The organism is Pseudomonas reactans, assembly GCF_013385825.1.
Classification (GTDB): Bacteria; Pseudomonadota; Gammaproteobacteria; order Pseudomonadales; family Pseudomonadaceae; genus Aquipseudomonas; species Aquipseudomonas reactans.
This window is the reverse complement of record NZ_JACAPG010000010.1, coordinates 57138-114437: the sequence shown is the minus strand read 5'-3', so window position 1 is coordinate 114437 and position 57300 is coordinate 57138. Positions and strand designations below refer to the sequence as shown.

At 61.5% G+C, this 57300-nt stretch carries 55 protein-coding genes and 2 pseudogenes (2 of these 57 running past the window's edge); 28 read left to right on the top strand and 29 right to left on the bottom strand.

The features are described from left to right. Window positions 1-451 carry the beginning of a TonB-dependent siderophore receptor gene (locus HX868_RS11170; protein WP_177002889.1) on the bottom strand. It extends 1673 nt beyond the left edge of the window, so only the first 451 of its 2124 coding nucleotides appear in the window; its start codon is at window positions 449-451; its stop codon lies off the left edge, out of view. A gap of 200 nt (window positions 452-651) precedes the next feature. Continuing rightward, window positions 652-1743 carry an NADH:flavin oxidoreductase/NADH oxidase gene (locus HX868_RS11165; protein ID WP_177002888.1) on the bottom strand — a complete coding sequence of 364 codons (1092 nt, stop codon included), beginning with the start codon at window positions 1741-1743 and terminating at the stop codon, window positions 652-654. A gap of 78 nt (window positions 1744-1821) precedes the next feature. Here HX868_RS11165 and HX868_RS11160 point away from each other — a divergent pair, with 78 nt between their 5' ends. Further along, window positions 1822-2133 carry an ArsR/SmtB family transcription factor gene (locus tag HX868_RS11160; RefSeq protein WP_177002887.1) on the top strand — a complete coding sequence of 104 codons (312 nt, stop codon included), beginning with the start codon at window positions 1822-1824 and terminating at the stop codon, window positions 2131-2133. A 7-nt stretch (window positions 2134-2140) separates the two neighbouring features. On the opposite strand, the gene HX868_RS11155 is transcribed toward HX868_RS11160, so the two are convergent. Genes HX868_RS11155 through HX868_RS11145 form a run of 3 tightly spaced genes read right to left on the bottom strand, consistent with a single transcriptional unit; the run spans window position 2141 to window position 4261 of the window. Next, complete coding sequence (locus tag HX868_RS11155) at window positions 2141-2335, bottom strand: hypothetical protein (protein WP_177002886.1); 195 nt, start codon at window positions 2333-2335, stop codon at window positions 2141-2143. Between the two features lie 10 nt (window positions 2336-2345). Next, the gene (locus HX868_RS11150; protein ID WP_177002885.1) at window positions 2346-3386 is read right to left on the bottom strand and encodes a GGDEF domain-containing protein; all 1041 of its coding nucleotides are present in this window, start codon (window positions 3384-3386) and stop codon (window positions 2346-2348) included. Window positions 3387-3412: 26 nt separating this feature from the next. Further along, a complete protein-coding gene (locus tag HX868_RS11145) occupies window positions 3413-4261 on the bottom strand; it encodes a hypothetical protein (RefSeq protein WP_246355515.1) in 849 nt (282 codons plus the stop codon). A 385-nt stretch (window positions 4262-4646) separates the two neighbouring features. Between HX868_RS11145 and HX868_RS11140 the strand changes: the two genes are divergently transcribed. The 5 genes and pseudogenes from HX868_RS11140 (at window position 4647) to HX868_RS11125 (ending at window position 11716) form a co-directional block, all read left to right on the top strand. Further along, window positions 4647-5537: a bestrophin family protein gene (locus HX868_RS11140; protein WP_177002883.1), complete on the top strand. Its 891-nt coding sequence runs from the start codon at window positions 4647-4649 to the stop codon at window positions 5535-5537. Window positions 5538-5682: 145 nt separating this feature from the next. Next, window positions 5683-6762 (top strand): annotated as a pseudogene (locus HX868_RS31215) (cache domain-containing protein); the annotation flags it as partial. Between the two features lie 327 nt (window positions 6763-7089). After that, a pseudogene (locus tag HX868_RS31210) lies at window positions 7090-7626 on the top strand (methyl-accepting chemotaxis protein); the annotation flags it as partial. Between the two features lie 359 nt (window positions 7627-7985). Further along, window positions 7986-10394 carry a glucose/quinate/shikimate family membrane-bound PQQ-dependent dehydrogenase gene (locus tag HX868_RS11130; protein ID WP_177002881.1) on the top strand — a complete coding sequence of 803 codons (2409 nt, stop codon included), beginning with the start codon at window positions 7986-7988 and terminating at the stop codon, window positions 10392-10394. A 56-nt stretch (window positions 10395-10450) separates the two neighbouring features. After that, window positions 10451-11716, top strand: a complete 1266-nt coding sequence (locus tag HX868_RS11125; protein WP_177002880.1) for a carbohydrate porin — start codon at window positions 10451-10453, stop codon at window positions 11714-11716. Here the strand turns inward: HX868_RS11125 and HX868_RS11120 are convergent. After that, the gene (locus HX868_RS11120) at window positions 11713-12888 is read right to left on the bottom strand and encodes a XylR family transcriptional regulator (protein WP_177002879.1); all 1176 of its coding nucleotides are present in this window, start codon (window positions 12886-12888) and stop codon (window positions 11713-11715) included. The genes HX868_RS11125 and HX868_RS11120 overlap by 4 nt on opposite strands. Before the next feature lie 138 nt (window positions 12889-13026). Here HX868_RS11120 and xylA point away from each other — a divergent pair, with 138 nt between their 5' ends. The 4 genes from xylA (at window position 13027) to HX868_RS11100 (ending at window position 18306) form a co-directional block, all read left to right on the top strand. After that, a complete protein-coding gene (gene xylA / locus HX868_RS11115; protein WP_177002878.1) occupies window positions 13027-14343 on the top strand; it encodes a xylose isomerase in 1317 nt (438 codons plus the stop codon). Between the two features lie 150 nt (window positions 14344-14493). After that, entirely contained in the window at window positions 14494-15492 is a 999-nt protein-coding gene (gene xylF / locus HX868_RS11110) for a D-xylose ABC transporter substrate-binding protein (protein ID WP_177002877.1), read from the top strand. Between the two features lie 129 nt (window positions 15493-15621). Then, window positions 15622-17169 (top strand): D-xylose ABC transporter ATP-binding protein, encoded by a 1548-nt coding sequence (gene xylG / locus HX868_RS11105; protein ID WP_177002876.1) that lies wholly within the window; start codon window positions 15622-15624, stop codon window positions 17167-17169. Then, on the top strand, window positions 17170-18306 hold the full coding sequence (locus HX868_RS11100; RefSeq protein ID WP_122724427.1) for a sugar ABC transporter permease: 1137 nt from the start codon (window positions 17170-17172) through the stop codon (window positions 18304-18306). 86 nt (window positions 18307-18392) lie between these two features. On the opposite strand, the gene HX868_RS11095 is transcribed toward HX868_RS11100, so the two are convergent. From HX868_RS11095 to HX868_RS11085, 3 genes are all read right to left on the bottom strand, one after another. Beyond that, window positions 18393-18725, bottom strand: a complete 333-nt coding sequence (locus HX868_RS11095) for a hypothetical protein (RefSeq protein WP_246355514.1) — start codon at window positions 18723-18725, stop codon at window positions 18393-18395. A gap of 51 nt (window positions 18726-18776) precedes the next feature. Further along, window positions 18777-19514, bottom strand: a complete 738-nt coding sequence (locus HX868_RS11090; RefSeq protein ID WP_177002874.1) for a hypothetical protein — start codon at window positions 19512-19514, stop codon at window positions 18777-18779. Window positions 19515-19737: 223 nt separating this feature from the next. Next, window positions 19738-21237, bottom strand: coding sequence for a CoA-acylating methylmalonate-semialdehyde dehydrogenase (locus tag HX868_RS11085; protein WP_038844213.1), 1500 nt, complete (start codon window positions 21235-21237; stop codon window positions 19738-19740). A gap of 109 nt (window positions 21238-21346) precedes the next feature. On the opposite strand from HX868_RS11085, the gene HX868_RS11080 reads away from it, so the two are divergent. The 5 genes from HX868_RS11080 to HX868_RS11060 all read left to right on the top strand — a co-directional run bounded on the left by HX868_RS11080 (window position 21347) and on the right by HX868_RS11060 (window position 25464). Next, complete coding sequence (locus HX868_RS11080; RefSeq protein WP_177002873.1) at window positions 21347-22288, top strand: LysR family transcriptional regulator; 942 nt, start codon at window positions 21347-21349, stop codon at window positions 22286-22288. A 127-nt stretch (window positions 22289-22415) separates the two neighbouring features. Beyond that, a complete protein-coding gene (locus HX868_RS11075) occupies window positions 22416-22679 on the top strand; it encodes a hypothetical protein (protein WP_218168643.1) in 264 nt (87 codons plus the stop codon). An 84-nt stretch (window positions 22680-22763) separates the two neighbouring features. Then, on the top strand, window positions 22764-23708 hold the full coding sequence (locus HX868_RS11070; RefSeq protein WP_177002872.1) for an ornithine cyclodeaminase family protein: 945 nt from the start codon (window positions 22764-22766) through the stop codon (window positions 23706-23708). Further along, on the top strand, window positions 23705-24838 hold the full coding sequence (locus HX868_RS11065; protein WP_177002871.1) for an NAD(P)/FAD-dependent oxidoreductase: 1134 nt from the start codon (window positions 23705-23707) through the stop codon (window positions 24836-24838). Before HX868_RS11070 ends, HX868_RS11065 begins: the two co-directional genes overlap by 4 nt. Further along, window positions 24838-25464 (top strand): helix-turn-helix transcriptional regulator, encoded by a 627-nt coding sequence (locus tag HX868_RS11060; protein WP_016978348.1) that lies wholly within the window; start codon window positions 24838-24840, stop codon window positions 25462-25464. The genes HX868_RS11065 and HX868_RS11060 overlap by 1 nt, the downstream gene beginning before the upstream one ends. 153 nt (window positions 25465-25617) lie before the next feature. On the opposite strand, the gene HX868_RS11055 is transcribed toward HX868_RS11060, so the two are convergent. Continuing rightward, window positions 25618-26394: an ABC transporter substrate-binding protein gene (locus tag HX868_RS11055; protein WP_177002870.1), complete on the bottom strand. Its 777-nt coding sequence runs from the start codon at window positions 26392-26394 to the stop codon at window positions 25618-25620. 261 nt (window positions 26395-26655) lie between these two features. On the opposite strand from HX868_RS11055, the gene HX868_RS11050 reads away from it, so the two are divergent. The 4 genes from HX868_RS11050 (at window position 26656) to HX868_RS11035 (ending at window position 32541) form a co-directional block, all read left to right on the top strand. After that, window positions 26656-28356, top strand: a complete 1701-nt coding sequence (locus HX868_RS11050) for an AMP-binding protein (protein WP_177002869.1) — start codon at window positions 26656-26658, stop codon at window positions 28354-28356. A gap of 150 nt (window positions 28357-28506) precedes the next feature. Then, window positions 28507-28962, top strand: coding sequence for a (2Fe-2S)-binding protein (locus HX868_RS11045; protein ID WP_177002868.1), 456 nt, complete (start codon window positions 28507-28509; stop codon window positions 28960-28962). Further along, on the top strand, window positions 28962-31181 hold the full coding sequence (locus HX868_RS11040) for a xanthine dehydrogenase family protein molybdopterin-binding subunit (protein WP_177002867.1): 2220 nt from the start codon (window positions 28962-28964) through the stop codon (window positions 31179-31181). Before HX868_RS11045 ends, HX868_RS11040 begins: the two co-directional genes overlap by 1 nt. 16 nt (window positions 31182-31197) lie before the next feature. Further along, the gene (locus HX868_RS11035; RefSeq protein WP_177002866.1) at window positions 31198-32541 is read left to right on the top strand and encodes a c-type cytochrome; all 1344 of its coding nucleotides are present in this window, start codon (window positions 31198-31200) and stop codon (window positions 32539-32541) included. Window positions 32542-32543: 2 nt separating this feature from the next. Here HX868_RS11035 and gbdR read toward each other — a convergent pair whose 3' ends face one another. Next, complete coding sequence (gene gbdR / locus HX868_RS11030; protein WP_177002865.1) at window positions 32544-33620, bottom strand: choline metabolism transcriptional regulator GbdR; 1077 nt, start codon at window positions 33618-33620, stop codon at window positions 32544-32546. Continuing rightward, window positions 33617-35026 carry a GABA permease gene (gene gabP / locus HX868_RS11025; RefSeq protein ID WP_177002864.1) on the bottom strand — a complete coding sequence of 470 codons (1410 nt, stop codon included), beginning with the start codon at window positions 35024-35026 and terminating at the stop codon, window positions 33617-33619. The genes gbdR and gabP overlap by 4 nt, the downstream gene beginning before the upstream one ends. A 486-nt stretch (window positions 35027-35512) precedes the next feature. On the opposite strand from gabP, the gene HX868_RS11020 reads away from it, so the two are divergent. The 8 genes from HX868_RS11020 to HX868_RS10985 all read left to right on the top strand — a co-directional run bounded on the left by HX868_RS11020 (window position 35513) and on the right by HX868_RS10985 (window position 44443). Next, window positions 35513-35797, top strand: coding sequence for a BrnA antitoxin family protein (locus tag HX868_RS11020; RefSeq protein WP_177002863.1), 285 nt, complete (start codon window positions 35513-35515; stop codon window positions 35795-35797). Window positions 35798-35807: 10 nt separating this feature from the next. Then, entirely contained in the window at window positions 35808-36254 is a 447-nt protein-coding gene (locus tag HX868_RS11015; protein WP_177002862.1) for a GNAT family N-acetyltransferase, read from the top strand. Window positions 36255-36364: 110 nt separating this feature from the next. Continuing rightward, window positions 36365-37522 carry a serine hydrolase domain-containing protein gene (locus tag HX868_RS11010; protein ID WP_095016711.1) on the top strand — a complete coding sequence of 386 codons (1158 nt, stop codon included), beginning with the start codon at window positions 36365-36367 and terminating at the stop codon, window positions 37520-37522. 70 nt (window positions 37523-37592) lie between these two features. Next, window positions 37593-38378: a flagellar basal-body rod protein FlgG gene (flgG, locus tag HX868_RS11005; protein WP_016978381.1), complete on the top strand. Its 786-nt coding sequence runs from the start codon at window positions 37593-37595 to the stop codon at window positions 38376-38378. Window positions 38379-38441: 63 nt separating this feature from the next. Continuing rightward, complete coding sequence (locus HX868_RS11000) at window positions 38442-39191, top strand: response regulator (RefSeq protein ID WP_095016713.1); 750 nt, start codon at window positions 38442-38444, stop codon at window positions 39189-39191. Continuing rightward, on the top strand, window positions 39188-40249 hold the full coding sequence (locus tag HX868_RS10995; protein WP_095016714.1) for an ATP-binding protein: 1062 nt from the start codon (window positions 39188-39190) through the stop codon (window positions 40247-40249). Before HX868_RS11000 ends, HX868_RS10995 begins: the two co-directional genes overlap by 4 nt. Before the next feature lie 218 nt (window positions 40250-40467). Beyond that, a complete protein-coding gene (locus HX868_RS10990) occupies window positions 40468-40788 on the top strand; it encodes a hypothetical protein (RefSeq protein ID WP_016978385.1) in 321 nt (106 codons plus the stop codon). Window positions 40789-40972: 184 nt separating this feature from the next. Then, window positions 40973-44443, top strand: coding sequence for a nucleotidyl transferase family protein (locus HX868_RS10985; RefSeq protein ID WP_177002861.1), 3471 nt, complete (start codon window positions 40973-40975; stop codon window positions 44441-44443). Window positions 44444-44490: 47 nt separating this feature from the next. Here the strand turns inward: HX868_RS10985 and HX868_RS10980 are convergent, their stop codons facing one another. The 14 genes from HX868_RS10980 to HX868_RS10915 form a co-directional block, all read right to left on the bottom strand. Next, window positions 44491-44904, bottom strand: a complete 414-nt coding sequence (locus HX868_RS10980) for an ester cyclase (protein WP_177002860.1) — start codon at window positions 44902-44904, stop codon at window positions 44491-44493. A 150-nt stretch (window positions 44905-45054) separates the two neighbouring features. Continuing rightward, window positions 45055-46101 carry an EscU/YscU/HrcU family type III secretion system export apparatus switch protein gene (locus HX868_RS10975; protein ID WP_177002859.1) on the bottom strand — a complete coding sequence of 349 codons (1047 nt, stop codon included), beginning with the start codon at window positions 46099-46101 and terminating at the stop codon, window positions 45055-45057. Between the two features lie 3 nt (window positions 46102-46104). Further along, window positions 46105-46917 carry a type III secretion system export apparatus subunit SctT gene (gene sctT, locus HX868_RS10970; protein ID WP_016978389.1) on the bottom strand — a complete coding sequence of 271 codons (813 nt, stop codon included), beginning with the start codon at window positions 46915-46917 and terminating at the stop codon, window positions 46105-46107. Between the two features lie 6 nt (window positions 46918-46923). Continuing rightward, entirely contained in the window at window positions 46924-47193 is a 270-nt protein-coding gene (locus HX868_RS10965; RefSeq protein ID WP_016969171.1) for an EscS/YscS/HrcS family type III secretion system export apparatus protein, read from the bottom strand. 124 nt (window positions 47194-47317) lie between these two features. Continuing rightward, entirely contained in the window at window positions 47318-47971 is a 654-nt protein-coding gene (gene sctR, locus HX868_RS10960) for a type III secretion system export apparatus subunit SctR (protein ID WP_016978391.1), read from the bottom strand. Next, window positions 47968-48969 (bottom strand): type III secretion system cytoplasmic ring protein SctQ, encoded by a 1002-nt coding sequence (gene sctQ / locus HX868_RS10955; protein ID WP_177002858.1) that lies wholly within the window; start codon window positions 48967-48969, stop codon window positions 47968-47970. The genes sctR and sctQ overlap by 4 nt, the downstream gene beginning before the upstream one ends. After that, entirely contained in the window at window positions 48966-49412 is a 447-nt protein-coding gene (locus HX868_RS10950) for a hypothetical protein (RefSeq protein ID WP_016978393.1), read from the bottom strand. Before HX868_RS10950 ends, sctQ begins: the two co-directional genes overlap by 4 nt. Window positions 49413-49653: 241 nt before the next feature. Continuing rightward, the gene (locus HX868_RS10945) at window positions 49654-50976 is read right to left on the bottom strand and encodes a FliI/YscN family ATPase (RefSeq protein WP_177002857.1); all 1323 of its coding nucleotides are present in this window, start codon (window positions 50974-50976) and stop codon (window positions 49654-49656) included. After that, window positions 50973-51557: a type III secretion system stator protein SctL gene (sctL, locus tag HX868_RS10940; RefSeq protein WP_177002856.1), complete on the bottom strand. Its 585-nt coding sequence runs from the start codon at window positions 51555-51557 to the stop codon at window positions 50973-50975. Before sctL ends, HX868_RS10945 begins: the two co-directional genes overlap by 4 nt. Beyond that, window positions 51554-52168 carry a type III secretion protein gene (locus HX868_RS10935; RefSeq protein WP_095016721.1) on the bottom strand — a complete coding sequence of 205 codons (615 nt, stop codon included), beginning with the start codon at window positions 52166-52168 and terminating at the stop codon, window positions 51554-51556. The genes sctL and HX868_RS10935 overlap by 4 nt, the downstream gene beginning before the upstream one ends. Further along, the gene (sctJ, locus tag HX868_RS10930; protein WP_177002855.1) at window positions 52165-52947 is read right to left on the bottom strand and encodes a type III secretion system inner membrane ring lipoprotein SctJ; all 783 of its coding nucleotides are present in this window, start codon (window positions 52945-52947) and stop codon (window positions 52165-52167) included. The genes HX868_RS10935 and sctJ overlap by 4 nt, the downstream gene beginning before the upstream one ends. Before the next feature lie 4 nt (window positions 52948-52951). After that, window positions 52952-53386, bottom strand: coding sequence for a hypothetical protein (locus tag HX868_RS10925; protein WP_016978397.1), 435 nt, complete (start codon window positions 53384-53386; stop codon window positions 52952-52954). A gap of 9 nt (window positions 53387-53395) precedes the next feature. Continuing rightward, window positions 53396-53629 (bottom strand): hypothetical protein, encoded by a 234-nt coding sequence (locus HX868_RS10920; RefSeq protein ID WP_016978398.1) that lies wholly within the window; start codon window positions 53627-53629, stop codon window positions 53396-53398. Window positions 53630-53641: 12 nt separating this feature from the next. Then, on the bottom strand, window positions 53642-54205 hold the full coding sequence (locus HX868_RS10915) for a type III secretion protein (RefSeq protein WP_177002944.1): 564 nt from the start codon (window positions 54203-54205) through the stop codon (window positions 53642-53644). Window positions 54206-54253: 48 nt separating this feature from the next. Here HX868_RS10915 and HX868_RS10910 point away from each other — a divergent pair, with 48 nt between their 5' ends. Then, window positions 54254-55018, top strand: a complete 765-nt coding sequence (locus tag HX868_RS10910) for a tetratricopeptide repeat protein (RefSeq protein ID WP_177002854.1) — start codon at window positions 54254-54256, stop codon at window positions 55016-55018. 398 nt (window positions 55019-55416) lie between these two features. Here HX868_RS10910 and HX868_RS10905 read toward each other — a convergent pair whose 3' ends face one another. The 3 genes in view from HX868_RS10905 to sctV are tightly spaced (at most 14 nt apart) and all read right to left on the bottom strand, a layout consistent with a single transcriptional unit that may run on beyond the window. After that, entirely contained in the window at window positions 55417-55797 is a 381-nt protein-coding gene (locus HX868_RS10905; RefSeq protein ID WP_177002853.1) for a hypothetical protein, read from the bottom strand. Window positions 55798-55811: 14 nt separating this feature from the next. Next, entirely contained in the window at window positions 55812-57092 is a 1281-nt protein-coding gene (locus HX868_RS10900; RefSeq protein ID WP_033901346.1) for a type II and III secretion system protein family protein, read from the bottom strand. Further along, on the bottom strand, window positions 57089-57300 hold the 3' end of the coding sequence (sctV, locus tag HX868_RS10895; protein WP_177002852.1) for a type III secretion system export apparatus subunit SctV. Its footprint extends 1921 nt past the window's final position; only the last 212 of its 2133 coding nucleotides appear in the window; the start codon falls outside the window, past its right edge; its stop codon occupies window positions 57089-57091. The genes HX868_RS10900 and sctV overlap by 4 nt, the downstream gene beginning before the upstream one ends.

Genomic DNA, 57300 nt, shown 5'->3' with positions numbered 1-57300 from the left:
ATACTTCCAGTCGCTCGATGGTGTTGGCGTCGGGCATGTTCGGGTAGCCACGGTTGATCGGGAAACCATTGCGGTAGAACTCGCCGGTGGTAAAGCCGCGCACGGTAAAGGTGGTGAGCCCCTGCCCGCCGAAGTTGTTGGCACGGCCGACACCGCCGGCGTAATCCAGTGCGTCCTGCAAGCGGGTGGCGCCGATGTCCTCGACCACCGCCTTGGACACCACGCTGATGGACTGCGGGGTTTCGTGGATCGACGTATCGGTGCGCGTCGCACTCGCCGAGCGTGTGGCATGGTAGCCCTGCACCGGGCCCTGGGCGGTTTCGTAGTCGGCCGCGCCGGTGATGCTGGTGGTTTGCAGCTCGATCGCAGTTTTTTCAACCGGTTCGACCTCCGCCCAGCTCAATGGGGAAAACGCCTGAAGCACACACACGGAAAGCAGGGTACGACGCATGAAGGACAAACCTAGTGAAAGAGCCAGATGGGGCGGCATATCTGCCAATTATTCTGGCGCGCATGATAGGTTAAATCATTAACGATTGATATCCGTTCTCATTAGTGACTATTCGAGCAACCGCGTTGTATCCACGCACGGCAAAAAAAACACAAAAAAAAGCCACTCTTACGAGTGGCTTTTGTCACGCCATCACCGCCTTAGCGATAACGTTCCAACCAATGCGCATAAGGTGCGGGCAAGGTCCACGACGACTTCTCGACGCCCAGTTCCTTGGCCGCGAAGTACGCCCAGTGCGGGTCGGCCAAGTGCGCACGCCCCACCGAAACCAGGTCCAAGTGCCCGGCTTGCAAGGCGCCTTCCGCCAGTTGCGGCGTGCCGAAACCCCAGGCCGATGTCACCGGGATACCGGCTTCACGGCGTACGCGTTCAGCAATCGGGCCCATGAACGCCGGACCCCACGGGATATTGGTTTCTGGGATGGTGAAACCGACGCTGACACTCAGCAGGTCCAGGCCACCGGCCTTGAAACGACGGGCCAGTTCGATGGATTCGGTGAGGGTCTGCTCGTCGCGGCCGTCGTATTCGATCACGCCAAAACGCGCAGTGAGCGGCAGGTTTTCCGGCCAGACTTCACGCACGGCCGCCAGGGTTTCCAGGAGGAAGCGGCTGCGGTTGTCGAAGCTGCCGCCGTAGGCGTCGGTGCGTTGGTTGGAGTGTTCGGAGAAGAAGCTCTGGCCCAGGTAGCCGTGGGCGAAGTGCAGCTCGATCCACTCAAAACCGGCGTCGCGAGCGCGGCGGGCAGCGTCGACGAAGTCTTGGCGCACGCGGGCGATGTCGTCCAGGGTCATGGCACGCGGCACTTGCGGCAGGTTGGCACCGAACGCGATGGCCGACGGTGCGATGGTTTCCCACCTGCGCGCATCGGTGGCAACCATGTGGTCATCCCCTTCCCATGGGCGGTTGGCGCTGGCTTTGCGGCCGGCGTGACCGATCTGGATGCCCGGCACCGAACCGGCGGCCTTGATGGCCTTGACCATCGGCACGAAGGCTTCGGCGTGGGCATCGCTCCAGAGACCAGCGCAGCCTGGCGTGATACGGCCTTCCGGTGCGACGGCAGTGGCTTCGACGACCAGCAAACCGGCACCACCACGGGCCATGCTGGCCAGGTGCACGAGGTGCCAGTCGTTGACGATGCCATCTTCGGCCATGTATTGGCACATTGGCGGGATGGCGATGCGATTGCGCAGGGTGACGTCTTTGAGTTTGAACGGTTCGAACAAAGCGGACATGGTAGCTCCAGCAAGCAGGTGGTTGATTCGATAGTTCGATGGTAATCGAACTATGGTATTCAACGATAGCCCCCTGTTATGATTCGTTTCATGCGAGCCTTCAAACATCCTCTCCTTCAAGACCTGACACTCGAACGTCTGCTGTACGCGCTGAGTGATCCGGTGCGCCTGGAAATCGTGCGTTGCCTGGCCGGCGTACCCGAAGCCACCTGTGGCGAGCTGGACGGCGGGCGACCGAAGTCGAGCATGTCCCATCATTTTCGCGTGTTGCGCGATGCCGGCCTGGTGCAGACGCGCAGTGTGGGCACCACGCATATGAATTCATTGCGCGGCGATTTGCTTGAGGAACGCTTTCCCGGTTTACTCGGGTGCATCCTCGCCCAGCACTGAACCAGGATCAGGCCAGCGGATCGCCTTCGGCCTGCTCAACGTCTACGCTCGGCGTCCCACCCAATTTGATTGCGCCAATGCGCCCTTGCAGTTGCTCGACAAATCGCTGCGCCTCCAGACGCGTGTTGAACATCATGCTCAAGTCACCCAGCCGCAGCAGACAACCTTCGGGTGAATCCACGTCTTGCAATTCGATCTTCATACGTCCTCGCTTATTCAACCGCCGCAGGCAAACGCGGCCGTACAGGCTGGCCATCCAGATGCACGCAATCCTTGCCGTTGCGCTTGGATGCATAGAGATTGCGATCGGCACACTTGAGTACCGCAGACAGCTCGGCGCCCGCCGTAAAGCACGTCATGCCCGCGCTGCAGGTGTAGTCATGCGGTGGCGCGACACTGCAGCGAATGGCATGCAGCAGCCGTAGCGCATAATCGGTCGCCGTGTGGGGATCATCACAAACCAGTAATACGCCGAATTCCTCGCCGCCGATCCTGCCAAAACTGTGGCTGCCTCGGGTGGATTTCAGGCACCCGGCCATCGCGCAGAGAATCCTGTCGCCGACGTCATGCCCGAATTGGTCATTCTTCAACTTGAAACTGTCGATATCCAACATCATGAAGTAGCCGGTCTGACCGGCTGCAATCAGTTTGGCGAACGTTTCCATAAAGGCTCGCCGGTTCAACAGAGACGTCAGGTGGTCAGTGTGTGCCAGTTCGCGGAACTCACTTTCAACCAGCAGCACGGAGCGCAAGTTTTTCAAGTAAGAGAAGTTCAGGATGAAGCCAATCGACACTGATGACAGGCAAAATATGACCAGGTAAACCTCGACGCCAGCGTAAACACCGATCTGGATATTTGGCCACATCACGCACCAGACCAACGCTGCACACATCAGGAAATCCTGGGGCGTGATAAACAGTACTGCGCTGCTGAGCACCAGCGTCAACGCCAGCGGCAAGGCAAATACTTGCAGTTGGAGGTTGGCGTGCAACACACAGGCGAACCCAATAGCCAGCAACACCATGTAGGCAACGCCAAGCAGTCGCCACATGTAGAAGTGGGTCACCGCGCGGTGAAGCTGGCAGACCACCCACAGACACAGCGTGACAATCAGTTTGTCCAGACCAAACTTCATCAATGGGTCAACCAGCAACACGCCCAACCAGGCGATAATCCCGATAATTTCAGCCTGCAAGATCGCCGGTGACAGTAGCCTTTGCATCCGTGGCCGAAGCTTCAAATTCGCCGGCATTCGTTCATTCCCTGTACCTGAGTTGCCTAATGACTGTCGGCATGACCCGATTGGAGACTGTGCAGGCTGATCGCAAATGAATAGGCCATGAAACGTCTGACCAACACCACAAACGGCGGCAGCACTTCCAGCTGTGTCTTGGAATGAACTTTGAAATACCCCCTGTCCACCCCCTCCCGAACCAAGCGAATAACGTGCGTCTTGGACACCGATAATTGTTCGGCAAGTGAAAGATAGGAAGACGATCGGAAACTGGCACCCGTGTTGTCCAACGCACACGCGTCGTTATAAATAGCCAACATCAACAAGTGACCGGCATCGCGATTGACCAACCAATAACAATCCGGCAACAACTGATCAAGGGTCGAATTACCCTCAAGGATTGTCGCAAAACCTTTGAAATAAACGGCCAGAAAAGCACGGTCATCCACCCCACCCAAACGCCGAATCAGCGTATTTTCCGGATAGAGCGTGCCCAGCGGCTCCACGACAGAAGTGAGCATCGCCCGCACCTCCCGGCACGCCTGGGACGACGGGCTGAATACGCGGAAACGGCTATCCTCCGGGTGTCCCGCCACTTTCATGAACCCCAAGGCCCTGAACAGCAGGAAAATCGACTCCAGGCCGTTCCTCGAGCAAAACCCGCGCGCCAGACACAATGCTTTCACTTCGGACAGTAACGGCTCCGGCCGGGAAAAATAGGCACTTAATAGTGCAAACGACACCATCAAACGATTGAACTTCAACGCCGTCTTGTAAAAAAACGGTCTTTTCGAATAGGGCTCCAGCAACAGTGTGTAATGGGTGCGAATGCACGCCTCAAATTCCACATTGCGTTCGGCCACGCGTGCCGAATGCTCCAGCGCCAACTTCAAAGAACCACCACACATGAGAAAGAGCCCTGATCAAACAACCTGAATTCATTGATATCAATTGCACTCTTTCGGCAATCAGGTCTCACAACAACTCACGTCAGAATAAAAGCCACTAATGGCGTTTTGCCTCGAAGCGCAATCTATCGTGATTAAAGTACGGGACCCCATCGCTACCAAAATTGTTCCAATAAAGCGCAGCGGCCGGATCAGTAATAGAACTTTTGTGACATTTACTTACATATCACCAGCGCGCTTGGAACCCAGGTGGTTCACACCAAATCCAGCCACGTCGACTTAAACGTTTCAGTCTCCGAGGCGAACCTTACCCACCCGCCGGCGTCCGAGCTAAGGCACTGTTGCTTACCGCTCGCCGCGAGGTCCTCGTTTGAAAGCTGCCATCCTCAAAAAGTATCGCCTGATCATCAAGACCATGGGCTATGTAGGCTGGGCACTGTTCTGGTTGTTGCTGTGGGACGTCGCCGTCACCGTGGACTTCATGCTGTTCCTCACCGCCAAGATCAATTTGCCGCTGATGCCCCTGACCCTGCTGGGTTCGGCGCTGGTGGTGCTGATCAGCTTTCGTAACAGCAGCGCCTACAACCGCTGGTGGGAAGCCCGCACGCTATGGGGAGCGATGGTCAACAATTCGCGCAGTTTTGCACGTCAGGTATTGACCCTGCTGGACGACCCCGACGGCGAAGTGAACCCGGTCAAGGCCACCCTGCTGCGCCGCCATGTGGCGTACGTGAATTGTCTGGCTGCCCACCTCAAGGGCGAGCCCTGCCCCGAGGAAGTACGTGCATTCATTCCTGGCGACGAGTTCGCGCGCAATGGCGCGACCAATAACTTCGCCAACGACATCCTCACCGGCTCTGCCGCGCTGTTGGCCAAGGAATACAAAGCCGGCCACCTCGACAGCATCCGCCTGGCGCGGCTGGAGTCGACCCTGGTGGACTTGTCCAACGCCCAGGGCGGTATGGAACGGATTGCCAACACCCCACTGCCCTACCCCTACGTGTATTTCCCGCGCCTGTTTATCTCGCTGTTTTGCCTGATCGTGCCGGTGGGCCTGGTGGAATCCCTGGGGTGGTTCACCCCGCTGGCCTCGACGGTGGTGGGTTTCATGCTGCTGGCCATCGAGCGCATTGGCACCGACTTGCAAAGCCCATTCAACTCTAGTGAACACCAAATCCAGATGGAAACCATCTGCGAAACCATCGAGAAAAACCTGCAGTCGATGCAGCGTGATGCGCTGGGTGGCGAGCGCATCGGTTAAACCCTCCTTTGGCCCTCAAGTGCGTGCTCCTGCAGTCGATACACAGGGAGTACGCATGGGCCACACCCCCTCAAAACAACACATGCGACGCTCGACGCCACTGTTTTCTCCTTGCCAAAAATTATAAATACCCGCGGGTGAAGTCATGAATATCAAGCAAAAGCTGACCTGGGCGTTTGCCGCCATCGCGTGCGTCCCGGTTATTTTGGTCGCGGTACTGGTTGTGCTGAATCTGCGCGAGGGGGCCCAGGCCAATTTCCTCGACAGCAGCGGCCGCGAGATCCGCCAGATCGACAACGGCATGAAGCAGTTCTTCGACGGCATCAGCCAGAACGTCGACTACGTGGCCAAGGACCCGCGCGTTGTCGCGGCCAAAGAGCTCAAGAGCTACGCCGGCGCCGACGCCGCACAAATCCCCCTCACCCCCACCAATAAAGCACTGCTGGAAATTTTCGACCAGTTCGCCAAGAGCCATCCGAGCACAGCCTACCTGTCCCTGGGCTTGAAAGACGGCGGCTACGCCAGTTGGCCCGACGACACCAAACTCAACAATTACGACCCACGCGTACGCCCCTGGTACCAGGCAGCCGTCGCCGCGCCGGGCAAGACCGTGCGCACCGGTGCCTATTATTGGGCGCCGGACGACGTGACGCTGATCGGCACCGTGCATACCGTCGCGGATGCCACCGGCAATATCCTCGGCGTGGTCGGCCTGGACGTGTCGCTCAAGCAGCTCACCGAACTGGTGCGCAACATCAAGCTCGGTGACAGCGGCTATCTGATGCTGGTGGAAGGCAACGGCAACGTGCTGGTGGACCCCAGCGATGCCAAGCACAACTTCAAACCCCTGGCCGACCTGGGCCCCAACTACGCCGAACTGGCCAAGCGCGGCGATGGCGTGACCCAGATCGAGATCGATGGCGTGGCCTACATGGCCAACATGGTCAGCTCCAAAGACCTGGGCTGGCGTTTTATCGGCCTGATCAAGCGCGACGAAGTCATGGCCGGCGCCACCCGCCTGACCTGGCTGATCGCGGCCATTGCAGCGGTATTGGCGTTGGTGTTCGCAGTGGTCGGCGCCAGCTTTGCCAGCGTTATCGTGCGGCCGATTCGCGGCGTGGCCGACGGCCTGCAGGAGATCGCCGAAGGTGAAGGCGACCTGACGCGCCAGCTCAAGGTGCAAGGCAAGGACGAAACCGCCAGCCTGGCCGGCTGGTTCAACCAGTTCCTGAGCATGATCGCCCAGTTGGTGCAGCGCATCGGTAATGCATCCTCCGACCTGCAGACCGCCGCCGCCGACACCAGCCAAGTCGCCAACAACATGAACCAGGCCGCCGGCCGCCAGCGAGAAGCGGTGGAACTGGTGAGCACTGCGTTCAACGAAATGGTGGCCACCGCCAACGAAGTCGCGCGCTCCTGCAGCGCCGCCGCCACCAGTGCCGACGAGGGCTACCGCGACGTGCACGACGGCCAGCACCACATTGGTGAAGCCACCGGCAGCGTGCTCAAGCTCAGCGAAGACCTGCAAAAGTCGACCCAGACCATGCAGTTGCTGGAGCAGGACAGCAAAAACATCAACACCATCCTCGACACCATCCGTTCGATTGCCGAGCAGACCAACCTGCTGGCGCTCAACGCGGCGATCGAGGCGGCACGCGCTGGGGATCAAGGCCGAGGTTTCGCCGTGGTCGCCGACGAAGTCCGCGCCCTCGCCCGCCGTACCGCCGACTCTACCGGCGAGATCGACAGCCTGCTCGGCAACCTGGCCCGTCGTACCCAGGAAGTGACACAGCAGATGCAAGGCAGCCTGCTGGTGTCCCACACCAGTGTGGAACGCATCCAACAGGCCCGCGACAGCTTCGACAAGATCCGCGGCTCGGTGGACTCGATCCGCGACCAGAACACCCAGATCGCTACGGCTGCCGAAGAACAGCACCAGGTGGCCGAAGAGATCAACCGGCACATCGCGCAGATCCATGCCGACGCGCAACTGGTCGAGGGGTTTGCCCACTCGGCGCAGACCGGGTCAGGTCGGTTGACGGATATTTCGGGTCAGCTCAAGGGGTTGGTGGGGCGGTTCAAGTTCTGACAAATCCGCAAACGCATCACCGTGGCGAGCGGGCTTGCCCCGCGTTGGGCTGCGCAGCAGCCCCAGCAAGGTCACCGAGTTAATCCAAGGAGGTCTCGGTGTTCTGTTTTAGGGCCGCTTCGCAGCCCAACGCGGGGCAAGCCCGCTCGCCACACATTACGCTCGCGCCGTGAGAAATGAGTGGATACCTGAGTCGCATTGGGTTGAGCACACCTACACCGCTCCCACATGCGCGACATTTAGCCTCAGCCCATCATCGCAGCACCTGTAATAGTCTATTGCAGGACTCTAATGTACTAACCAGTTACTTATCTTGCTAAAATCGCGTCTTTGCCCTCTCACATTCGAGTCCTTTCGACATGAAACGAGCATCGCGCGCCGCTGGCGCCTCTAGATTCTTACTGCTGGGCCTGGGCGTGATCATCGCCCTGCTCGGCCTCGCGCTGGCCATTGGCGGCGTCAAACTGGTCAGCCTGGGAGGTTCCTGGTACTTCCTGATCGGCGGCGCAGTCATGACGATTGCCGGGCTGTTGATCGCCGGCCGCAAGCCGGCCGGTGCGTGGTTGTTCGCAGCCTTCCTGATCGGCACGGCCATTTGGGCCGTGGCGGATGTGGGCCTGGTGTTCTGGCCATTGTTCTCCCGCGTGTTCATGTTCGCGGCCATCGGCATGGTGGTGGCGCTGGTGTACCCGTTGCTCGTCAACCGGCCTGCACGTGGCGCCTATGCGGTGGCTGGCGTACTGGCGTTGGGCGTCGCAGTCGCGGCCGGCAATATGTTCGTCGCCCACCCGAGTGTGGCGCCTACCGGTGCCGGCCCTGGCATCACCCCGGTGGCTGCGGCCGACGCGCAGAAAGACTGGGCGCATTACGGCAACACCGAAGGTGGCAGCCGCTTCGCCGCGCTGGACCAGATCAACCGTGAGACGGTCAATAAGCTCAAAGTGGCCTGGACCTATCACACCGGCGACGTCGCGATCAGCGACGGCAACGGTGCCGAAGACCAGCTGACGCCCCTGCAGATCGGCAACAAGGTGTTCATCTGCACACCCCACAACAACCTGATCGCCCTGGACGCCGACACCGGCAAAGAGCTGTGGAAGAACGATGTCAACGCCAAATCGGCGGTGTGGCAGCGTTGCCGTGGCATGGCCTATTTCGACGCCACCGCGCCGATTGCCCAGCCGACCCAGCCGAATAGCTCACCGATCATTGCCGCCAGTGTGCCAGCCGGCGCGCAATGCCAGCGCCGCCTGCTGACCAACACCATCGATGCGCGCCTGATCGCCGTAGACGCCGACACCGGCAAGTTCTGCGAAGACTTCGGCACCCACGGTCAAGTGGATTTGAAAGCCGGCCTGGGTAACGTGCCGGACAGCTACTACCAACTGTCTTCCGCACCCCTGATCGCCGGCACCACCGTGGTGGTCGGTGGTCGCGTCGCCGATAACGTGCAGACCGACATGCCCGGCGGCGTGATCCGTGGCTTCGACGTGATCAGCGGCCAGATGCGCTGGGCCTTCGACCCCGGCAACCCGGAAGACAAAAAAGCCCCGGCTGACGGCAGCACCTACGTGCGCAGTACGCCGAACAGCTGGGCGCCAATGTCCTACGACCCGCTGATGAACACGGTCTTCCTGCCGATGGGCAGCTCGTCCACCGACATCTACGGCGTGGAACGCACCCAACTCAACCACAAATACGGCGCTTCGGTGCTCGCGCTGGATGCCTCCACCGGCGCGGAAAAGTGGGTGTACCAGACCGTCCACAATGACTTGTGGGACTTCGACCTGCCGATGCAGCCAAGCCTGATCGACTTCACGCCACCGGGCGGTGACAAAGCCGTACCTGCGGTCGTGATCGGCACCAAGGCTGGGCAGATCTACGTGCTCGACCGTGCCACCGGCAAACCGCTGACTGACGTGCAGGAAGTCCCAGTCAAGGCCGCCAACATCCCTAACGAACCCTACTCGCCGACCCAGCCGAAATCGGTGGGCATGCCGCAAATCGGCGCGCAAACCCTGACTGAATCGGACATGTGGGGCGCCACGCCGTTTGACCAATTGCTGTGCCGCATCGACTTCAAGGGCATGCGCTACGACGGCCTGTACACCGCGCCGGGCACCGATAAATCCCTGAGTTTCCCAGGCTCCCTGGGCGGCATGAATTGGGGCAGCATCTCCACCGACCCGGTACACGGTTTTATCTTCGTCAATGACATGCGCCTGGGCCTGTGGATCCAAATGGTGCCGTCGCAGAACAAGGCCCAGGCCGCGTCCGGTGGCGAAGCACTGAACACCGGCATGGGCGCCGTGCCGCTCAAGGGCACGCCGTATGCGGTGAACAAAAACCGCTTCCTGTCGGTGGCCGGCATTCCGTGCCAGGCGCCGCCGTTCGGCACCCTGACCGCGATCGACATGAAGACGCAAAAGGTCGCCTGGCAAGTGCCGGTCGGCACCGTGGAAGACACCGGTCCGCTGGGCATTCGCATGCACCTGCCGATCAAGGTCGGTTTGCCAACCCTCGGCGGCACCCTGTCGACCCAAGGCGGCCTGATCTTTATCGCCGGCACCCAGGATTTCTACCTGCGCGCCTTCAACAGCGGCAACGGTGATGAAGTCTGGAAAACCCGCCTGCCCGTGGGCAGCCAAGGTGGCCCGATGACTTACGTGTCGCCGAAAACCGGCAAGCAATACATCGTCATCACCGCCGGCGGCGCCCGCCAGTCCACCGACCGTGGCGACTACGTGATCGCCTACGCCCTGCCATAACCCCTGTTCGCGCGGCGTCTCCCCCGGCGCCGCGCCTTCTGTCTGGAAGAACCCGCATGACCCCCACTTCTCCTATTCCCCTTGGGCGCCTGTTGCTGGGCCTGGCCCTGGGTGCCGCACTGCCTGTGCAAGCCGATGACACCAGCCTGACCGGCGACTGGGGCGGCCTGCGCCGTGAACTCGACGCGCAAGGCATCCGCTTTACCGGCGACTACAGCGGCGAAACCGCCTACAACGCCCACGGCGGCCAGCATCGCTCAGCGCGCTACTCGCAGAACCTCAAGCTGGGCGTGCAGTTCGACTTGGGCAAACTCTACGGTTTCAACAATGGTGATCGCATTCAGGTCACTATCAACGACCGTCGCGGCAACAGCGCTTCCGAGGATTTGGTGGGTAACCGCCTGCCAATCCAGGAAAACTACGGCGGCCTCTACACGCGCCTGACCGAGCTGAGCTACGAGCGCACCCTGTTTACCCCGGCACTCAACGTCAAGCTTGGCTACATGGCCATGGGCAATGACCTAGGCGGCCTGGACAGCGGGATTCTGTGCAACTTCATGAACGCCGGTTTCTGCGGGCACCCGCTGAACATGTCCGGCGGCAGCGGCTGGACCAACTACCCAAATGCGCGCCTGGGTGCGCGGGTGAAATACGACTTCGCCCCCAACTGGCAACTGCGCGTCGCCGCGTTCAACGTCGACCCGCAGAGCAACGGCAATTCCAGCCGCGCCTGGAAACTGAGCCCCAAACACACCACCGGCACCGTGGTGCCGATCGAGCTGGTGTACAAACACGCGGGCAGCCTGCCGGGTGAGTACAAGCTGGGCTATTACTACGACAGCTCCGACGTGAAACGCATCGGCAGCAACAAGGAGGTCAGTGGTCGCGGCGGTCACTACCTGCTGATCGACCAGGCCGTTTGGGCTTCCGACTCCTCCGCTGGCCGCGTGCTGCACGCCTTCGGCCAATACTCCGCCGCCAGTGAAGCGGCCTCGCCGTTCAGCAAATGGTATGGCGCGGGCGTGGTGCTGTACAAACCGTTCGAAGGCCGGCCGCGTGACACCCTGGCCCTGGGTTATGGTCGCGCCGTGCCCAACCCGCGCAGCCGCGAGGTGCAGGAATTGGCCGCGTTCAACGCCGGTAACGACTACCCCAACCTGAACAATGCAGAACAACTGATCGAACTCAGCTACGGCTACCAGGCCACGCCCTGGCTGACCCTGCGCCCGGATGTGCAATACATCCTCGAACCGGGGGCGTTCTCAGGCGAGAACATCGACAACGCGCTGGTGCTGGGCTTGCAAGTCAAGGCCGTGTTCTAGGCCTCACTCTGCTGATACTCGCGTGGCGTACATCCAAACTCGCGGCGGAACACCGTGTGCAGGTACTGAGCGGATTTGAAGCCGCAGCTTTGCGCAATATCGGCAATCGCCAGGGCCTGGTTCTGCAGGCCCTTGGCGGCCGCGGCGAGTTTGAAGCGCAGGATCTCGTCATGCACGCTGCACCCGCGTTCCTTGCGAAAATGCGACTCCAGGGATGAACGCGATATCCCCACATACCCCGCCACTTGGGCGGTCTTGATCCCTTGGCACGCGTACTGACGGATAAACAACAACGCCTGCATCACATACGGATTGCCCAAGGGCTGATGCAGGCTGGACGCTTGCACATTGATTGCCTCCGGCGGCACCAGGATCTGCTCCGTCTTACAGGGCTTGCCGTGCAACATCTGATGCAGCAACGCGGCGGCGGTACGGCCCATGGTTTCCGTACCCTGGATCACCGAACTCAACGGCACCCGTGTGAGGGTTCGGGTCAGCGGATCATTGTCGATGCCGATCAGCGCCACCTCTTCCGGCACGGCAATCCCTGCCGTGAGACACGCTTGCAGCAACTGCCGTGCGCGGGCGTCGGTGACGGCGATGATGCCGATGGGTTTTGGCAGGCTGTGCAGCCAGGCGATTTGCTGTTCGACGGCGCTGTCCCACAGCGGCGCACTGGTGCCCAGCCCACGATAGACCTCAACCTGCAAACCGTCCCGTTGCAGCAGGCGGCGAAAGGCTTTTTCACGCTCCTGGGCCCAGCGATTAGCCTGGGCTTCGGGCAGGCTGAAGCAGGCAAACCGGGTCAGACCGGCCTCGATCAAATGTTCGTAGGCCAACTTGATCAACGCATAGTTGTCCGTGGCCACGTAGGGAATGCCTTTGGGATAGGCATGCACATCCTCGTAGGAACCCCCCACCGCCACCACCGGCACCTTGCTGCCGGCCAGCGCCTCGCCGATCAGCGGGTCGTCGAAGTCGGCAATGATGCCGTCGCCCTGCCAGCGCTCGATGCCTTTGAGGCGGCACAGAAAGTCTTCTTCCAGGAACAGGTCCCAGGACGCGCGAGTGCTGCTCAGGTAATTGCCGATGCCGGCGATGATGCCACGGTCGTAGATTTTGCTGCCGTTGAACAGCAAGGCAATGCGGTGCACGGGCGGTAAGGTTTTCATTGTTGTTGTCCTGGGCCGGTCAAAACAGCCTAGTCCCTGCTACGCAAAATCGCACCGTCTCTTGGTGATTTTCGTAATCGGCTGGCCGCACGCCGTTGCTAGTATCGAGCCACCGCCAAGAACAATAAGGAAAACGCCATGCCGTACTTCCCCGGTGTCGAAAAGGTTCGCTTCGAAGGCCCCAACAGCGATGCTCCCCTCGCCTTTCGCCATTACGATGCCAACAAGCTCATCCTTGGCAAACCCATGCGCGAACACTTGCGCATGGCGGCCTGTTATTGGCACACCTTCGTGTGGCCGGGGGCGGATATGTTTGGGGTGGGCACCTTCAAGCGGCCGTGGCAGCGCAGCGGCGACCCGATGGAATTGGCTATCGGCAAGGCAGACGCCGCCTTCGAATTTTTCTCCAAGCTGGGCATCGACTACTACAGCTTTCACGACACGGACGTCGCCCCCGAAGGCAACTCGCTCAAGGAATACCGCCACCACTTTGCGCAGATGGTCGATCACCTGGAGCGCCATCAAGAACAGACCGGGATCAAGTTGCTGTGGGGCACCGCCAACTGCTTCAGCAACCCGCGCTTTGCCGCCGGTGCCGCCAGCAACCCGGACCCGGAGGTGTTCGCCTACGCCGCGGCCCAAGTTTTCAGCGCGATGAATGCGACCCTGCGGCTCAAGGGCGCCAACTATGTGCTGTGGGGTGGCCGCGAAGGTTATGAAACCCTGCTCAACACCGACCTCAAGCGCGAGCGCGAACAACTGGGGCGCTTCATGCGCATGGTGGTGGAACACAAGTATAAGATCGGCTTCAAGGGCGACCTGCTGATCGAACCCAAGCCCCAGGAACCGACCAAGCACCAATACGATTACGACAGCGCCACCGTGTTTGGTTTCCTGCATGAATACGGCCTGGAACATGAGATCAAGGTAAACATTGAGGCCAACCACGCGACCCTGGCCGGGCACAGCTTTCATCATGAGATTGCCACCGCCGTGTCCCTGGGGATCTTCGGCAGTATCGACGCCAACCGGGGCGACCCGCAGAACGGCTGGGACACCGACCAGTTCCCCAACAGTGTTGAAGAGATGACCCTGGCCACCTATGAAATCCTCAAGGCTGGCGGGTTCAAGAATGGCGGCTATAACTTCGACTCCAAGGTGCGTCGCCAGAGCCTGGACGATGTGGACTTGTTCCACGGGCATGTGGCGGCCATGGATGTGCTGGCCCTGGCACTGGAACGCGCGGCGGCGATGGTCGAGAACGACCGGTTGCAGCAATTCAAGGACCAGCGTTATGCCGGCTGGCAGCAGCCGCTGGGCCAGGCCGTGCTGGCGGGTGAATTCAGCCTGGAATCACTGGCTGAACATGCGTTTGCCCAGGCGCTGAACCCGCAGGCAGTGAGTGGGCGGCAGGAGATGCTGGAAGGGGTGGTCAACCGGTTCATTTACACGTAAACACCCTGTAGGAGCGAGCTTGCTCGCGAAGAACGTCAACGATAACGCAGCACCATCAGGTAGCCCGTGTCGCCTATGCGCTCTTCGCGAGCAAGCTCGCTCCTACAATCACGCTGTGTCTTTCCAACAACAATAAAAGGACGCACCACCATGAAGTCATTCACACGTACCCTGCTCGCCACTGCCCTGGCCCTGCTCGCCCTGCCAGCGATGGCCGATCCCGCCCACCCGAAAATCGGCTTCTCCATCGACGACCTGCGCCTGGAACGCTGGTCCCGCGACCGCGACTACTTCGTCGCCGCCGCAGAAAAACTCGACGCCAAGGTCTACGTGCAATCGGCCGATGCCAACGAGCAGAAGCAGATCTCGCAGATTGAAAACCTGATTTCCCGTGGCGTCGACGTGATCGTCATCGTGCCGTTCAACGCCACCGTACTCACCAACGCCGTCGCCGAAGCCAAGAAGGCCGGGATCAAGGTGGTGTCCTACGACCGCCTGATTCTCAACGCGGACATTGACGCCTACATCTCCTTCGATAACGAAAAAGTCGGTGAGATGCAGGCCAGCGGTGTGTTGCAAGCGGCGCCCAAGGGCAACTACTTCCTGCTCGGCGGCGCGCCCACCGACAACAATGCCAAGGTGCTGCGCGAAGGCCAGATGAAGGTGTTGCAACCGGCCATCGACAAAGGCGACATCAAGATCGTCGGCCAGCAGTGGGTCAAGGAATGGAACCCTACCGAAGCCCTGAGCATCGTCGAAAACGCCCTGACCCGCAACGACAACAAAATCGACGCCATCGTCGCCTCCAACGACGCCACCGCGGGCGGTGCGATCCAGGCCCTGGCCGCGCAGAAACTGGCAGGCAAGGTGCCGATCTCCGGGCAGGACGCCGACCTGGCCGCGATCAAGCGCGTGATCGACGGCACCCAGACCATGACCGTGTACAAGCCGCTCAAACTGATCGCCTCGGAAGCTGCCAAGCTCTCGGTGCAACTGGCGCGCAATGAGAAACCCACCTACAGCTCGCAATACGACAACGGCAGCAAAAAGGTCGACACCATCCTGCTCACCCCGACACCGCTGACCAAGGCCAATATCGATCTATTGGAAAAGGACGGGTTCTATACCAAAGAGCAGATTGGCCTGTAGGAGCTGGCTTGCCAGCGAAGACCGTCAACGAAAACGCGGGAAGCCTGAATACACGCGGTGACTTGACGGTTTTCGCGAGCGAGCTCGCTCCTACAGTAACGTCGTCAGCCCTTTGTGTGAGCCATGGTCATGTCCGACTACCTGCTGCAAATGAACGGCATTGTCAAAACCTTTGGCGGTGTCAACGCCCTCAACGGCATCGACCTCCAGGTGCGACCGGGGGAATGCGTCGGCCTGTGCGGTGAGAACGGTGCCGGCAAATCCACCTTGATGAAGGTGCTGTCGGCGGTCTACCCGCACGGCACCTGGGAGGGCGAAATCCTCTGGGACGGGCAGCCGCTCAAAGCCCATTCCATCAGCGAAACCGAGACTGCCGGCATCGTGATCATCCACCAGGAACTGACCCTGGTGCCCGACCTGTCGGTAGCCGAAAACATCTTCATGGGCCACGAACTGACGTTGCCGGGTGGGCGCATGGACTACCCGGCCATGTTCCACCGCGCCGAAGCGCTGATGCGTGAACTCAAGGTGCCGGACATGAACGTCGCACTGCCGGTGTCGCAGTACGGCGGCGGCTACCAGCAACTGGTGGAAATCGCCAAGGCCCTGAACAAGCAGGCGCGGCTGCTGATCCTCGACGAGCCGTCCTCGGCCCTGACCCGCTCGGAAATCGAGGTGCTGCTGGACATCATCCGTGGCCTCAAGGCCAAGGGCGTGGCCTGCGTGTACATCTCGCACAAGCTCGATGAAGTGGCGGCGGTGTGCGACACCATCGCAGTGATCCGCGATGGCAAGCACATCGCAACCACCGCCATGGCCGACATGGACATCGCGAAGATCATCACCCAGATGGTCGGCCGCGAGATGAGCAACCTCTACCCCACCGAACCGCACGAGGTGGGCGAGGTGATGTTCGAGGCGCGCAACGTCACCTGTCATGACGTCGACAACCCCAAGCGCAAGCGCGTGGACGATGTGTCTTTTGTGCTCAAACGCGGGGAAATCCTCGGCATCGCCGGGCTGGTCGGCGCCGGGCGTACCGAACTGGTGTCGGCACTATTCGGCGCCTACCCCGGCCGCTACAACGCCGAGGTGTGGCTGGACGGCCGGGTGATCGACACGCGCACGCCGCTCAAATCGATCCGCGCCGGGCTGTGCATGGTGCCCGAGGATCGCAAGCGCCAAGGCATCATCCCCGACCTCGGCGTGGGCCAGAACATCACCCTGGCGGTGCTCGATACCTACGCGCACCTGACCCGCATCGACGCCGAGGCCGAACTGGGCAGCATCGACCAGCAGATCGCGCGCATGCACCTGAAGACTGCCAGCCCGTTTTTGCCGATCACCAGCCTGTCCGGCGGCAATCAGCAAAAAGCCGTGCTGGCGAAAATGCTGATGGCCAAGCCCAAGGTGCTGATCCTCGACGAACCCACACGCGGCGTCGACGTGGGCGCCAAATACGAGATCTACAAGCTGATGGGCGCGCTGGCGGCCGATGGCGTGGCGATCATCATGGTCTCGTCGGAGCTGGCCGAAGTCCTCGGCGTTTCCGACCGTGTGCTGGTGATCGGCGACGGCCAGTTGCGCGGTGACTTCATCAACAAGGGGCTCACCCAGGAACAGGTGCTCGCCGCCGCGCTCAGCCAACATAACAATAATGATCGGAAGACCGCGTAGATGAATCAGGTCAAACACCTTTTCACCCGCTACAAAATGCTCGCCCTGGTCATCGCCGTGGCGGTTATCTGGGTGTTTTTCAGTTGGCAGACCGAGGGTGGCTTCCTTACACCGCGCAACCTGTCCAACCTGCTGCGGCAGATGTCGATCACCGGGATTCTGGCGTGCGGCATGGTGCTGGTGATTATCAGCGGCGAGATCGATTTGTCGGTGGGGTCATTGCTGGGCTTGCTCGGCGGGTTGGCGGCGATCCTGGATGTGGTTTATCACATTCCATTGCTCGCCAACTTGAGCCTGGTGGCGCTGTGCGGCTTGATGATCGGGCTGGCCAACGGCTACATGACGGCGTACCTGCGGATCCCGTCGTTCATTGTCGGCTTGGGTGGGATGCTGGCCTTTCGCGGGATTCTGCTGGGGATTACCGGCGGCACTACCATTGCGCCGGTTTCACCGTCGCTGGTGTATGTGGGCCAGGGGTATTTGCCGCATTCGGTGGGTATTGGGCTCGGGGTTTTGTTGTTTGCGTTGACGTTGTTTCTGACCTGGAAACAGCGGCGTAACCGGGCGTTGCATGGTCTGACGGCGCACTCGCTGACGCGTGACCTGGTGCGCGTGGCGGTGATCGGCGCCGTACTGGCCGGCTTCGTCACGACCCTCAACAGCTACGATGGGATTCCCGTGCCCGTCTTGCTGCTGTTGGTGTTGTTGGGCGTATTCAGCTACGTCACCAGCCAGACCGTATTTGGCCGTCGCGTGTACGCGGTGGGCAGCAACATGGAGGCCACGCGTCTGTCGGGCATCAACGTGCAGGCCGTGAAGCTGTGGATCTTCGGCATCATGGGCGTGATGTGTGCGCTCGCCGGGTTGGTCAACACGGCCCGCCTGGCGGCCGGCTCGCCGTCGGCGGGGAGCATGGGTGAGCTGGATGCCATCGCCGCGTGTTTTATTGGCGGCACATCAATGCGCGGCGGCTCGGGCACGGTGTACGGCGCGTTGCTCGGGGCGTTGGTGATTACCAGCCTGGATAATGGGATGTCGATGCTGGATGTGGACAGCTACTGGCAGATGATTGTGAAGGGCAGCATTCTGGTGTTGGCGGTGTGGGTGGATGTGAGTACGCGGACGGGGCGGCGGTGAATCGATAAGCCACCGGTTTCCCAGACACCACAAAAGCCAGCTCCCACAGTTTGATCGCGTACAGGCTTTGGTTATTTGGGGAACGATCAAAAAATGTAACAGCTGCTACGGTCTTCATTCTCATAGCGCCACGACTGGATAACGCCCTCACCCGAGACGAGCACAGAGTACCGACAGTCGCGGATCCAGGTCACGAAGTAGCGCTGGCTGTCGCCCTCCTTCACAACCTGGTCATAGACCTTTTTCTTGTTGACCGGGGACCAATAGGAATCGCCACAGCCGCGGCTGCAATCGTCATAGAGATGGGCATCGAAGCGCGTGCCGACAAACGCGTTCCTAACGCCCGTCCATGCCGAGTGAGACGGCGCACAGCCCGCCAGCAACGTGGCCAACAAGGCGGCACCCATGAATGTTTTCAAAGCGTTCTCCAATGGACGGGGGCAGGGATCCATTCCATGCCGGGAAGTCATTTATCGTGACGCAGGGCTGGTTTCATCTTCTTTATAAGCCGAAATCAGCATGTAGAGGGCGACCAGCACCAAGTAAACCAGCGTCAGGACAGCCAACCAGAAAACGCCGTATCGGGCCATGTACGCGTCGAGGCCAATGACATCCTCAAATACTCGAACCTGTGCCACGCCATCGCTGTAGCCGATGTGTACGTCTTTCTCCCTGAGCGTCTCCAGATCACCTTGAAAATAAACCCAGATCCTGTAGACGCCGTTTTGCACAATCGCCGGAATCTCCACGCTGCTCATCAAATCCGGTTTGAGGGTATCTATGCGTGAATCGTCCCTGATCTGAACGACGCCTTTCGCTGGCAGTTTGACGTGGACCTCCTTGATCACCTTGCTGCCGGTATTCCTGAGCGTAATCAAAAGCCTGACAGGGTAATTGTCGGGCCCGCTTTCGAACGGCGCATCGAATAAAGCCAGATAGGGTGCCTGGCTGAGGTCAACGATCTTATTGATCTGTTCATGGTTGAGCGCACCGTTGCCGGCATTCTTGATGTCGTCATACAGACGCGGGTACTTGAGGTGCTCAGAAATAGTACCGAAGCGCTCAGTGAATAGACGTGGCGCACTGTCGTACTGGTAGGAAAGATCAGCCTCGAGTTTGTTGTCGTCCTTGAAAACCATATATATGCTCAGGATTGACAGCAGTGCCCCCGGCAAGGCCAGCAATACTCCGAATTTTACCCAGCTCAACGTTGCATTTCCCTATTGATTGACTTGACTGTGTTCGCTCGCTGGGTGAGCGTGCCAAGTTCCTCTAAGTAGAGCAAGCGAAGTCAAGACTTGTGCCCGTTCCTGACGCCAATGTGGGAGCTGGCTTGCCTGCGATAGCGGTGTATCAGAACCAAAAAGGTTGACTGACACTCCGCTATCGCGGGCAAGCCCGCTCCCACAGTTGACCGCGTACTGGCTTGAGTTATTTGGAGACGGGCATGGCAAACTCGGCACCCTGCTCAATACTCTCCGACCACCGCTGCATGATCGACTTCTGCTTGGTGTAGAAGCGCACGCCTTCCGTACCGTACGCATGCATATCGCCAAACAAGCTCTTCTTCCAGCCACCAAACCCATGCCAGGCCATCGGCACCGGGATCGGCACGTTGATGCCGACCATGCCCACTTCAATCCGCCGCGCAAATTCACGGGCGATGTTGCCGTCGCGGGTAAAGCAGCTCACGCCGTTGCCGAACTCGTGATCGTTGACCAGCTTGATGGCCTCGGCGAAGTCATTCACACGCACGCAGGCCAGCACCGGGCCGAAGATTTCTTCGCGGTAGATGCTCATTTCCTGGGTCACATGGTCGAACAGCGTCGCGCCCAGCCAGAAGCCGTTTTCCAGGCCCGCTTCAGTGGGCACGTAGTCACGCCCATCCAACAGCAATTGTGCGCCAGCCTGCACGCCTTGTTCGATATAGCCGCTGATGCGTTCCAGCGCCGCGCGGGACACGATCGGACCCATCTCGGCTTTCAAATCACGACCGTCGGTGATGCGCAGTTGCTTGGCGCGTTCGGTCAGGGCGGCGATGACTTTGTCGCCCACATCGCCTACCAGCACCGCTACGGAGATGGCCATGCAGCGCTCGCCGGCACTGCCGTAGGCGGCGCCCATCAGGGCGTCGACGGTTTTTTCGATGTCGGCGTCAGGCATTACAACCATGTGGTTTTTCGCACCGCCCAGGCCTTGCACGCGCTTGCCGTTACGGGCGCCGGTTTCGTAGATGTATTGGGCAATCGGCGTGGAGCCGACAAAGCTAACGGCCTTGACGTCCGGGTGTTCGATCAGCGCGTCCACCGACTCCTTATCGCCTTGAACCACGTTGAATACACCTTTTGGCAAGCCGGCTTCACGCAGCAGTTCGGCCATGAACAGCGAGGCGCTTGGGTCAGTCGGGCTTGGCTTGAGAATGAAGGTGTTACCCGCTGCGATGGCGATCGGGTACATCCACATCGGCACCATCACCGGGAAGTTGAACGGCGTGACGCCGGCCACAACGCCCAGGGGCTGGCGCATCGTCCAGTTGTCCATGCCACGGGAAACCTGGTCGGAATGCTCGCCCTTGAGCAGGTTGGGGATGCCACAGGCAAATTCGAGAATGTCGATGCCACGGTCGACTTCGCCCTGGGCGTCGGTGAAGACCTTGCCGTGTTCAGCGACGATGATGCGCGCCAGGTCGTCCTTGCGTTCGCGCAGCAGGTGCAGGTATTCGAAGAGCACGCGGGCGCGGCGGATCGGCGGCGTGTCGGCCCAACCGGCGAACGCGGCCTGGGCAGCAGCGACGGCTTCGGACACGGTCTGGCGGCTGGCCAGGGCAACGCGTCCGGTCTTTTCGCCGGTGGCCGGGTTGAAGACATCCTGATAACGATCATCGCGGGAGACGCGTTGGTCGTTGATGTAATGCTCGATTGTCGTTGTCATGGCAGTAGATCCCAGGTGGGTAGCGTTGGCGATCACGATAGGCTTTCGCTTTGTTCCAAACCAGAGCAGAATCCAGAACTTATTGTCCATAAATGCGAACAATACCAACATGGAAAAGGCTGAGATCGAAGGGCTTTGGACCCATATCCACTGGCTGTCGGTGTTGGAGGAACAAGGCACCTACACCGCTGCTGCCGTGCGCCTGGGCGTGAGCAAGTCCGCCGTGAGCCAGCGTATTTCCGACTTGGAAAAGGCCACCGGCACGCGGCTGGTGACGCGCACCACGCGCAGTGTGCGGCTGACCGATGCAGGGCTGTCGTTGACCCGTGAAGTGCGCAGCGCTTATGAACAGATCGCCCGCAGCTTCTCGTCAGTGCGTGATTCGGTCGGGGAAATTCGCGGGCTGGTGCGGCTGACAGCGCCTGTCGCGTTCGCCCGTCAGCAACTGGTGCCGCATCTGTCGGAATTTTTGCAGCAGTACCCGCAGGTGCGTATCCAATTGGACGTGTCGGATGCCCTGAGTTCACTGGCCGCCGAGGGCTACGACCTGGCCGTGCGCCACGGTTTCCAGGTGCCGGAAACCCATGTGGCCTGGAAGCTGTGCGACACCGGCTCGGTGCTGGTTGCCACCCAGGATTACCTGCAACGCCACGGCGAACCGCGCGAACCCGGTGAGCTGTCCGCCCACAACTGTCTGTTCTATCCACGCGGCACCGACCAGCCTGCCTGGACCTTCGAACGCGGCACTAAACACGTCGAACGCCTCACCGTGCCCATCGCCGGCAGCTTTGCCACCAATAACAGTGAAGCCCTGCGCGATTCGGCGCTCAACCACTTGGGCATCGCCCTGCTGCCGGACTTCAGCGCCCATGCCGCCCTTTCCAGCGGCAAGTTGGTGCAGGTGCTCAAGGGCTGGACGCTCAAGGGGGCGTTTGCCGATGAGATCTATTTGATCCGACCGTACTCGCCGCATGTGCCGAAGGCGGTGAGTGAGCTGGTCAGTTACTTGAAGGGGAAATTGTCCGGCGGGTTTCAATACAAAACCCACTAATGGCCTGATTAAATCAACTAGAAGTGGATCTTTTTCAGGAACCAATTGAACCGTAGGATTCTCTTGCGGCCACAACACTCCAGGCCGTTGCAGCTCAAGGGCTCCCCTGCGGGAAGTGTTGATCATCATGAACTGGAACATCGTCCCCTCCACCGCCTTTCAAACCACCGCAGCAGTGATGTCCGCCATTGCCCTGCTCGGCTGCCAACCGCCGACGCGAGCTGACTTCATCAAGTACCCGTCATTGCAGCAGCGCTGGACGATGATCTGCGACCCGCGCAGCAACCTTGCCGAGGCAAATGTGCAGGGCTGCCAGAATTTCCATGAGTGGCAAGCAGCCAGCCGGGAACCGGTGCTGGGCAATCTGATGAATCAGAACCTGGGCAAGTGAGGCACCAGCTTTTTTCTCGCGGGATATTGCTCGGCGGAACTAAAAGTCCATAATGGACAAATTAGTTTATCTGCGGAGACACCGATGTCCAGCACACCTCATGTGATCCATCAGGCCCAAGCCCGCGAGCTGCTCAGCCAGATCGATGTTCCGCAGATCCTGCGCAAGCTGTTCCGCGACCTGGCGAACGAGCAAGCGGTGCAGCCAGCGCAGCAACTGGTGGAGTTCCCGCAAGCGGCGGGCGACTTCATCAACTACCTGGGCGTGCTGGCCGAGGATGGGGTGTACGGAGTCAAGACTTCACCCTATATCGTGCGTGAACAAGGCCCGCTGGTGACGGCGTGGACCTTGTTGATGTCGATGCAGACCGGCCAGCCCTTGCTGTTGTGCGATGCGGCCGAACTGACCACGGCACGCACGGCCGCGACCACGGCCCTGGCAGTGGACGCATTGGCGCCGTTATCCGCGCGACGCCTGGCGATCATCGGCAGTGGCAAGGTGGCCCAAGCGCACCTGCAGTATGTGAAAGGCTTCAGGGATTGGCAGAGCATCCGTGTGTTTTCACCCAGCCTGGCCAATGCATCCGCCGGGGCACTCACGCAGCTTAAAAGCCTGGATTCACGTGTAATCATCGCCAGCAGTCGCGAGGCGGCAGTGGAAGACGCCGATGTGATTCTGCTGTGCACGTCGTCGGCCGGGCCGGTGCTCGACCCGGCGCACTTGAGCAAACCGGCGCTGATCACCTCGATCAGCACCAACGCTCCGCGCGCCCATGAAGTGCCGCCACACAGCCTCAACACGATGCAGGTATTCTGCGATTATCGCCGCACCACCCCTGGCTCGGCTGGCGAAATGCTGATCGCCGCCGAACAGCACGGTTGGGACCCGCGCACCGTGGCCGGTGACCTACCCGAGTTACTCAGCGAACAGGTTCAGCGCCCGACCTACGACCGCCACGTATTCTTCCGTTCCATCGGCCTGGGCCTGGAAGACATCGCCCTGGCCAATGCCCTCTGGAGACAGTTATGAGCCACGCAGACTTCATCATCATCGGCGGCGGCATTGCCGGCGCGTCTACCGGGTTCTGGTTGTCGCAGCACGGCAAAGTGTTGGTGCTGGAGCGCGAAAACCACCCGGCCTATCACTCCACTGGGCGCTCAGCCGCACTGTATACCGCCGCCTATGGCACCCCGCAGGTGCGGGCGTTGACCCTGGCCAGTCGGGAGTTTTTCGACCACCCGCCCGCCGGTTTCTGTGAACACCCGTTGCTGACGCCACGGGGCGAACTGACCGTGGATTTCATTGGCGATGCCGCCGAGTTGAACGCCCAGTACCTGAGCGCCAAAGCCACCGTGTCGCAGGTGCAATTGCTCAGCGCCGACGAAGCCTGTGGGAAGCTGCCGATCTTGCGCCGCGAAAAAGTCCACGGTGCGCTGTATGACCCCACCGCCAGCGACATCGACACCGACGCCCTGCACCAAGGCTACCTGCGTGGCATCCGCCGCAACGGCGGTGAAGTGCGCACCGACAGCCATGTGCTCGGCTTGAGCCGCGACGCCGACGGCATCTGGCACGTGCAAACCCAGGATTCAACCTGCACCGCACCCGTCATCATCAACGCCGCCGGCGCCTGGGCCGACCACATCGGTGGGCTCGCCGGCGCCGCATCCATCGGCTTGCAGCCCAAGCGGCGCTCGGCGTTCATCTTCGCCGGCCCCGAAGGCGTCGACAGCCACCACTGGCCGATGCTGGTGGCGCTGGACGAATCCTTCTATATGAAACCCGACGCCGGCATGTTCCTCGGCTCACCGGCCAACGCCGACCCGGTCGAACCCCAGGATATCCAGCCCGAAGAACTGGACATCGCCATGGGCATCTACCAGATCGAAGAAGCCACCTCCCTGACCATCCGCCGCCCGACCCGTACCTGGGCCGGCCTGCGCAGCTTTGTGCACGACGGTGATCTGCTCTCGGGTTTCGACCCGATGATACCGGGCCTGTTTTGGGTCGCGGCACAAGGCGGCTATGGCATCCAGACCTCGCCGGCCATGGGCCAGGCCAGTGCTGCCTTGGTGCGTGGCGCGCCACTGCCGGAGGCACTGACGCGGTTCGGCCTCGACGCTGGTATGCTCTCCCCTGCCCGCCTGGAGCCCCATTGATGAACACCGCTGAACAAGACAAGGTCATGCAGAACTTCCGTGCGATGGCCGACGCCATCGCCACGCTGTTCTTCCCCCACGCCGAAGCAGTGCTGCACGACCTGCGCTCGCAAAAAGTCGATTACATCGCCAACAACCTGTCCAAGCGCAGCATCGGTGATGACTCGGCGCTGGAGGACATGCTCGACGCTGACGTCAGCGAAGTAAACATCGGCCCGTACGAAAAGCTCAACTGGGACGGCCAGAAAATCCGCAGCCTGAGCACTGTGCTGCACGACCACAAAGGTCGTCGCCTGGCGGTGCTGTGCATCAACCTGAATATCTCACTGTTTGAAAACGCCAAGGCGGCGCTGGACCTGTTTCTGTCGCCAAGCAAGCTGATCCCGCAACCGGACTCGTTGTTTCGCGATGACTGGCAGGAGCGCATCAACACGTTTCTGCATGCGTGGATGCGCGAGCGCCAGTTGAGCCTGAATCTGCTGACCCGTGACCACAAGCGCGAGCTGGTGCTGGCGCTGCACGCCGAAGGGGCGTTCAAGGGCAAGAGCGCGTCCAACTATGTGGCCAATGTGCTGGGCATGGGGCGGGCGACGGTCTACAAGCATTTGAAAGAACTGAAGGGATAACGTGAGCGGGCTGACTCGCAAATGCGCTTGTGGCGAGCGGGCTTGCCCCGCGTTGGGTTGCGAAGCGACCCCAAAATGGGCCTGCTACGCAGTCCAACGCGGGGCAAGCCCGCTCGCCACAAGTACCTCCCACATTTCGTCCGTGTAGACCTCTCAGTCACCGTAGATGTCGGATTTGAAATACTGCTGCGAAATCTTCTGATACTCACCACTGGCACGAATGCCATCGATGGCCGCATTCAACTCGCCCACCAACTCCGTATTGCCCTTGCGCACCGCAATCCCTGCACCCTCGCCCACGTATTTCGGGTCCTTGAGTTCCGGGCCGACAAACGCGTAGCCCTTGCCGCGTGGCATCTGCAGGAAGTCGTTCAGGGGAATGGTGTCGGCAAAGATCGCATCCAGGCGGCCGGCCGCCAGGTCCATGTAGATCTCTTCGTTATTGCTGTAGCGCTTGACGTTGATGCCCTTGGACTCGAACACCTCGGTGGCATACCGGTCGGTGGTGGTGGCGCGCTGCACGCCGACGGTCTTGCCCTTGAGGCTGGCGTATTGGTCATCCACCACGGCGCCTTCCTTCATCACCAAACGCGATGACGTGAAGTAGTACTTGTGGGTGAAATCCACCGACTTCTTGCGGTCTTCGTTGATGGTCATGGACGACAGGGCCATGTCGATTTTCTTCACCTTGAGGGAAGGAATCAGACCGTCGAACTCACCTTCTACCCACACACACTTGACCTTCATCTGCGCGCACAACGCGTTGCCGATGTCGTAGTCGAAGCCGACGATCTTGCCCTCTTGCGTCTTGGACGCAAATGGCGGGTAAGCCGCCTCGATGCCGATGCGCAGGGTTTTCTCGGCGGCCATCAAATGGCTGGATGCAAGCAGGCCCAAGGCCAGAGCGGTAATGAGGGAGCGCTTCTTCATGGGGGTGTTCTCGCAAGTTGTTGTTGGTTTGGCAAGCCTGAAGAAAGAGATGAAGCCAGTATTTTGTACTTATAATTCCATATTGGACTTTTACGTCTTTATCGTCAATCACGCTGCATGACGGTGCAACACCCATGACTTTTTTGCACAACGCACCGGTGTTTTTGAGCGTTCTGCTCTGATTTCTGCGTGCCTATACTCGGTCCAGCCTCTCGGTTCAGCCGGGGGCAAGTCCCACAACAATAATTAAGGACAGCCACCATGACCCAGCCCTTCCTGGCCGCTCGGGATTTTCTGCTCGCTCACCGCACCGACTACGCCACCGCCGTACGGGATTTCCGCTGGCCGCAACTGGGCGAATTCAACTGGGCCCTGGATTATTTCGACGCCATGGCCGAGGGCAATGCAGCGGATGCGCTGTGGATCGTCGAGGAAGACGGCAGCGAGCAACGCTACAGCTTCCAGCAACTGGCTTCGCGCTCCAACCAGGTGGCCAACCACCTGCGCGACATCGGCGTGCGTCGGGGTGATCGTGTGTTGTTGATGCTCGGCAACGACGTGGCGTTGTGGGACACCATGCTCGCCGCGTTCAAGCTTGGGGCGGTGGTCATCCCGGCCACGGCCCTGCTGAACCCCGATGACCTGCGCGACCGCATCGAGCGCGGGCAGGTACGTCACCTGGTGGTGGGTGAAGCGCACGTGCACAAGTTCGTCGGGCTGGCGGACGGTTGCAGCCGCGTCTGTGTGGGAGCTGCGCCTGCCGGCTGGGTCGCGCATAACGCGGCCTTTGAACACCCCGAGCAGTTCCAGGCCGAAGGCCGCACCCTGGCCACCGACCCGATGCTGCTGTATTTCACCTCCGGCACCACGTCCAAGCCGAAGATGGTGCTACACAGCCATCAGAGCTATCCAGTGGGCCACCTGTCGACCATGTACTGGATCGGCCTGCAGCCGGGCGACCTGCACCTGAATATCTCGTCACCGGGTTGGGCCAAGCATGCCTGGAGTTGCCTGTTCGCCCCGTGGAATGCCGGCGCGTGCATTTTTATCCATAACGTCGCGCGGTTCAGCGCGCCGGCCTTGCTCAGTGCCTTGGAACGCTACGGCGTGACCAGCCTGTGCGCGCCGCCCACGGTATGGCGCATGCTGATCCAGGAAGATCTCGCCAGCTACAAATCACGCCTGAGCCTGCGCGAACTGGTGGGCGCCGGCGAGCCGTTGAACCCGGAAATCATCGAACAGATCCAGCACGCCTGGGGCTTGCCGCTGCGTGATGGTTTCGGCCAATCGGAAACCACTGCGCTGGTGGGCAACACGCCCGGCCAGTTGCTCAAGCCCGGTTCCATGGGTCGCCCGTTGCCGGGTTATCAGGTTGCGCTGCTCGACCCGGACGGCATTCCCGGCAACGAAGGCGAAGTCGCCCTGCCCCTCGACGTGCGTCCGCTCGGCCTGATGCTCTGCTATGAAGACAGCCCGGAGAAAACCGCCGAGGTCATGCGTGACGGCTACTACCGCACCGGCGACACCGCGCAGATCGACGCTGACGGCTACATCACCTTCGTCGGTCGCGCCGACGATGTGTTCAAGGCCTCCGACTACCGCATCAGCCCATTCGAACTGGAAAGCGCCTTGATCGAACACCCGGCGGTCATGGAAGTGGCCGTGGTGCCGAGCCCCGACCCGTTGCGCCTGGCCGTACCCAAGGCGTTTCTGATCCTGGCCCACGGCGAACCGGGCAGTGCCGAGCTTGCCCGGCACATCCTCGCCTTCGCCCGTGAGCATTTGGCGCCCTACAAACGTGTGCGACGTATCGAATTCGTCACCGAACTGCCCAAGACCATTTCCGGGAAAATCCGTCGGGTAGAACTGCGCCAGATGGAAGTGTTGCGGCGTCAAGGTGACGCTCGGGGTGAGCATGAACACTTCGAGGAGGACTTCGTGCGGCCGACGGCCGAATCCTAGTCGCACAATCCTGTTGAATACTTGCCTGATCCTCCGACTTATCGACTAACGGATAGATAGCCCTTGCGCACTGGTCTAGAGTTCGTCGATAAGCGGCCAGTGCATTGACTATTAAAAAGGCCGCACCTACCGTTGATCAGCAGGTGAGCCATGGAATTACGAATCAACCAAAAGGCCTATCAGGTCGATGCCGACGCGGACACGCCCTTGTTGTGGGTGATCCGCGATGACCTGGGCCTGACCGGCACCAAGTACGGCTGCGGCCTGGCCCAGTGCGGCGCCTGTTCGGTGCTGGTGGATGGCAATGTGGTGCGCTCCTGCGTCACGCCCGTAGCCGCCTTGGTCGGGCGAGAAATCACCACCATCGAAGCGATTGAAACCGATGAAGTGGGCAAACGTGTGGTCGCGACCTGGGTCGAGCATCAGGTGGCGCAATGCGGGTATTGCCAGTCCGGTCAGGTGATGGCGGCCACTGCGTTGCTCAAGCACACCCCGGCGCCGAGCAAGGCGCAGATCGACGCGGCGATGATCAACCTGTGCCGCTGCGGCACCTATAACGCCATCCACGCGGCGGTCGACGTCCTGGCCAAGCAGGAGGGCGCTTGATGAGTATCCTCAACGAACTGCTTGATGCACCGGTCAACCTGTCGCGCCGCCGTTTTCTGGCGAGCGCGGCGGTAGGCGCGCTGGTGATCGGTTTTGGCCTGCCACTGGGCTCGGGCCGAGTGCAAGCCGCCACCACCGCTGAACGCGGCACCCAAGTGCCGGCATTCCTGGAGATTCGCCCGGACGGCACCGTGCGCCTGCTCAGCCCGTTCATGGAAGGCGGACAAGGCACCCACACCGCCATGGCGCAGATCGTCGGCGAAGAACTGGATGCCGACCCCGCCACGTTCATCGTCGAAGCCGCGCCGCCCGGCGAAGCCTATGTGGTGATGGAGAACGGTATGCGCATCACCGGCGGCAGCATGTCGGTGCGCATGAGCTACCCGACCATGCGCCGCCTTGGTGCCCTGGCCCGCGCGATGTTGCTGCAAGCTGGCGCTAAACAATTGGGCGTGCCGGTCGGCGAACTGACCACCCAGCCTGGTCGCGTGGTGCACGCAGCGTCCGGTCGTTCATTGGGGTATGGCGAGCTGGCCAGTAGCGCCCTCGACATGCCTGTGCCCGATCCATCCAGCATCACCCTGCGCGACCCGAGCCAATTCCGCTGGATCGGCAAACCGGTCAAGCGCCTGGACGCCTACGACAAATCCACCGGCAAGGCGCTCTACAGCATCGACCTGAAAGTCGACGACATGCTCCACGCGGCGGTACAACATGCGCCACGCCTGGGCATGACCGTCGGCAGCCTGCGCAACCAGGCGCAGGTCGAAGGCATGAAAGGCGTGCATTCGGTGCACGTGCTACCCGGCGCGGTGGCGGTGGTGGCTGAACGTTGGTGGCACGCCAAGCGTGCGGTAGAAGCCATCCAGGTCGACTGGCAGGAAGCCGCCGCCGACTCGGCACTGCGCGTCATGCCAGCGGACTTCTCCAGCGACAAGCACTTCGAGTTCCTCGCTGCCCAGCAGGGCCCGGCCCGTGACGACGAAAACGAAGGTGACGTTGCCGCCGCGCTGAAAGGCGGCAAGACCCAGCTCGAGGCGACGTATCACAACCAATACCTCAACCATGGCCAACTGGAGCCGCCTTCTGCGTTGGCGCGCTTCAACCCGGATGGCAGCCTGGACATCTGGCTGCCCAACCAGGCGCCGGACATGTTCCGCGCCGACATCGCCAAGCGCACCGGCCTCGACCCTGCGCAAATCAACCTGCATTCGCCGTTGCTCGGTGGCTTTTTCGGACGGCACTTCTTGTATGACTCGGCCAACCCCTACCCGCAGGCCATTGCATTGGCCAAGGCGGTGGGCCGTCCGGTCAAGCTGATCTGGAGTCGCGAAGAAGAGTTCTTGCGCGATGTGCTGCGTCCCGTGGCGGTGGTCAAGTTCCGCGCCGCGCTGGATGACAAAGGCCTGCCGGTCGCCATCGAAGCCGTCAGTGCGACCGAAGGCCCGACCGAAGCCCTCGCTGGCAAACAGGGCGATAAAATCGACCCCACGGCCCTTGAAGGGTTATCGGGCAAGTCCTACGCCATCCCCAACAAACGCATCGCGCAGATCTACGTCAAAGGCGCGCCCATGCTCGGCTACTGGCGTTCGGTGGGCAATTCGCTCAACGACTTTTTCTACGAGTCGTTCCTTGATGAGCTGGCGGACAAGGGCGGGCAGGATCCCTATGAGCTGCGCCTGCACCTGCTGCGCGACAACCCACGGCTGACCACGTTGCTGAAAGCGGCGGGTGAACTGTCCGGTGGCTGGAAGCGCGGCCCCTTCACCGCCGAGGACGGCACTCGACGCGCTCGCGGCGTGGCCATGGCCTCGCCGTTTGGCTCGCATACGGCGGCGATCGCTGAGGTGTCCATCGAGAACGGCAAGGTCAGGGTGCACGATATCTGGCAAGCCATCGACCCCGGCAGCATCGTCAACCCGGCGATTGTCGAAGCACAGGTCAATGGCGCGGTGGCGTTGGGCTTGTCCCAGACCTTGCTGGAGGAAGCGGTGTACGTGGACGGCAAGCCCCGGGCGCGCAACTACGACCTGTACCCGATCCTGGCGCCCGCGCAGATGGCACGGGTGCATGTACGGATAGTCGAGAGTGGCGAAAAAATGGGCGGTATCGGCGAGCCGCCGCTGCCCGCCGTGGCGCCGGCCGTGGCCAATGCCGTGGCGCAGTTGACCGGCCAGCGCGTGCGCAGCCTGCCTTTGAGCCGACACACTTTCAGCTGACCTTCAGGAAACGCCCATGAACAACCGTCGATTCGCAAGAACCGCAGGCTGGCTGGCGCTGCCCTGCCTGGTCGCCGCAGGCCTGCTGGCCTGGTACGTCACTCGAGAACCGGCTACGCCGTTCGAACAGGAACAGGCGAAAGCCACCTTGGATCCCGCCTTGGTCAGCCGTGGCGAGTATGTCGCCCGTCTCAGCGATTGCGTGGCCTGCCACAGCCTGGCGGGCAAGGCGCCGTTTGCCGGGGGCCTGGAAATGGCCACGCCGTTGGGGGCGATCCATGCTACCAACATCACACCGGACAAGCAGACCGGCATCGGCACTTACAGCCTGGCCGATTTCGACCGTGCAGTGCGCCATGGCGTAGCACCGGGCGGTCGTCGACTTTACCCTGCCATGCCCTACCCGTCCTACGTAAAACTCAGCGATGACGACATCAAAGCGCTGTACGCGTTTTTCATGCAGGGCATACAACCGGCCAACCAACCGAATATCCCCAGTGATATTCCGTGGCCGCTGAATATGCGCTGGCCCATCGCCCTGTGGAACGGCGTGTTCGCGCCCACCGCGACCTATGCAGCCAAGCCCAACCAGGACGCACTGTGGAACCGTGGCGCGTATATAGTCCAAGGCCCCGGCCACTGCGGCAGTTGCCACACGCCGCGCGGCCTGGCCTTTAACGAAAAAGCCCTGGATGAATCCGGCGCGCCGTTCCTCGCTGGCGCCCTGCTCGACGGCTGGTATGCGCCGAGCCTGCGCCAGGACCCCAACACCGGGCTGGGCCGCTGGACGGAGCCGCAGATCGTGCAGTTCCTCAAGACCGGGCGCAACGCCCATGCGGTGGTCTACGGTTCGATGACCGAGGCTTTCAACAACTCCACGCAGTTCATGCAGGACGACGACCTGGCGGCCATCGCCCGCTACCTCAAGTCATTGCCTGGCGACCCGCAGCGCGACGGCGCACCCTGGCAGTATCAGGCGGTGGCGGCGGTGCAAAACGCCCCCGGCGCCCACACCTATGCCACCCGCTGCGCCTCTTGCCATGGTCTCGACGGAAAGGGCCAGCCTGAGTGGATGCCGCCCCTGGCCGGCGCCACGTCGGCACTGGCGAAGGAAAGCGCGTCAGCGATCAACATCACCCTCAACGGCTCGCAACGCGTGGTCGCGGCCGGCGTGCCGGATGCCTACCGTATGCCGGCCTTCCGTGAGCAATTGTCCGACGCAGAAATCGCCGAGGTACTCAGCTACGTTCGCGGTACCTGGGGCAACAACGGTGGCGCAGTTGACGCCAAAGCAGTGGGCAAGCTGCGCGGGCACACCGACCCGGCGAGCAGCAGCCCGATTATCCTGCACATGCGCTGAGGTCAGGGCTTCAGGTTTTTCACGCTGGCAAACGTTGCCTCGCCCCGCGCCTGCTCCAACACGTTCATGGGCGCGGGCGTAGGCAACGCATGCATCACCGGCTTGAGCACGATGGAGCGCTCGCTGTCGGTGACGGAGCGCTCGTCGCTGGGCGGCACACCGAAGTATTCGCGGTAGCACTTGGAGAAGTGCGGCGTGGACACAAAGCCGCAAAGCACAGCCAGCTCCACGATGGAAATGGGCGTCTGCTTGAGCAACTGCCGTGCCCGGATCAGCCGCAGCCGCAGGTAGTAGCGCGACGGCGAACAGTGCAGGTACTTCTGGAACATGCGCTCCAGCTGACGGCGGGACAACGCGACATACGCAGCCAGCTCATCCAGGTTGATCGGTTCCTCCAGGTTGGCCTCCATCAACGCGACGATGTCCTGCAGCTTGGGTTGCTGGGTGCCAAGCATGTGCTTGAGGGGCACGCGCTGATGGTCCTGCTCGTTGCGGATGCGTTCGTACACAAACATGTCGGAGATGGCGGCCGACAACTCATGCCCGTGATCCCGGCCGATCAGGTGCAACATCATGTCCAACGGCGCCGTGCCGCCCGAGCTGGTGAGACGGTCGCGGTCGAGGCTGAACAGGCTGGAACTGACCGTCACACGAGGAAAGGCCTCCTGCATGGCGGCCAACCATTCCCAATGCACGCTGCATTCGTAGCCATCCAGCAAGCCAGCCCGCGCCAGCACAAAACTGCCGGTACAGATACCACCCAGTCGCTTGGCGTACCGCGCCTGGCCGCGCAACCACTTGACCAATTCACCGGTCACGGTGCCCTGGATGCCGATACCGCCACACACGATGACGATGTCGGCGGGCGGCACGCTGAGAATCGAACCGTCCGGCGTGATGGGCACGCCGTCACTGGCCCACACGGGATTGCCGTCCGGGCTCGCGGTGTGCCATTTGTAGAGCTCCTGGCCCGACAGTTGGTTGGCCATGCGCAACGGCTCGACCGCCGAGGCCAGTGACATCAAGGTGAACTGGTCCAGCAGCACGAACACGATGCTGCTTACGGGGCGGCCACTCATGGCGGCGAGGCTGCGGCCACGGTTTTTTGCGTGCGTTCGGGCTGCCGCGCGGTGAGCAAGCCGACCAGGGAAATCATCAGGGCCAAGCCGATGGTGGATGACACTTCAAAACGGTGTTCAGGCGTGACCAGCATCACCGTCAAAGCGGCACAGATGAACGCGATGACCAGCCAGGTCAGCCAGGGAAACAGCCACATCTGAAAGGTGAGCGTGACGTTGCGCTGTCGCAGGATCTTGCGCATGCGCAACTGCGACACGGCAATCACCAGGTACACCAGCAAGGCGATGGCGCCCGAACTGGCGAGCAGGAACTGGAACAGCCCGGCCGGCGCAAAGTAACTGAACAGGGTCACGCCCGCCCCCAGGACGGTGCTGGCAATCACCGCCGCCCTCGGCACACTGGCCGCCGAGGTTTTCTTCATCAGTTTGGGGGCATCCCCGCGCTTACCCAGGGAGAACAGCATGCGCGAGGCAATGTAGATGGAGGAATTCATGCAACTGGCCACGGCGATCAACACCACAACATCCACCAGCAGCTTGGCGTGGGGAATATTCATCAGCTCCAGTGCGCGCTGGTAAGACCCTACCGACGCCAGCAGCGGGTCATTCCACGGCACCACAGAAATCACCACGAAGATCGACAACAGGTAGAACACGCCGATGCGCCACATCACCGAGCGCGTGGCCCGGGCGATGTTCTGCGCCGGGTTGCTGGACTCGGCCGCCGCGATGGTGACCGCCTCAGTGCCGATAAAACTGAACATGATGGTGATGAAGGCCCCGACCACCGCCGACAGTCCGTTGGGCGCAAACCCGCCGTGCTCCTCCATCAACCGGCTCAAGCCGCTGACCTCGCGCTCGGGCATCCAGCCCATCAGCACCGCAAAGCCCAGGCCGATGAAACCGATGATCGCGATCACTTTGGCCATGGCGAACCAGAACTCGAACTCGCCGTACTTGGACACGCTGAACAGATTGGTGACCACCAACAAAAAGATCGACAACAAGGCAAACAGCCAAGCGTCGATCTGCGGGAACCACTGGTTGAGGATGTGCCCGGCCGCCAGGGCTTCAATGGGGATCACCAGCACCCAGAACCACCAGTACAACCAACCGATGGTAAACCCGGCCCAGCGGCCGATGGCCTGGTCGGCGTAGGTCGAAAAAGACCCGGTATCGGGGTTGGCCACCGCCATCTCTCCGAGCATGCGCATCACCAGCACCACCAACGTGCCGGAGAACAGATAAGCCAGCAGTACCGCCGGCCCCGCCGCCGCAATCGCATGCCCGGAACCGACAAACAACCCCGCCCCGATAATGCCCGCGATGGAAAGCATGGTCACATGACGCGGCTTGAAGCCCTGCGCCAACTGGCCGTTTGAATCGTTGGAGTTCAGGCTATTCATTGTTTTTGTTGTTCTCGGTGATCGACGTCAAGGTGTACTGACTGAAGAGTCAGGCGATCATCATTTCTTAATGATGGGTCACCTTACGCGGCCTGAGTTCATCAAAAATAGCCTGGGAGCGGCGGGGATTGGTCTGATATCGACATCGACGTAAGGCGTGACTGCATAGCACCCACTCATGGATAGGCCCATTACCCTGTGGCGAGGGAGCTTGCTCCCATTGGGCTGCGTAGCAGCCCTGGCCGTTTCAAACAAAGCGCTGGGTCTGCTTTTCGACCCCGACGGGAGCAAGCTCCCTCGCCACAGGTTGCTCTGCATTCTTTCTATGGGTCATGGCGAAATCAGCTCACCCGCTCAGATTCGTTTCGTCTGACAACGGATTCAGAATCCAGCTACCGATCACATACTGAAAACTTTTTTCAGTCGCAGCAAAATCAAGCCCCGACTGATCAGTAGAAATAAATCAACGCCCAGAGGGCCTGAACCATGAAAGACAAATACGACTTCAGCACTGGCAAGCGCGGCGCAATCGCCAGCACCCAGGGAAAAACCCGCATCACTATCATGTTGGATGATGCAGTGATCGAAGCCACCCGCGAGCTTGCGGAAAATAACGGTACAGGCTATCAAACAATGATCAATCATCTGCTACGTCAGGCATTGGGTTCCCAAGACATGCCTGAATACAAGCGCGTATCGACCGCTAAAGCGTTGAATCAAGTGCCGGGCACACCCAAACTGACCAAATCAAAAGCCAAACCCAATCAGTGAAGGTATTCCTGTGCCTACATGCTCGATAAACATTATCCGCCAAGCCACACCCGACGACGTGCGTGCCCTGATCGAACTGGACGCCTACGCAACCGCCCACACCCATCGCCGCGTATTCATCCATGACGCCGTGGTTCGCCAACAATGCCTGGTTGCCGTCGACATCGCCGGCCGATGCGCCGGTTACCTGGTGCTGACCCATGACTTTTTCGATCATGGCTTTGTGGCGCTGGTCGTCGTGTCGCCGGCGCATCAGCGTCAAGGTGTGGCGCTGCGGTTGCTGGCAGCGGCGCAGGCGGCATGCAAGACGCCCAAGCTGTTTGCTTCGACCAATGCGTCAAACACCGCAGCCCAGGCGTTGTTTGCAAAGGCTGGATTCGTGCCGAGCGGGCAGATTGACAACCTGGACGACCACGACGCTGAGCAGGTGTATGTGAAATTCATCCACTCCCTGTGATTGCGTTCCCTATCGACTCCACGCCCACTCCATCGAACCTCCCGTAAAACTCCACCGCCTTCGGGCACACTGGCGCCTCCCAAAACAGCGACAACGTTTTAGAGGTCTCCATGCTCCGAATTCTTGCGACCAGCCTCATGCTGATGTCGGCGCCCCCGGCGATTGCAACGCCGCTCACGGCCGAACAGCTCTCGGCCATCGACCGTTATGTCACCTCGCAAATGACCCGACAGCAGTTGCCGGGGCTTGCCCTGGGTGTCTATCGAAACGGCCACACCGTCCTCGCCAAAGGCTATGGCCTGGCGAACGTGGAACTCGATGTGCCCATGAGCGCGGACAGCGTTCTCCAATCCGGTTCGGTGGGAAAATCCTTCACTGCTACCGCCGTCATGATGCTGGTGGAACAAGGCAAGGTCAGCCTGGATGACAGTATCCGGCAGTATTTTCCCGAAGCGCCGGCCAGTTGGGCGCCGATTACCGTAGCCAACCTGCTGTCCCACACGTCCGGGCTGTCGGCCTATGACACGCCTGAGCTGCAAAAACCCGGCGCACCGCTGGATATCCGCCAAGACTTTACCGACGCGCAACTGACGGCGGCCATTGCCAAACTGCCGATCAACTTCAAGGCGGGCGAAGGCTGGGCGTACGAAAACACCAACTTCGTGTTGCTCGGTATCCTGATCCATCGCGTCAGCGGGCAGCCCTATGGCGAGTTTCTCCAGCACCGTATTTTCACACCGTTGGGCATGACCTCGTCGCGCGTCATCTCAGACCTCGACCTTGTGCCCAACCGTGTCTCGGGCTACGAAAAGGTGGACGGTGTGTTGAGGAACCAGGAATGGGTCTCGCCGACGTTCAACGCCACCGCAGACGGCACGCTCTACTTCACCGTACGCGACCTGGAGCGCTGGGACCGTGCCCTTTACGATGAAACGCTGCTGAAAAAAGCCTCACTGAGAAAAATGTGGACGCCCTACCCCTACGCCGGTAAACAGCGTGCGCAAGGCTATGGTTTCGGTTGGGAAATACGCACGATCAACGGGCATCCCGTGGTCGAGCACGGCGGCTCCTGGCAAGGCTTTACCTCGTCTATCTCGCGCTACCTCGACGACAGGCTGACGGTGGTGGTACTGACCAACCTGGATGCCGAGCACAGCTACCCGGAAGTCATCGGGCGGGGCGTGGCGGGTTTGATCGAGCCTGGCTTGAATGAGCCTGGCCGGAAAAAAACTTCCCTCTCCATCATTTCTCCACAAAACCTCCCATGAATGCGCACGTTGGCTGTGCACAATCAGGTTCATCACAGTGCCCCATCGAACGGGTCACACGGAGAGCCCAATGATTCCAGCCCTGTACGTCGCAAAAACCGGCTTGTCGGCCCAGGACACCCAGCTGACGACCATTTCCAATAACCTGGCGAACGTCTCGACCACCGGTTTCAAACGCGATCGTGCCGAGTTCCAGGATTTGCTCTATCAAATCAAGCGCCAGCCGGGCGCGCAATCGACGCAAGACAGTGCGTTGCCGTCGGGCCTGCAACTGGGCACCGGCGTGCAGATCGTCGGCACCCAGAAGAACTTCAGCGCCGGCAGCCTGCAGACCACCGGGCAACCGCTGGACCTGGCCGTGAATGGCCGGGGGTTTTTCCAGGTGCTGCAGCCGGACGGCACCACGGGTTATACCCGTGACGGCACCTTTCATCTGAACGCCAATGGCCAGGTGGTCACGGCCAGCGGGTTCGCCCTGGAGCCGGCCGTCGTGGTGCCGGACAACGCCAAGACGTTCACCGTCGGCCAGGACGGCACAGTGTCCATCACTGTGGCCGGCAACCCTGCGGCGCAAGTAATCGGCAACCTGCAGACCGCCGACTTCATCAACCCGGCTGGTTTGCAGGCAATCGGCAACAACCTGTTCCTGGAAACCGCGTCCAGCGGCGCGCCCCAGGTCGGCACGCCGGGCCTCAACGGCTTTGGCACCACGTTGCAACGCTCCCTGGAGACTTCGAACGTGAGCACGGTTGAAGAGATGGTCAATATGATCACCACGCAACGGGCCTATGAGATGAACTCCAAAGTGATTTCCACCGCCAACCAGATGTTGGGCGCCCTCACCCAGAAGCTATGATCAACACCTGACAGCGTGGCCATGGCGCGGCCTCCACAACAAGGCCTATTCACCGAGCAGACTATGAACGATTACCCCGTCGCATCGACATCGCAGCCCAACAGCGTCCGGGAGACCCAGGCCTTGGTGCTGATTGCCGAAGACGAGCCCGAGATCGCGGACATCCTGATTGCCTATCTCAAACGCAGCGGCTTTCGTACTGCCCACGCCCTCGATGGCCGGCGTGCGTTGGAACTGCATCAGAGCCTCAAGCCGGATCTGATGCTGCTGGATGTGCTGATGCCCCATGTCGATGGCTGGCAGGTGCTGGCCGAGGTGCGTCATCGCGGCAACACGCCGGTGATCATGCTGACCGCGCAAGACCAGGACATGGACAAGTTGATGGGCCTGCGTATCGGTGCCGACGACTACATCGTCAAGCCATTCAACCCGGCCGAAGTGGTAGCACGTACCCAGGCGGTGCTGCGGCGCTCCGTCAACTACACATCCGGTGTCAGCGCCAGCGTGTTGCGGGTGGATGGGTTTGAAATCGATATCGAAAGCCATCAGGTCACGGTGAACATCGAAGGCAACACGCTGGCGCTGCTGCTGACCGTCACCGAGTTCAAATTACTGGCGCAGTTGGCCCGAGCACCGAAACGCGTGTTCAGCCGCGCGGAATTGTTGGCGCTGTGCTCGCCGGAAAGCGACAGCCTGGAACGCACGGTCGACAGCCATATCAGCAAGTTGCGCCGCAAGATCGAAGACCTCGGGCTGCAAGGCGTGCCGGCGAGCATTCGCGGGGTGGGTTACCGGTTCGGGAGTGGCGCGTGAAGATCTTTAATGGCTTGAGCCGCCAGATCATCCTGTCCATGTCGGTCGTGGTGCTGTGCGTGATCGCCCTGGCTGTGATCGGTTCCTATGTGTTCTATGCCCTGCTTTGGACCTACTGGCCACTTCCGGACGAGCAGGTCGATGAGTGGATGCCGGCCAATGTCGAATGGGCATGGATGGGCTTGACCACCTGCGTCAGCCTGGCGGTCGGTGCTTTCGTGGCCACCAAGCTGTCCCGGCGCATCCTGATGCCGTTGAACTCGGTTGCCGAGAACCTGCGCAAACTGGCGGACGGCGATCTCGATGTGCAGGCCGTAGCCGGCGACCAGTCCATCGGCGAAGCGGCCATCCTGGTAGATGACTTCAACAGCATGGCCAGACGCTTGAAACGCATGGCCCAGGAACAGGCGTTCTGGAATGCAGCGATTGCCCACGAACTGCGCACGCCCCTGACCATCTTGCGCGGCCGTCTGCAAGGTTTGGCCGAGGGTGTCTTCGAGCCCGAGACGGCGCAGTTCTATAGCCTGCTCGGCCAAGTCGAAGGGCTGACGCGGATGATCGAGGACCTGCGTGTGGTCGGCCTGGGTGACAGCGGCTACCTTGAAATCAATGTGCAAGACGCCGACCTGGCTGCCGGGATTGAAGAAGAGGTACGGCTGTTCGAACCGAGCCTGGTCGCCGGCGGCTTTAAGCTGCAACTGGACCTGCAGCGCCGCATTCTGCGCTGCGACCCCGCACGCATCCGCCAGGCCTTGCTGGCCCTGCTGGACAACGTGCGCCGGCACGCGACACCCGGCAACGTCAACGTGCACCTGAGCACGCGTGATGGCGTCCACTACCTGAGGGTGCGCGACGATGGTCCTGGCATTGATGAGGACTTTGCAACGCACCTGTTCGAGCCTTTCCAGCGCGGCGAGAACTCTCGCTCACGCGCCCAGGGCGGCAGCGGCCTGGGCCTGGCGGTGGTGCGCGCGATTGCCATTGCCCACGGTGGCGCCGTGACGTGTCGGAAAATGAAAAACGGTGGAACGCTGTTCGAACTCAGCTGGAACCTTTGAGCAAGCCAGGCCCGCCATGCGCATCTTTTCAACGCTGTTCAGAACCACACAACGCTATCGCTGCTTTGTCCTGTTGGACGCCGAATGTATCTGCATTGCGTTCAAAAGCTGTGTCACAGCCCCTCAAAACGGGCATTGGATAGAAGTTGAACGCATCAACCTGTCGTGGCTGGGCAACCCCCTACCCTTCGTGCCCGGATTACTTAGCGAGTGTGAACATGAGCCCTTCCCTATCACTCCTTGAAGAGTCACTGCGACAGCACACGGCCCGCCTGAAACGGCTGCAACGGTTCTGGGTGCCGCTGCAACAGCGCGCGCCAAAGTGGGTGCTGGCGCTGTGGATCATCGGCGTTTTCGTATCGTTGTCGACCCAATGCTGGTGCCACTGGTTCGTGACCGCGCCGCTGATCTGCGCGTTGATCGTCGCGGAAATCGTGATCGATGAGGCGCAGATGACGCTGCTGTTACGCACCGATGCCGTTCGCGACTCACTGAGAGCAGCACGCGGCAACTATTCGTATGGCCTGACACTGTGGTGAGCGGGCTTACCCCGATCCCCCCAACAAGCCCGTCACCCCAGGGAAAACCTCGCTACTCGCCGAACATGACAAGGTCATTTCACAGCTGTGAAAGCTTGTGCGATCTTGCCAAAAACCGCCTTTTCACCCCCCGCCTCCGCCTAGTATCGAGTCCTCGTGCGCCCCCACTCACATGGACTGAAGAATGATCAACCGACCCGAGAAAGCCGCCTCGCCCCGCGTCAGTGAACCCCGTGCACCGGAGCGCGTTTTTGATGCGGCGCTGAACAAGGCCAAGACCCTGGCGGCCACCGGGGCCGGCGATAAGCAGCTCAAGCCGGACGACTATAAGGAAGTCACCGCCCTGCCCGCCAAGCTGGATATCGACAAACTCAAGGTGGTGTCCGAAGACAAGGACGCCGGGGTGATCTATTTCGAGCAGGACGGCAGCAAACTCAAGATCACCCGCGAGGGCGCGGAGAAGGTCCAGGAAGGCTTCGACCTGCTCAAGGGCCTGCACTTCGGACACGCCGTGGCGCCGGTCAACCAGGGTGGGCCGAACGAGGGCACGCCGCTCTACGACCTGCTGCACACCCTGGCCGAGACCCAGGATACTCCGGCCGGCAAGGCAATCCGTGAAGCCCTGGGCAACCCCGATCAACAGCTATTGCGCGAAGACGACCCCACCGTGCGCCTGGCCAATGTGAAATCGGTCGGTGATGCCAAGGACGGCGTCGTCAAGGTCGAGATGGAAAACGGCCAGACCCTGGTGATCTCCGAAACACTCACGCCCGAGGCCTTTGCCAGCTACAACAGCGCCGGCCTGACCAAGGAAGTGCTCAACGACGGCAAGGCCAAGGGCTTTGAGGAAGTCACCAGCCTGCCCGGCGACCTGAATTTCAGCCAGCTCAAAGTGGTGTCAGAAGACCCGAAATCCGGGGTGATCCTGTTCGAACACCAAGGCAAGAAATACATGATCAGCCAGTCCGAAGCTGCGCTGCCGCAGCCCGGCGCAGACCTGAGCAACCCCAACCCCAATGCCGGCAGCAGCCTCTACACCTTCCTGCATGCGGTGCACAAAAGCGAAGGCACCCCAGCGTTCGACTACATCAAGAATGCGCAGTCCTTGCCCGGCCAGGAACTGCTGCGCAAGGACGAAGCCAGCCTCAAACTCGGTGACATCAGCAAGGTCGATGCGCCCATGGACGGCATCCTGGTGGTCAACGGCGCCGACGGCAAATTGCGGGTGGTGTCCAAGGACATCACCCCCGAAGCCTTTGCGGCCTACACCACCAAGGGCCAGAGCCTGGCCGGTATCGAGAAGGCCAAGGGTGACGGCTACAGCCTGGCCGGGCCGGATGCTTACCTGGCATCCACCGAAGACATCATGAGCGTCGGCGGCGTGGGCGACTACGGCCCTGGGTTGATCGCCTTCACCCAACACAAACCGGGTGGTGCCGAAGAGAAGATCGTCGTCAGCGAAGAAACCAACCCGCAGATGTTCGAGCAGATCTCCGGCTACCGCACCGACATCGCCCAGCAGACCACCGACGTCGACAAACTGCGCGCCGACAACGGCTTGCCACCGCTCAAGGACGTGTCTGTCGACAACCTCGCCACCACTGAAAAAGACGAAAGCGGCAACCCGTTGAGCGTGCAGGACCTGTCGATGAAAACCCTGGTGGACAGCTACCGCGCAGGGGTCAAGGACGGCAGCATCGGCAAGGATGACCCGCGCGCCAAATTCCTGCGCGCGGTGGAAGCCAAGAGCATGGCCGACAACGGCATGTCGATCATTCCCGAGCATGGCTTCGGCAACCAGGGCATCGCCACCACACCTATCGACGTGACCTCGCGGGATGTGCGCGACAACATCTTCGACACCAAATCCATCGACAAGACCATCGGCGAACTGCTGGGCGACTCCACTATCCAGGCCGATATCAAGGCCAACCACGATGCGGCCCTGGGCAAAGTCGACGGCGGTCAGGCCAAGGTCGACGAGGTGCACCAGAAGCTGATCGACAGCACCTCGTCTGAAAATTTCACCAAATACATCAAGGCCTTGCAGGACGATGGCAAGACCGAGCTGGCCACCCAGGAAATCCAGACCGCCTACACGGCGCTGGCCGACATCGACCCGGCCAAGGCCGACAACTTCCTGCAGAACCTGCAGATCGACGGCTACACCGACGCCGTTGAAAAGCTGATGGACGACCCGAGCAAGATCAGCGACGACAACACCGCACTGGCCACCACCGACAACACCCTGGCCATCCTGTCCATGCTCAAGGGCGGCGCCGATGGCCTGCCGCGCCAGGCGCTGGGGGTGTATTCCAAGTTCGTCGACCAGTTGCTCAAGGACAAAGGCGCCGCTGCCGACTTCGGCAAGGCGATGATTTCACTCGGCGATACCTGGCAGAAAAACGGCGTGATCAGCTTCAGCGACATCGAACACGCGGTGAGCAAGGAGATCATGCCGAGCCTCAGCGAAGAGAACCGCAGCTCATTCGTGAAGAACCTGACCTTCCTCAAGGACAACGGCGTGCTCGGCTCGGTGGGCGGCGCCATTGGCATGGGCCGCATCGTCTATCAACTGGCGGGGCAAGGCGGCAAGCTGGCCGACACACCGATGAAACGCCTGGGGATTGCCAACGACTTCCTCGGTTTCCTCGGCACCGGCTCGCACTTCGCCACCCTCGGTCTTAAGGTCTACGACAAGCTGCGCGGCACCAACGCCTACAAACTGATGGGCTTCGACCGCTCGCTGCCCGACCTGTGGGCCAAGCCCGGCGAGGGTTACCACGCCCTGCCCAAGGACGCCGAAGCGGTGCAGAAGAAGTACTTCGAGATCGTCGACCAGGCCATGGACGACGGCAAAGATGTCGGCAAGGTGCTCAACAGCGACGGCTGGAGCGATGAGGGCGCGAAGAAGGTCCAGGAAGGCATCGAAAAAGGCATCGCCAGCCGTGGCGGCGTGGCCGGTGCCGGTTTTGGCGCCAAGTTCGCCAGCAGTGCGATCAAGGTAATCGGCATGGCCACCGACGTAGCCGGTGGCGTGATCAGTGTGGTGCAGGCGGCCTTCACCCTGCGTGATGGCGTGCGCGAAAAAGACCCGGTGAAAATCGCCTCCGGTTCATTGTCGATGGCCGGTGGCGTGAGCAGCCTGGTCGCGGCCGGCGGCGGTGTGCTTACCACCCTCGGCGTCACGGGGCGCATCATCCCGTTCCTCGGGCCGGTGGGCTTCCTGATTTCCGGCGCGTTGTCGTTTGTCGGCGCAATTCTCAGCACTGTGCAGTCGCACAAGCTGCACAAGATTTCGATGCAGAACTGGGACCAGATCCAGGATTTCAAGCAGGATGGCTTGCTCAAGCCCAATGGCGATGAAGCTTATGTATGGCTGCAGACTTACCTGTCCGACTGGGGCCAGCGTGATGCGCCGAAGGACCAGAGCATCTTTGATTTCCGCAAGGAAGAATGGGATGCGCGGTCGAGTATCCGTGGCGGCGATCATCGGCGTGATCACCCGGACTATATTGGTGACGGCAACAACCGCAACTCCGAGGACTACAAGTATTCTCTGAAACCGTCGGAGTGGACCAATGACAACCACGACATCATCTGGCGGGTCGGCGACGGGTATGGCGGGGAATACCACGATGTAGACAAGCCCTGAAGCCCGACACACCGGGCCCTGCTGCTTGGGCCCGGCTTTGGAAACCGTCAGTTTTTGTCAAAACCCAACTGCTGGTACAACGTTTTCATGTCGTAGTAATCCGTGCACTTGATCAGTTTATTGCGCTTGATTCGGATGACACAGGCGCCATGTACCAAAATCTTTTTGTGGGTGGCCTTGTGTCCAAACAACTCACCTTCATGCGTACCCTTCATATGCCACTGTATGGTACCGCCGTGTTCGCAGAGACAGATCAAATCAGTGATCACTGTAAAATCGGGTAACGCCACTTTGATCAGTTCGAAGAAGTCACCTAGCTCGGTCTTTCCTCGCATGATTTTCCCTGCCGCAACATCTTCATAGAGGCATGACGTCGAAAAAATCCCGAGAAAATCGGCTTTGGAGGGGCCAGACCAGAGGTCAGCCCATTGCTGAATCAATTCACGATTTGTATCTGTCATGGTGAAACTCCCTTGAGCGCTGGAGGCGGAGCAACGGCAACCTCCCGTCGACCCCACCGTTCATTACGCTGACAGATACAACCTCAGCTCCTGCCGAGCAGATACTTCCTCTGTAACAAAAGCGTTCAACAAGCGTAGCCCGGCCACTGCCTAAATCAACCGCGCGGCCACTAACCAATCCGCCACCGCCTGAAAAGACGCATCCGGCACCGGGTCACCGGGCACGGTTTTGCGGGCAATCTCCGCGGCCAGTGCCTTGTCCGGCGCGTGGGGAATGCCCAGGTCATAGGCCTCCTGCAACATCAACAACGCCTCTTCCGGCGAGGCCCGGCAGACGATCACCGGCACCGGGGTTTCCCCGCGCACGTAACGCACGCCAATCACCCAGCCGTCGGTGGTGCCGATCATCATCGAGGCGCGGTTCAAACCCAGCTTGGTGGCCAAGGCCTGCATCTCGTTGCGCTGGCGCCGACGTTCGCTCTTGATCAGCGGGTCGCCGTCGATGTCCTTGCGTTCACGCTTGGTCTCGCTGCGGGTCATCTTCATGTCGCGGCCGAACAACCAGCGCTGCATCATCACGTCCACCCCGCCCACCAGGATGAACGCGCAGAGTACGGTGAATACCAGTGGTTTGAGCACCAGGAAGAAGGTCGATTCCATGCACTCGGCGCCGCAACGCGACGACTCCATCAAGGCCTGCAACGCATGCTTGCCCACCACGTAGAACGCGATCGCCAATACATGCACCTTGATCAGGCCCTTGATGAACTCCACCAGGTTGCGCAGCGCAAAGATCTTCTTCATGCCCTCCGCCGGGTTGATGCGCTTGAACTCGGGCTTGATCGGGTCCACCGAGAACACAAAGCCGCGCATGGTGATGATGTTGGTCAGGATCACCACGCCGGTGGTCACCGCCATCACCGGCAACGTGATGCCGATCACCAGTTGCTCGGCATGGTCGAGCACCCGTGGCCATACCGTGGCGAACGGCTCGATGTAGATCTGTGCGGTGAGGTCGATCAGCGCCGTGACCTGGGCCTTGGCCCGGGGCGCGAGGATCGAGATGCACAGCGTGCAGAACAGGATGACCATGCCCGACACCAGGTCCTGGCTCTTGGCGACCTGGCCTTTCTTGCGCGCGTCCTGGAGCTTCTTGTCCGTGGCCGGCTGGGATTTCTCTTCGCTGGTATCGGCCATGGGCTACTCCATGCCGGCCAGGGTCTTGAGCAGTTCGACGGTGCCGCGAAACTCCGCCAGTTGATCAAGCATCATGGGGATCAGGAAGCCGATGTAGATCACCATCAGGATCGTGAAAAACAGGTTCTTCACCGGCAACGACAAGTCGAAGATGTGCAGGTTCGGCGCCATGCGTGACAGGTAGGCGAGCATCAGGTCCGTCACCAGCAACGCGATCAACAACGGCGAGACCATCAGCACGCCGACACGCATGATCTGATCAAGGATCGACAACACCGCCAGCAATGCCGAACTGGCAAATACCGGTGTAAACGAGGTGACCGGCCAGAGTTGGTAGCTGTGGTAATACCCATCGACCATCAGGATGAACCCCCCGGACATGAAAAACAGCGTGATCAGCATCACCGTCAGCAACGTCGCCATCACGCTGGACTCCCCGGATGACAACGGGTCCACCAACTGCGCCATGGTCGAGCCGCGTTGCAGGTCGATCAACTCCCCCGCCACTTCGGCAGCCCAGAACGGAATGCCAAACAGCAGGCCGATCAAGATACCGATGAGGAACTCCTTGATCAGCAACCCGGCGATAAACACGCTGCCGTGTTCGGGCATCGAGGTCAGCGCTTCGAACACTGGGAAAAACATCGGGATGGAAATGGCCACGGCCACGCAGCCGCGAATCATGCCGGTGAGGCCGAGGCGGTTGAACGCCGGGGTGATCACCACCACGCCCATGGCGCGGCAGGCGGCGAGCGAGGCGGAACTGATCACCGGGTAGGCGACCTCCAGAAACTGCGCGGTCAGGCTGGCATCCATGGGCGGTCAGCGCGTCCACATCGGAAAATTATCCAGCACCTGGCCACCGAGTTCCGCTACTTGCCCGGCGAGGACCGGGCCCAGGAACACGATGGTCAGCAACACCGCCACCAGCTTCACCACCTGCGGTAGCGTCTGGTCCTGGATCTGCGTCAGCGCCTGGAACAGGCCCACGCTCAACCCCACGATAATTGCCACGCCCAGCGCTGGCGCGGAGAGCATCAGCACGGTCATCAGTGCCTGTTTCATCAATGACAAAAACACGTCCTGGCCCATCATTCCCCCTCAATGCCCCCTGTAGGAGCGAGCTTGCTCGCGAAAAACCCGAGGACACCGCGCCCACTCGGGACGCCCGCGTTATCGTTAACGATCTTCGCGAGCAAGCTCGCGCCTACAAGGGTTAGCCGTAACTCAGAATCAAACCGTGCATCAAGCGCGACCAGCCGCTCAGCGACACGAATAAAAAGATCTTCAGCGGAATGGAGATCAGATTCGGCGAGACCATCGACATGCCCATGGCCATCAGCACGTTGGACACCAGCAAGTCCACCACCAGGAACGGGATGTACAACAGAAAGCCGATCTCGAAGGCGCGGGTCAGTTCCGAGCTGACGAACGCCGGAATCAACACCACCAGGTCATCATCGCGCAGGTCGGCACGGGCTTGCGGCGACCAGATAGTCTCGGTGGCCTGCACGAAAAAGCCGCGCTCGGATTCATTCGCAAAGCGCTTCAGGTGCGCCTGCAACGGCGGACGCAAGGCGTCCCCCAGATCCTTGAGTTGCTCGACATGCTCGATGTTGAGGTCGCGCCCCTCCACTTGCCGATACATGTCGCCAATCAACGGCGTGGTCACGTACACCGACAGGATCAATGCGATGCCGTACAGCACCAGGTTCGGCGGCGTCTGTTGCACGCCCAGGGCGTTGCGGATCAGGAACAGCACCACCGAGATCTTCATGAAACCGGTGAGTGTCACCACCGCCAACGGGATCAGCCCGATCGTCGCAACGACCAGGATGATCTCGATCAGGTTCGGCTGATAACCGGTCATGGGGTGGCGAAGCTCAGCAGGCGCACGCCCAGGCCGTCACCGATTTTCACCAGTTGGCCCTGGCCGACGCGGCGGCCGTTGATCATCAGGTCGACGCTGTCCACGCCCGGCGTATTGAGCTGCAACAGGCTGCCCGCGCCCAATTCGCGCAATTGAGCCAGGGTCAGTTCCAGCGTGCCGACCTGGCACACCAGTTTCAACGGCAGGTCATCCAGCGCCGCGGCGGCATCAACATCAGTCATGGGGTTCTCCGGTTCCACAAAGGGGGCTTTCAAGGGTTCCTGCAGGCGCAGGACTTCACCCTGGTATTGGCAGCGCGCCTGCAGGCGGCCGTCGAGGTCGAGCAGCAGGCCAGGGCTTTGTTCCAGCATCAACACATCGCCGGGGCGCAGGCTGCGCAGTTCGCCAAGCGTCAGCCACTGTCGCCCCGCCACCACCGTCAAGGTCTGGTGCAGGGCCAGCATCGGGTCAGCGTCGGGCTGGGCGTACTGCGTCAGCAACTGCGCCACCAGCACGGCGGCGCTTTCGCTCAGGTCCAGTTGGGCGCTCATTGGTGGCTGGTTGGCGAAAGTCAGCTCCAGCTCCACGTGCACGACAAAGGAGTCTTGGCCTTCGCCCGCATCGAGCAACTGCACGGGGTGACCGAGCAGCGGCTCCAGGGTCTCGATCAGGTCGAGCAGCGCCAGTTCCAGCAACAGCGAACGCGGCAGTGCGGGCAACGGCTGCACATCGAATGACAGCGCCAGCGGCAGCAACAACTGCTCCATCGCTGCGGCGGACAACCGCAGGCGCACGGGTGCACGGCCGAGTGACAACAGCACGTCACGCGGTGCAGCGAGGACTTGAGGTTCGGTGGCCCAGCGCACACGCAGGTCCTGCCCGGCGCAACGGCCCTGCCAAGGACGACAACGGCGGTGCAACGCGTTATGCAGGGCCAGCAACGCTGGGTCGAAATGAGTCAGCCAGGGCGACAACGGGTCGGCAAGGGCTGCGATCATGTGCCGACGCCTTCGTCACGCAGCTCGCCCACGCGGCGCTCATCGCTCTCGCGTCCTTCCAGCAGGCTTTGCCAGGCGTCGGATTGACGCTGGCGGCTCAGGCGCTCCTGGCGGAACAGGTCGCGCTCGCGCTCCTGGCTTTCAAGCGTGGTGGACACGTGGGTCACGTCGTTTTCCAGTTGCTGCTGGTCGTCCGACAGGCCGCGCAACCGATCCTGAGCCGCCTGCCAACTGGCCACCGACAGGCCTTCGGTGAGCGAGGCATACACCTGTCGCGCTTCCTCGGCGATGGCTTCACGGTGCAGGCGCAGTTGCTCCTTGGCATCGGTGAGCACACCGTGGGTCTGTTCGCAGCGTTGTTGCTGGGCGGCCAGTTGACTGGCGGCGCGTTGTTCACGCAAGACCCGCAGGGTTTGCAGGGTGCGCAGTTGCTCGGTTTTCATTGGGCAGACTCCATTTTCATGCCGTTACGTACACTCTCTGTTGTGGTGAGCAGGCTTGTTGTGGCGAGCAGGCTTGCCCTGCGTTGGGGTGCGAAGCAGCCCCCTCTTACATTCACCACGGTCCTCCAGATAAAACTCAGTGCCTGGTTTTGGGGCTGCTTCGCAGCCCAACGCGGGGCAAGCCCGCTCGCCACAGGAAGCCCCCTCGCCACAACAAGCGCGCTCGCCACACATAGTCGTCTCATGCCAACACCCGGCGCATATGGGCCAGGGTCTGTTCCAGGTTGCTCGGCTCGCCTGCGTTCTGGCGCAGGAAGGCTTCGATGGCGGCGTGGCGGTTGATCGCTTCATCGGCCAGGGGGTCGCTACCGGCGGAGTATTCGCCGACGCGGATGAGCATTTCGATCTCGCCATACCGCGCCATCAATTCGCGGATGCGCATCGCCAGACGCTTGTGCTCTTCACCGGCCACCTGCTCCATCAAACGGCTACGGCTGCGCAACACATCCACCGCCGGGAAGTAGTTGCGCTGGGCCAGTTCGGCGCTGAGAGCGATGTGCCCGTCGAGGATCGAACGGGCTTCCTCGGCCACCGGGTCACTGGCCGCATCACCCTCGGTAAGCACCGTGTACAACGCAGTGATGCTGCCGGTGGGGCCGGGGCCGGCGCGTTCCAGCAGGCGCGGTAAAGCAGAGAAGAACGACGGCGGATAACCACGCCGTGTCGGCGGTTCGCCCACGGCCAGGCCGATCTCGCGCTGGGCGCGGGCGAAGCGGGTCAGGCTGTCCATCAACAGCAACACGTTGCGGCCCTGGTCGCGGTGGTATTCGGCGAGGGTCGTGGCGACAAACGCCGCGCGCACCCGCTCGGCCGCCGGACGGTCCGAGGTGGCGACCACCGCCACGGTGCGCGCACGGGCCTGGGCGTCGAGCTGCACATCGAGCAACTCGCGCACTTCCCTGCCCCGCTCGCCGATCAGGCCGATCACGATCACGTCGGCTTCGCTGTTGCGAATGATGCTGGCCAGCAACGATGACTTGCCCACGCCGGGCTCACCAAAGATACCCATGCGTTGGCCCTGGGCCAGGGTCAGCAGGCCGTCGATGGAACGAATGCCCAGCGCCATGGAGCGCACGATTAACTGCCGGAAAAACGGTGCCGGGGGTTCGGCGTGCAGCGGGTAATGCTGCAGGGCCACAGTCGGTGGGAGGCCGTCGCCGTCGAGAAAATCGCCCATGGGGCTGATCACCCTCCCCAGCTGTGCATCACCCACCGCCACGCCCAGGGTTTCGCCGGTGGCGGTGATCTGAGTGCGGGTGGACAGCCCTTCCATGGAGCCGATGGGCGACAGGATCGCCTCGTCACCGTCAAAGCCGATCACCTCGGCGCTCAGGCTGCGGGCGCTGCCGGGATCACGCAGTTGGCACAGTTCACCGATGCTCGCGCCGGCCACACTGGCCCGCAGTAATACACCACGAATGCTCAACACCGTGCCGTGCATGGGGCGCAAGCGGGCCTGGGCCAGGCGCCCGGAAAGGCGTGGCAGCAGCTGCTCCAGGTTCATGCCACGCCCTCTTCGGCGAAGGGCAACAGGCTGCGTCGCAGGTTTTGCAATTGGGCTTCGAGGCCCAGTTCAACTGAACCGGCGGGGCTGTTCAGCCGCGCCTGGCCAGACTGCAACTGTTCGTCCGCATCCACGGCAATCGCCAGCCCTTCCAGCTTGAGGCGTTGGCGCAACGCATCGACCTCCGCTGGCGGCACCCACAGGGTCAGCGCCTGGTCCTGGCGAAACGCGCTCAAGGCCTGTCGGGTACTGCGCACCACGCGGTCGGCGTTGTCCAGTTCGCCCAGCACTTCACGCACGATGCCCAGCGCCAGGTCGGCCAGGGAGGCTTCCAGGCTGCTCAAGTAATGCTGCACCTGGGACTGGGTGTGCAGCAGCAATTGCGCGACCTGTTCGGCCCCGGCTTGGCGGGCGCTTTCGAAGCCGTCGGCGCGGGCGCTGCTCAGCCATTGTTCGCTGTCGGCCTTGATCTGTTCGGCCTGTTGCTTGGCCGCTTGCAGGAAGGCAAAGCCGTCACTCCATAACGCGGCATCTTCGGCGCGCAGGATGCGTGCGGTGGGACGGCTCGGCAATTCGCTCATGACGTCATCTCCTCGGCCAACAGGCACGCGGCGGCGGCTTGGACGATTTCCAGGTCACGCGGCACTCGGGCGCTATGGCCCTGGGGGAAGGCAAAGCGCAAACGCAACCAGCCCTGCCAATCGGCATGCTGGGCGTGCAGCCAGGCGGCGACACAGCCTTGGCCGTCGCGGTCGATGGCCTCGATCAATTCGCTGGGATCGCGCAGCAAATCCGCAGCGCCGCCGAGTTGGCGCAGGGCCAGCGCGGAAACAAAGACTTCAGCACCCAGGCCCTCGCGCAGCTCATTGACCACCTCGCGACGGATCTCTCGGCTCAAGGTCGCGGCATGCCAAATCGCCCCGCACAGCCTCGGCAAGCGGGCGAACTGCGCGGGTGACAGCAGCAAGACCGACAAGTCCGCCGCCAACGGCGTGACCAACTGGTCCATGGGCGCCAGTTGATAATGGCTGACCAGCAACTGCTCCAGGCGCTGGCGAAAACGCGGCTGGCCGTGCATCGCCTGCAGCACGGCGTCGGGCAATTCATCGGCAAAACACGCGCCCAGGCTCGGCCCACGCACGAACTGCAACGGCTCGGCGACCAGCCCCTGCCAGCGTTCGAACAGACTCATTCACCCTCCTTGAGCACATACAGCGCCTGAGACTGGCGACGCGCCCAGTGCTGACGGGCCAGCACCCCCAAGGCGCCGAGCGCGATCAATAAAAGCGCACCGAACATCAGCCGCGCCTGGGGCAGGTTGTCTTCCAGCAGCCACAGGCCCATGAAGCGGGCCAGGCGCGGCTGTGCCGGGTTATTGCTGATCGCCACGGCTGCCTTGATTGCCGTTACTGAAACGCCGTCATAGCTCAGGCCGGAAATACCGTTGGCGACCAGGGTCTTGATCTGCGGGATCAGCGTATTGATGTCGGTGCCTGGGTCGTAACGCACCAATACCGAGGCCGACGACGGCGAAATCACGCGCTTGAGCAAGTCGTTGTCCGGCAGCACCACGTGCACGCGGGCGGCGACGATGCCGTCGATCTGTGACACCGAGTGCGACAGTTCTTCACTCAGCGCATAGATCATCTGCGCCCGCTCCTGCACCGGCGACGACACCAGGCCATTGCCCTTGAACACCTCGCCCATGTTGGAAAAGCTCTGCTGCGGCAGGCCGGCGTTGTCGAGCAGGGTCATGGCTTCGGCAAAGCGTGACTCATCGACCACCACCTTGAGCTGGCCGTTGTCCTGGGCCTTGCGCTCCGCCGGGATGCCACCGCGCAGCAGCACCGCGACCATGGCGTTGGCATCGCGCTCGCTGAGGTTGGTGTAGAGGTCGGTGTTGCAGGCTTGCAACAGGCTGGCGAGCAGGCCGATCAGCAGCAGGCGCAAGGCGCGGTTGGGGCTTGGCATGGCGTTATTGGCCCTTGAGCAGTGTGTTGGCGGAACCGGAAATCTGCGTCGCACCGCGCACCACCATCTGGGTTTCGATGGAGTAATCGAACATCTTGCCCAGGGAGTGGACGATCTGGTCGACCTGCTGTTCGCCGACCTTTTTCCCCGGCTCGCCTTGAGGCGAAGCGCTGGCGGTACGGATCTCGGCCGATGCCGGTGGCGGCGCCGACGGGTTGTTGGTAAGCAGGTCGGCGCGCTCGGAAAACGCCCGCGTGCGGTCGATAAAACTGTTCATGCGCTCCATCAGGCCCGAGCCGATCTGGTGCGGGCTGGCGCCTTCGGGCATGCCCTTGGCGGTGTTGGCCATGTGCTCGAACAGGTTCTGCGAGGCCCCGGCGGGCCCCGCGCCGGCAGACGGCGGCAGCGCCGAAGCGCCGGCGGCGAGACTGATAGTCATAGGGGCTTCCTACTCTTCGTCGTCATCGGACATGGCGTCGTTCAGCAGTTCCTGCATCTTCGGCATGATGATGAACTGACCGCCGATGGTGACCGCCTGGGTGATCAACGCATCGGTGAACTTGGGGTCATCGGCTTCGCTGGGTTTGTCGGCGGCCTTGGCGTTGTCCACCGCGGCATTGAACTTGGCTTCAGGGCTGGCGCCACCCGGGGCGAGATTGCTGTCTACGGCTGTTACGGACATGGTGCTGCTCCTTTACTGGGTTGGGGTTTCGGTACTGACTTGCGCGCCACGGAACACCCGCACCCCGCGCTCGCGCGCCACCGGGGCGGCCACGACCTTGGGTTGCAGGTGATCCACATGCTGCTGCACCAATGCCAGGTACGGCGGTGGTCCGGACACGAACACTTCATCGCCCTCGGGGCCATTGCGCATGGACAGTTGCTGGCCGAACACATCGAGGTTGCTGAGGTAGGCCTGCAACGGGTCGAGGTCCAGGGCGTTGGCCTTGAATAGCTTGGTGCTGATTTCATCGCTGGCATTGAGGTACAGCAGGTTGCCGTCGAAGTACCAGGTGAGGCCGTTGGTGCTGCACAGGGTCTGCAGGAACTCGCCGGCGGTGGCGCCGCGAATCGTGCTGCGGGCTTTGCCGCGCACCTTGTCGGAGAGCACCAGGGGCACATCGAGGTTGTGGCCGAATTCTTCCAGAGCGCTGCGCACATCCTGGTCCACCAACACGTAGGCATAGGGCTGGGAAAACCACGCCGGTTCTTCGGCGGCGTTGGCAAAACGGCTGCCGAACAGGCATAGGACAGCCAGCAAAAATATGCTTACATGGCGTCCGCCTTCGCCAGACGAGTTGTGACGATGTCCAAGAATTTTCTGCTCGCCAGTACCCTGTTGCTGGCCGCCTGCGCCAGCAAACCCGCGACCGATTCCGACAAGTCGTTGCAACTGGCCGATGACCTGAGCAAGCGCGGCGACTACGCCAGTGCGGCCGCGCTGTATGAGCGTGCGGCGCAGCAACCCGGTGCCGGCATCGAGTTGTGGCTCAAGCTCGGCCAGGCCAGGCTCGACGCCAAGGATGCGCTGGGCGCCGAGCGGGCTTTCCAGCAAGCCCTGGGGTTCGATGCGCGTAACGCTGACGCGCTGCTCGGCCTGGGCACCGCGCAGCTCCAATTGGGAAAAACCCAGCGTGCCGTCACTGCCCTGGGCCAGGCGGCGGAGATTGGCGGGTTGCCAGTGGCCTACACCCGCCTGGGTGTGGCGCAGATCCTCAATGGCCAGGCCGCTGCGGCGCAAACGGCGTTCGCCAAGAGCCTGAGCCTCAAGCCCGACGACCTCGACAACCGCTGCAATCTGGCCCTGGCCTATGCCCTCGGTGGGCAGTCGCAACAAGCTCTGGACGCCATCGCCCCCGTCACCCAATCCCCCCGCGCCCTGCCCCGGCACCAGCGTAATGTGCTGTTGGTGATGGTGCTGGCCGGTTATGAGCAGCGAGTTGCCACACTGCCGCTGGATGATATTCCGGCTGCCGAGCGTGAGCGATTGGTGACCGAGGCGAAACGCATCAAGGCCATCAGCGATCCGGTGGCGCAGGCGAAAGAGCTGGGATTGGTAGCCCCCAACTGACACAACACAAGATCGCTTTTGATCCGCTTTTGATCTCAATCGCCCCATAAAACCACGCTGGCCGAACGCAGGCTTGAATCCGTGGGTAACCCGGCAGGACGCCGGGTTAGCCGTCCTGGGCCAAGGATGGCCCATGACGGCGGCCCACGGATTCAAGCCGGAGTGAGGGCACACCGAGCCTAGGCGAGGTGCCGAGTGGTGGGGCGAGAGCCTTTTGGTTACTTTTGGCTGGGCCGGCTTCCGGCTCTTCCAAAAGTGACCCGCTGTAAGAGCGGAACCATAAGCGGCCGTTACCGCAGGAACGGATATGTACACAGACATACCGCTATCGCTGGCAAGCCAGCTCCTACAGTTGGGATGTGGGGAGTCAGAAAGATACCGGATGCCAGTGAAGGAGGTCATTGTTGGCCCCCCGCGGCGCCGGTCTTGGCTTCCTGCTGGTCCTTGCGCCGCTGCAATTGCTCGCGGTCGAAACCTTCGATGTAGACCTGGGCGGCTCGGCCGACGGGCGCGGCCATCACCGGGCCGGTCGTGCGGCCTTGGGTCAGGTCTTGCTTGCGCTCGACCATCTGCATCAGGTTCAGGTTATTCGCGCAGCCCAACGCCAGGGTCGGTTTGAAATCCTCGCCCAGCCCGATGGTGTCCGTTGCCGGTGGTTGCTGGCATTGGGTCGGCAAGCCATCCGCGCGGTACTCGGATGAGTAGTAAGTGGGCGCCAGGTGGGTCTGGCAGCCCATCAGCGCCAGGGGCACCAGCATCAATACACGTAAAGCAATCATGGCAGTCCCCCTGATCAATTCATGTAGAAACCGAACGCCCCGCCGCTGCGCGGTCCGGTGGCCGCTGCGGTAGCCGGTTGCGCATCGAGGGGAGTGGCGAGGGTGCGACCGCGTACCGGTTCCACCAGGTACGGCGTGATGAGAATCACCAGTTCGGTTTCATTGCGCTGGAAGCGCTTGGAGCGGAACAGATTGCCGAGGATCGGCAGGTCACCCAGCAGTGGCAGTTTCTCGATGTCCTGGCTGCTTTCACGCTGGAACAGCCCGGCGATGGCGAAGGTCTGCCCGCTGCCGACCTCCACCCGCGTATCGGCGCGGCGCACGCTGAAGGACGGCACGTGGAAGTTGCCGAAATCCACAGTGCCACCGCTGACCACGCTGCTGACTTCCGGACGCACTTGCAAGGCGATGCGGCCGTTGGGCAGCAGGGTCGGGTTGAACAACAACGACACGCCGAACGACTTGTATTCGATGCCCACCAGGTCACGGTTGACCGGCACCGGGATCGCCACTTCGCCACCCGCAAGGAAGCTGGCGGTCTGGCCGGTCATGGCGGTGATATTCGGTTCGGCAAGGATCTGCAACACGCCGTTGGCCTGCAACGCATCGAGCATGCCGTCGATATTCACATTGCCTGAACCGGCACCCGCTGCTGCCAAGCCACCCGCCGTGGCGGCGGCCAATGGTCCGCCGGTGATCAGTCCAAAGGAAAACGTGCCGTTGTTGAACATGGCGTTCCAGTTCACGCCGTAGTGCAGCAGCTCGGAGCGCGACACCTCGGCAAAACGCACACGCAGGTTCACTTGGGCGGAGCCTGCGTATTCGGTGGTGTTGATCGCGCTCTGGAAGCCTTGCCCCTGGGGGTTGAGCAAGGCATTCAGGTCGGTCGCCTCCGCCACCGAACCCAGGGTGCCCTTGGCGACCAGGCGGTTACCGGCGCCGCTGATCTGTGCGCCGTTGCCGGGGTGCAGCGCCTGCATCGGCGTGCTTACCGCCTGGCTGCCACTGCTCACGGCCAGGGTCAGGCTCGCCAGTTGTTTGCCGTCGCTGCCCAGGGCGATCAGGCTGGTGTTGCCCGGCGCTTTGCCGAAAATATAGATCGTGCCCGGCGATACCACTTGCAGGTCGGCCACATTCGGCTCGGCCACCAGCACCGAATCCACCGGCGCGACAAAATGCAGGATGCGCCCTTCACCGGAGGCCAGGGCAATCGAGCCCCCGGCGCCGGCCGCGATTTCCTGAGCTTGGCTCACACACGCAAAAACACTCAGCAACAGCACACAAAAACGCATCATGAGGCGGACGCCAGGGGGGGGACGGAAGCCGCGGCAGGCGCGCGGCGGTTGGAGATTTCGGTGAGGCTGATGGTCACCAGCGCTTGCAGGTTGTACTCGGTGGCCAGCTCGCGGAACGACAGCACCGCCAGCTCCAGCTCACCGCGCAGTACCAGGCGGCGCAGGCTGCGGCGCAGTTCCGGGTGCACCAGCAACACCGCGCTGTTGA

Coding starts and splice junctions, on each gene's coding strand:
- HX868_RS11165 (WP_177002888.1), bottom strand. CDS start 1,743: ATGTCCGCTTTGTTCGAACCGTTCAAACTCAAAGACGTCACCCTGCGC.
- HX868_RS11160 (WP_177002887.1), top strand. CDS start 1,822: ATGATTCGTTTCATGCGAGCCTTCAAACATCCTCTCCTTCAAGACCTG.
- HX868_RS11155 (WP_177002886.1), bottom strand. CDS start 2,335: ATGAAGATCGAATTGCAAGACGTGGATTCACCCGAAGGTTGTCTGCTG.
- HX868_RS11150 (WP_177002885.1), bottom strand. CDS start 3,386: ATGCCGGCGAATTTGAAGCTTCGGCCACGGATGCAAAGGCTACTGTCA.
- HX868_RS11130 (WP_177002881.1), top strand. CDS start 7,986: ATGAAACGAGCATCGCGCGCCGCTGGCGCCTCTAGATTCTTACTGCTG.
- HX868_RS11125 (WP_177002880.1), top strand. CDS start 10,451: ATGACCCCCACTTCTCCTATTCCCCTTGGGCGCCTGTTGCTGGGCCTG.
- HX868_RS11120 (WP_177002879.1), bottom strand. CDS start 12,888: ATGAAAACCTTACCGCCCGTGCACCGCATTGCCTTGCTGTTCAACGGC.
- xylA (WP_177002878.1), top strand. CDS start 13,027: ATGCCGTACTTCCCCGGTGTCGAAAAGGTTCGCTTCGAAGGCCCCAAC.
- xylF (WP_177002877.1), top strand. CDS start 14,494: ATGAAGTCATTCACACGTACCCTGCTCGCCACTGCCCTGGCCCTGCTC.
- xylG (WP_177002876.1), top strand. CDS start 15,622: ATGTCCGACTACCTGCTGCAAATGAACGGCATTGTCAAAACCTTTGGC.
- HX868_RS11100 (WP_122724427.1), top strand. CDS start 17,170: ATGAATCAGGTCAAACACCTTTTCACCCGCTACAAAATGCTCGCCCTG.
- HX868_RS11085 (WP_038844213.1), bottom strand. CDS start 21,237: ATGACAACGACAATCGAGCATTACATCAACGACCAACGCGTCTCCCGC.
- HX868_RS11080 (WP_177002873.1), top strand. CDS start 21,347: ATGGAAAAGGCTGAGATCGAAGGGCTTTGGACCCATATCCACTGGCTG.
- HX868_RS11075 (WP_218168643.1), top strand. CDS start 22,416: ATGAACTGGAACATCGTCCCCTCCACCGCCTTTCAAACCACCGCAGCA.
- HX868_RS11070 (WP_177002872.1), top strand. CDS start 22,764: ATGTCCAGCACACCTCATGTGATCCATCAGGCCCAAGCCCGCGAGCTG.
- HX868_RS11065 (WP_177002871.1), top strand. CDS start 23,705: ATGAGCCACGCAGACTTCATCATCATCGGCGGCGGCATTGCCGGCGCG.
- HX868_RS11060 (WP_016978348.1), top strand. CDS start 24,838: ATGAACACCGCTGAACAAGACAAGGTCATGCAGAACTTCCGTGCGATG.
- HX868_RS11055 (WP_177002870.1), bottom strand. CDS start 26,394: ATGAAGAAGCGCTCCCTCATTACCGCTCTGGCCTTGGGCCTGCTTGCA.
- HX868_RS11050 (WP_177002869.1), top strand. CDS start 26,656: ATGACCCAGCCCTTCCTGGCCGCTCGGGATTTTCTGCTCGCTCACCGC.
- HX868_RS11045 (WP_177002868.1), top strand. CDS start 28,507: ATGGAATTACGAATCAACCAAAAGGCCTATCAGGTCGATGCCGACGCG.
- HX868_RS11040 (WP_177002867.1), top strand. CDS start 28,962: ATGAGTATCCTCAACGAACTGCTTGATGCACCGGTCAACCTGTCGCGC.
- HX868_RS11035 (WP_177002866.1), top strand. CDS start 31,198: ATGAACAACCGTCGATTCGCAAGAACCGCAGGCTGGCTGGCGCTGCCC.
- gbdR (WP_177002865.1), bottom strand. CDS start 33,620: ATGAGTGGCCGCCCCGTAAGCAGCATCGTGTTCGTGCTGCTGGACCAG.
- gabP (WP_177002864.1), bottom strand. CDS start 35,026: ATGAATAGCCTGAACTCCAACGATTCAAACGGCCAGTTGGCGCAGGGC.
- HX868_RS11020 (WP_177002863.1), top strand. CDS start 35,513: ATGAAAGACAAATACGACTTCAGCACTGGCAAGCGCGGCGCAATCGCC.
- HX868_RS11010 (WP_095016711.1), top strand. CDS start 36,365: ATGCTCCGAATTCTTGCGACCAGCCTCATGCTGATGTCGGCGCCCCCG.
- flgG (WP_016978381.1), top strand. CDS start 37,593: ATGATTCCAGCCCTGTACGTCGCAAAAACCGGCTTGTCGGCCCAGGAC.
- HX868_RS11000 (WP_095016713.1), top strand. CDS start 38,442: ATGAACGATTACCCCGTCGCATCGACATCGCAGCCCAACAGCGTCCGG.
- HX868_RS10990 (WP_016978385.1), top strand. CDS start 40,468: ATGAGCCCTTCCCTATCACTCCTTGAAGAGTCACTGCGACAGCACACG.
- HX868_RS10985 (WP_177002861.1), top strand. CDS start 40,973: ATGATCAACCGACCCGAGAAAGCCGCCTCGCCCCGCGTCAGTGAACCC.
- HX868_RS10980 (WP_177002860.1), bottom strand. CDS start 44,904: ATGACAGATACAAATCGTGAATTGATTCAGCAATGGGCTGACCTCTGG.
- HX868_RS10975 (WP_177002859.1), bottom strand. CDS start 46,101: ATGGCCGATACCAGCGAAGAGAAATCCCAGCCGGCCACGGACAAGAAG.
- sctT (WP_016978389.1), bottom strand. CDS start 46,917: ATGGATGCCAGCCTGACCGCGCAGTTTCTGGAGGTCGCCTACCCGGTG.
- HX868_RS10965 (WP_016969171.1), bottom strand. CDS start 47,193: ATGGGCCAGGACGTGTTTTTGTCATTGATGAAACAGGCACTGATGACC.
- sctR (WP_016978391.1), bottom strand. CDS start 47,971: ATGACCGGTTATCAGCCGAACCTGATCGAGATCATCCTGGTCGTTGCG.
- sctQ (WP_177002858.1), bottom strand. CDS start 48,969: ATGATCGCAGCCCTTGCCGACCCGTTGTCGCCCTGGCTGACTCATTTC.
- HX868_RS10950 (WP_016978393.1), bottom strand. CDS start 49,412: ATGAAAACCGAGCAACTGCGCACCCTGCAAACCCTGCGGGTCTTGCGT.
- HX868_RS10945 (WP_177002857.1), bottom strand. CDS start 50,976: ATGAACCTGGAGCAGCTGCTGCCACGCCTTTCCGGGCGCCTGGCCCAG.
- sctL (WP_177002856.1), bottom strand. CDS start 51,557: ATGAGCGAATTGCCGAGCCGTCCCACCGCACGCATCCTGCGCGCCGAA.
- HX868_RS10935 (WP_095016721.1), bottom strand. CDS start 52,168: ATGAGTCTGTTCGAACGCTGGCAGGGGCTGGTCGCCGAGCCGTTGCAG.
- sctJ (WP_177002855.1), bottom strand. CDS start 52,947: ATGCCAAGCCCCAACCGCGCCTTGCGCCTGCTGCTGATCGGCCTGCTC.
- HX868_RS10925 (WP_016978397.1), bottom strand. CDS start 53,386: ATGACTATCAGTCTCGCCGCCGGCGCTTCGGCGCTGCCGCCGTCTGCC.
- HX868_RS10920 (WP_016978398.1), bottom strand. CDS start 53,629: ATGTCCGTAACAGCCGTAGACAGCAATCTCGCCCCGGGTGGCGCCAGC.
- HX868_RS10910 (WP_177002854.1), top strand. CDS start 54,254: ATGTCCAAGAATTTTCTGCTCGCCAGTACCCTGTTGCTGGCCGCCTGC.
- HX868_RS10905 (WP_177002853.1), bottom strand. CDS start 55,797: ATGATTGCTTTACGTGTATTGATGCTGGTGCCCCTGGCGCTGATGGGC.
- HX868_RS10900 (WP_033901346.1), bottom strand. CDS start 57,092: ATGATGCGTTTTTGTGTGCTGTTGCTGAGTGTTTTTGCGTGTGTGAGC.